At 71.8% G+C, this 48,461-nt stretch carries 43 protein-coding genes; 26 read left to right on the plus strand and 17 right to left on the minus strand.

From position 1 onward, the window contains the following. A partial coding sequence (locus tag ACWERV_RS31215) for an ABC transporter substrate-binding protein (protein ID WP_452939466.1) occupies positions 1–1,064 on the plus strand: 1,064 nt, incomplete at its 5' end. Between the two features lie 302 nt (positions 1,065–1,366). On the opposite strand, the gene ACWERV_RS31220 is transcribed toward ACWERV_RS31215, so the two are convergent. Beyond that, entirely contained in the window at positions 1,367–2,536 is a 1,170-nt protein-coding gene (locus tag ACWERV_RS31220; protein ID WP_452939469.1) for a hypothetical protein, read from the minus strand. A 269-nt stretch (positions 2,537–2,805) separates the two neighbouring features. Here ACWERV_RS31220 and typA point away from each other — a divergent pair, with 269 nt between their 5' ends. The 11 genes from typA to ACWERV_RS31275 all read left to right on the plus strand — a co-directional run bounded on the left by typA (position 2,806) and on the right by ACWERV_RS31275 (position 16,878). Next, the gene (gene typA / locus ACWERV_RS31225; protein ID WP_398182644.1) at positions 2,806–4,671 is read left to right on the plus strand and encodes a translational GTPase TypA; all 1,866 of its coding nucleotides are present in this window, start codon (positions 2,806–2,808) and stop codon (positions 4,669–4,671) included. 384 nt (positions 4,672–5,055) lie between these two features. Then, positions 5,056–6,720: a peptide ABC transporter substrate-binding protein gene (locus ACWERV_RS31230; RefSeq protein ID WP_452939471.1), complete on the plus strand. Its 1,665-nt coding sequence runs from the start codon at positions 5,056–5,058 to the stop codon at positions 6,718–6,720. Between the two features lie 152 nt (positions 6,721–6,872). Then, a complete protein-coding gene (locus ACWERV_RS31235; RefSeq protein ID WP_398182650.1) occupies positions 6,873–7,796 on the plus strand; it encodes an ABC transporter permease in 924 nt (307 codons plus the stop codon). Continuing rightward, positions 7,789–8,721 carry an ABC transporter permease gene (locus ACWERV_RS31240; protein ID WP_398182653.1) on the plus strand — a complete coding sequence of 311 codons (933 nt, stop codon included), beginning with the start codon at positions 7,789–7,791 and terminating at the stop codon, positions 8,719–8,721. Before ACWERV_RS31235 ends, ACWERV_RS31240 begins: the two co-directional genes overlap by 8 nt. A gap of 11 nt (positions 8,722–8,732) precedes the next feature. Beyond that, positions 8,733–9,761, plus strand: coding sequence for an ABC transporter ATP-binding protein (locus ACWERV_RS31245; RefSeq protein WP_452939476.1), 1,029 nt, complete (start codon positions 8,733–8,735; stop codon positions 9,759–9,761). After that, positions 9,754–10,872 (plus strand): ABC transporter ATP-binding protein, encoded by a 1,119-nt coding sequence (locus ACWERV_RS31250; protein ID WP_452939477.1) that lies wholly within the window; start codon positions 9,754–9,756, stop codon positions 10,870–10,872. The genes ACWERV_RS31245 and ACWERV_RS31250 overlap by 8 nt, the downstream gene beginning before the upstream one ends. A 206-nt stretch (positions 10,873–11,078) precedes the next feature. Beyond that, the gene (locus ACWERV_RS31255) at positions 11,079–12,728 is read left to right on the plus strand and encodes a peptide ABC transporter substrate-binding protein (RefSeq protein ID WP_452939480.1); all 1,650 of its coding nucleotides are present in this window, start codon (positions 11,079–11,081) and stop codon (positions 12,726–12,728) included. A 112-nt stretch (positions 12,729–12,840) separates the two neighbouring features. Next, complete coding sequence (locus tag ACWERV_RS31260; protein ID WP_398182665.1) at positions 12,841–13,764, plus strand: ABC transporter permease; 924 nt, start codon at positions 12,841–12,843, stop codon at positions 13,762–13,764. Beyond that, a complete protein-coding gene (locus tag ACWERV_RS31265; protein WP_398182669.1) occupies positions 13,757–14,749 on the plus strand; it encodes an ABC transporter permease in 993 nt (330 codons plus the stop codon). Before ACWERV_RS31260 ends, ACWERV_RS31265 begins: the two co-directional genes overlap by 8 nt. 19 nt (positions 14,750–14,768) lie before the next feature. Then, a complete protein-coding gene (locus tag ACWERV_RS31270; RefSeq protein WP_398182674.1) occupies positions 14,769–15,818 on the plus strand; it encodes an ABC transporter ATP-binding protein in 1,050 nt (349 codons plus the stop codon). Continuing rightward, a complete protein-coding gene (locus ACWERV_RS31275; RefSeq protein ID WP_398182677.1) occupies positions 15,787–16,878 on the plus strand; it encodes an ABC transporter ATP-binding protein in 1,092 nt (363 codons plus the stop codon). Before ACWERV_RS31270 ends, ACWERV_RS31275 begins: the two co-directional genes overlap by 32 nt. Before the next feature lie 106 nt (positions 16,879–16,984). Here ACWERV_RS31275 and ACWERV_RS31280 read toward each other — a convergent pair whose 3' ends face one another. From ACWERV_RS31280 to ACWERV_RS31305, 6 genes are all read right to left on the minus strand, one after another. Further along, entirely contained in the window at positions 16,985–18,157 is a 1,173-nt protein-coding gene (locus ACWERV_RS31280) for an ABC transporter ATP-binding protein (protein ID WP_452939485.1), read from the minus strand. A 21-nt stretch (positions 18,158–18,178) separates the two neighbouring features. Beyond that, entirely contained in the window at positions 18,179–19,240 is a 1,062-nt protein-coding gene (locus tag ACWERV_RS31285; protein WP_398182684.1) for an ABC transporter ATP-binding protein, read from the minus strand. Positions 19,241–19,250: 10 nt separating this feature from the next. Beyond that, positions 19,251–20,228 carry an ABC transporter permease gene (locus tag ACWERV_RS31290; protein ID WP_452939487.1) on the minus strand — a complete coding sequence of 326 codons (978 nt, stop codon included), beginning with the start codon at positions 20,226–20,228 and terminating at the stop codon, positions 19,251–19,253. A 141-nt stretch (positions 20,229–20,369) separates the two neighbouring features. Then, positions 20,370–22,172 carry an ABC transporter substrate-binding protein gene (locus ACWERV_RS31295; RefSeq protein ID WP_452939490.1) on the minus strand — a complete coding sequence of 601 codons (1,803 nt, stop codon included), beginning with the start codon at positions 22,170–22,172 and terminating at the stop codon, positions 20,370–20,372. 103 nt (positions 22,173–22,275) lie between these two features. Then, on the minus strand, positions 22,276–23,301 hold the full coding sequence (locus ACWERV_RS31300; RefSeq protein ID WP_398182693.1) for an ABC transporter permease: 1,026 nt from the start codon (positions 23,299–23,301) through the stop codon (positions 22,276–22,278). A gap of 435 nt (positions 23,302–23,736) precedes the next feature. Continuing rightward, positions 23,737–25,878, minus strand: a complete 2,142-nt coding sequence (locus ACWERV_RS31305) for a prolyl oligopeptidase family serine peptidase (protein ID WP_452939494.1) — start codon at positions 25,876–25,878, stop codon at positions 23,737–23,739. Positions 25,879–26,141: 263 nt separating this feature from the next. Between ACWERV_RS31305 and ACWERV_RS31310 the strand changes: the two genes are divergently transcribed. From ACWERV_RS31310 to ACWERV_RS31325, 4 genes are all read left to right on the plus strand, one after another. Continuing rightward, complete coding sequence (locus ACWERV_RS31310; RefSeq protein WP_031521375.1) at positions 26,142–26,336, plus strand: hypothetical protein; 195 nt, start codon at positions 26,142–26,144, stop codon at positions 26,334–26,336. A 31-nt stretch (positions 26,337–26,367) separates the two neighbouring features. Beyond that, positions 26,368–27,342: an N-acetyl-1-D-myo-inositol-2-amino-2-deoxy-alpha-D-glucopyranoside deacetylase gene (gene mshB, locus ACWERV_RS31315; RefSeq protein WP_452939497.1), complete on the plus strand. Its 975-nt coding sequence runs from the start codon at positions 26,368–26,370 to the stop codon at positions 27,340–27,342. Next, entirely contained in the window at positions 27,339–27,707 is a 369-nt protein-coding gene (locus tag ACWERV_RS31320; RefSeq protein ID WP_398182703.1) for a DUF6113 family protein, read from the plus strand. The genes mshB and ACWERV_RS31320 overlap by 4 nt, the downstream gene beginning before the upstream one ends. A gap of 153 nt (positions 27,708–27,860) precedes the next feature. Beyond that, entirely contained in the window at positions 27,861–30,101 is a 2,241-nt protein-coding gene (locus ACWERV_RS31325) for a hypothetical protein (protein ID WP_452939500.1), read from the plus strand. A 16-nt stretch (positions 30,102–30,117) separates the two neighbouring features. Here the strand turns inward: ACWERV_RS31325 and ACWERV_RS31330 are convergent, their stop codons facing one another. The 4 genes from ACWERV_RS31330 to ACWERV_RS31345 form a co-directional block, all read right to left on the minus strand. Beyond that, positions 30,118–30,441: a histidine kinase dimerization/phosphoacceptor domain-containing protein gene (locus tag ACWERV_RS31330; protein ID WP_398182709.1), complete on the minus strand. Its 324-nt coding sequence runs from the start codon at positions 30,439–30,441 to the stop codon at positions 30,118–30,120. Between the two features lie 7 nt (positions 30,442–30,448). Then, positions 30,449–31,189, minus strand: coding sequence for an ABC transporter permease (locus tag ACWERV_RS31335; RefSeq protein ID WP_452939503.1), 741 nt, complete (start codon positions 31,187–31,189; stop codon positions 30,449–30,451). Continuing rightward, positions 31,186–32,181, minus strand: a complete 996-nt coding sequence (locus ACWERV_RS31340; RefSeq protein ID WP_452939506.1) for an ABC transporter ATP-binding protein — start codon at positions 32,179–32,181, stop codon at positions 31,186–31,188. The genes ACWERV_RS31335 and ACWERV_RS31340 overlap by 4 nt, the downstream gene beginning before the upstream one ends. Positions 32,182–32,365: 184 nt before the next feature. Further along, the gene (locus ACWERV_RS31345) at positions 32,366–32,548 is read right to left on the minus strand and encodes a hypothetical protein (protein WP_398182718.1); all 183 of its coding nucleotides are present in this window, start codon (positions 32,546–32,548) and stop codon (positions 32,366–32,368) included. Positions 32,549–32,634: 86 nt separating this feature from the next. On the opposite strand from ACWERV_RS31345, the gene ACWERV_RS31350 reads away from it, so the two are divergent. The 3 genes from ACWERV_RS31350 (at position 32,635) to ACWERV_RS31360 (ending at position 37,081) form a co-directional block, all read left to right on the plus strand. Continuing rightward, a complete protein-coding gene (locus ACWERV_RS31350; protein ID WP_452939509.1) occupies positions 32,635–33,345 on the plus strand; it encodes a class I SAM-dependent DNA methyltransferase in 711 nt (236 codons plus the stop codon). Between the two features lie 161 nt (positions 33,346–33,506). Continuing rightward, positions 33,507–36,665, plus strand: coding sequence for a SpoIIE family protein phosphatase (locus ACWERV_RS31355; protein WP_452939512.1), 3,159 nt, complete (start codon positions 33,507–33,509; stop codon positions 36,663–36,665). Positions 36,666–36,751: 86 nt separating this feature from the next. Continuing rightward, complete coding sequence (locus ACWERV_RS31360) at positions 36,752–37,081, plus strand: nuclear transport factor 2 family protein (RefSeq protein WP_452939514.1); 330 nt, start codon at positions 36,752–36,754, stop codon at positions 37,079–37,081. On the opposite strand, the gene ACWERV_RS31365 is transcribed toward ACWERV_RS31360, so the two are convergent. Beyond that, positions 37,071–37,487, minus strand: a complete 417-nt coding sequence (locus tag ACWERV_RS31365; protein ID WP_452939517.1) for a hypothetical protein — start codon at positions 37,485–37,487, stop codon at positions 37,071–37,073. The genes ACWERV_RS31360 and ACWERV_RS31365 overlap by 11 nt on opposite strands. 26 nt (positions 37,488–37,513) lie before the next feature. Here ACWERV_RS31365 and ACWERV_RS31370 point away from each other — a divergent pair, with 26 nt between their 5' ends. After that, complete coding sequence (locus ACWERV_RS31370) at positions 37,514–38,134, plus strand: response regulator (protein ID WP_398182734.1); 621 nt, start codon at positions 37,514–37,516, stop codon at positions 38,132–38,134. Positions 38,135–38,558: 424 nt separating this feature from the next. Here the strand turns inward: ACWERV_RS31370 and ACWERV_RS31375 are convergent, their stop codons facing one another. After that, on the minus strand, positions 38,559–39,383 hold the full coding sequence (locus ACWERV_RS31375; RefSeq protein WP_398182737.1) for a transglutaminase family protein: 825 nt from the start codon (positions 39,381–39,383) through the stop codon (positions 38,559–38,561). After that, positions 39,380–40,357: a GNAT family N-acetyltransferase gene (locus ACWERV_RS31380; protein ID WP_452939521.1), complete on the minus strand. Its 978-nt coding sequence runs from the start codon at positions 40,355–40,357 to the stop codon at positions 39,380–39,382. The genes ACWERV_RS31375 and ACWERV_RS31380 overlap by 4 nt, the downstream gene beginning before the upstream one ends. A 107-nt stretch (positions 40,358–40,464) precedes the next feature. On the opposite strand from ACWERV_RS31380, the gene fdxA reads away from it, so the two are divergent. Both fdxA and dapC read left to right on the plus strand, forming a co-directional pair. After that, positions 40,465–40,785, plus strand: coding sequence for a ferredoxin (fdxA, locus tag ACWERV_RS31385; protein WP_019058397.1), 321 nt, complete (start codon positions 40,465–40,467; stop codon positions 40,783–40,785). 170 nt (positions 40,786–40,955) lie between these two features. Then, a complete protein-coding gene (gene dapC / locus ACWERV_RS31390) occupies positions 40,956–42,056 on the plus strand; it encodes a succinyldiaminopimelate transaminase (protein WP_452939524.1) in 1,101 nt (366 codons plus the stop codon). Positions 42,057–42,117: 61 nt separating this feature from the next. Here dapC and ACWERV_RS31395 read toward each other — a convergent pair whose 3' ends face one another. Both ACWERV_RS31395 and ACWERV_RS31400 read right to left on the minus strand, forming a co-directional pair. Beyond that, entirely contained in the window at positions 42,118–42,546 is a 429-nt protein-coding gene (locus ACWERV_RS31395; RefSeq protein ID WP_452939526.1) for an ATP-binding protein, read from the minus strand. A 293-nt stretch (positions 42,547–42,839) separates the two neighbouring features. Next, entirely contained in the window at positions 42,840–43,775 is a 936-nt protein-coding gene (locus tag ACWERV_RS31400; protein ID WP_452939529.1) for a hypothetical protein, read from the minus strand. 231 nt (positions 43,776–44,006) lie between these two features. Here ACWERV_RS31400 and dapE point away from each other — a divergent pair, with 231 nt between their 5' ends. The 3 genes from dapE to ACWERV_RS31415 all read left to right on the plus strand — a co-directional run bounded on the left by dapE (position 44,007) and on the right by ACWERV_RS31415 (position 47,094). Next, positions 44,007–45,068 (plus strand): succinyl-diaminopimelate desuccinylase, encoded by a 1,062-nt coding sequence (gene dapE, locus ACWERV_RS31405; protein ID WP_452939532.1) that lies wholly within the window; start codon positions 44,007–44,009, stop codon positions 45,066–45,068. A 108-nt stretch (positions 45,069–45,176) separates the two neighbouring features. Next, positions 45,177–46,256 (plus strand): alpha/beta hydrolase, encoded by a 1,080-nt coding sequence (locus tag ACWERV_RS31410; protein WP_452939535.1) that lies wholly within the window; start codon positions 45,177–45,179, stop codon positions 46,254–46,256. A 16-nt stretch (positions 46,257–46,272) separates the two neighbouring features. Beyond that, positions 46,273–47,094: an LOG family protein gene (locus ACWERV_RS31415; protein WP_398182759.1), complete on the plus strand. Its 822-nt coding sequence runs from the start codon at positions 46,273–46,275 to the stop codon at positions 47,092–47,094. Positions 47,095–47,124: 30 nt separating this feature from the next. Here ACWERV_RS31415 and folP read toward each other — a convergent pair whose 3' ends face one another. Then, complete coding sequence (gene folP / locus ACWERV_RS31420) at positions 47,125–47,937, minus strand: dihydropteroate synthase (RefSeq protein WP_398182762.1); 813 nt, start codon at positions 47,935–47,937, stop codon at positions 47,125–47,127. Positions 47,938–48,076: 139 nt separating this feature from the next. Here folP and ACWERV_RS31425 point away from each other — a divergent pair. Beyond that, positions 48,077–48,461 (plus strand): DivIVA domain-containing protein (locus ACWERV_RS31425; protein ID WP_452939539.1); only part of this gene is annotated, 385 nt, incomplete at its 3' end.

The raw sequence follows: 48,461 nt of genomic DNA on the forward strand, positions 1-48,461 counted from the left end.
CGCTGGAGCGCAACGCCTCCTGGTGGGGGCAGCGCGCCAAGCTCGACAGCATCGTGCTCACCGCCGTGCCGCAGGGCAAGCGGGCCGCCGCCCTGGCCGCGGGCAAGCTCGACCTCGCCGACATCGAGCCGGGCGCGCTCGGCGCCGTCACGAAGACCAGGGGCCTGGCCGTACGCAAGGCACCCGACGCGGCCTACGCGCAGCTCGCCCTCAACGGCAGCGCGGGCCCGCTCGCCGACGAGCGCGTCCGGCACGCCGTGGCCCGCGCGGTCGACCGCAAGGCCATCGCCACCGCCGTCCTCAAGCCGCTCGGGCTGCCCGCAGAACCGCTCGGCAACCACCTCGTCCTGCCCTCCCAGGACGGTTACGCCGACCACAGCTCCGCCCTCGGCAAGGCCGACATCCAGCAGGCGCAGGCACTGCTCACGGGCGCGGGCTGGAAGCGGTCCGCCGTCAAGGGCGGCGACCAGGCGGCGGCGCCCGCCGACGGCCACGACGCCGCGGCCGGCGCGCTCACCGTCGTCGAGCCCGCACGCGCGGTCACCAAGAGCGGCAAGCAGCTCAGCCTGCGGTTCGTGCTCCCGGCGGACTCCCCGACCCTCGACGACGTCGGCTCCCGGATCGCCCGCATGCTCTCCGCGATCGGCATCCGCACGGAGATCACCAAGGTCGACGGGGCGAGCTACTTCCAGGACCACATCGCGGCCGGCGACTTCGACCTCGCCCTCTACTCCTGGCCGGGCACGGCCTACCCCGCGACCGACGACACGCCCATCTACGCCAAGCCCGTCCCGGCACCGGACGGCTCGCTGAGCGTCGCCCAGAACTACACGCGGGTCGGCACCGACCAGATCGACCAGCTCCTGGACCGCGCCGGCTCCGAACTCGACGCCGGCACCGCCCGCTCCCTGACGGCCCAGGCCGACTCCCGCATCTGGGCTGCCGCCGGTTCGATCCCCCTCTACCAGCGCCCCGCGGTCGTCGCCCTCCGCACGACCGTCGCGAACGCGGGCGCCTTCGGCTTCCAGACGCCCCGCTACGAGGACATGGGCTTCCGCAAGTAGCCCGTGAGAGCGCCCCGGGGGGTGCCTTGCGGTGGGGCCCGCGACCGTCCGCCGGTGGGTGGTTGCGCGCTCCGTTCTCCCCCAGGCTCCGCCCGGGAGGTACCCCCACGCGCCCCTGAAAACGCTCACCCTGTGCGGTAGGGGCTCGCTTCTGCCGCGCAGGGCAACAAACAAGGGGCGCGTGGGGGCCCCTCCCGGGCGGAGCCTGGGGGAGAACTGCGCGACAGGCCCCCACCGGCGGAAGGTCGCGCGGCGAACCGCAAGGGACACCCCGGGGCGTACCCGGCGGCCCCCCGGACGGGTCAGACGTGAAGGAGCGCCGCCGCCTGGGCGTGGGCGCGGGCCGCCTCCGACTGCCGCCCCGCGGCAGCATGCACCGCGGCCAGCGTGTCCAGCGCCCCGGCACGGGCCAGCGCCTCCGGCGCGTTCGCCGCGGCCCGCGCCGCGAGCTTCGCGGCCACCGGCAGCCGCCCCTGGAAGTACGCCTCACGGGCCGCGAGGTCCGTCCGCCGCACGACCGCGGGCACCGTCGCCCGCAGCCCGTCCATCGCCGCCGCGAAGTACGGCAGCCCCTGCTCGGCGGGGATGCTCCCGGCGCGGACCCCGTCGCTGACCGCGGCGGCGTAGAGGGAGAGCGCCCCGGCCCGCAGCGAGGGCGCGGTGGACCGCGCGTGGAGGTCCACCGCCGTACGCGCGGCCTCGGCGGCGCGGCCCTCGGCGAGGGCGAGCACCGCGGTGAGGTGGAGCCGCCGCGGAGCGTCGGACGGCGGCGCGGCGGCGAGCGCGTCCCGCATGAGGTCGATCCGCCCGGCGCCCGCCGCCCGCGTGGCGGCGAGCGTGGCGTCGTCGACCCGCCATTCGTCGAGCTTGGCCTCCTCCGTCCCGAAGGGCAGCCGCATCAGCCGCCAGGCGGGGCTGGTGACCCGGCCCGGGGCGAGGACGTGGATCAGGACGGTGAGGAAGGCGATGCCCCAGCCGACGGCCGCGGCGGCGCCGCCCGCGGCGACGAGCGCGGCGGCCACCGCGGCCTGGACGAGCAGTTGGACGAGGGCGCCCCACCACAGCCTGCGCCGCAGTCCGGGCCGGTCGGTCACGACCATGCAGGCGTTGTAGAGGAGCAGCGGCAGCGGCCGCACGACGAGCTGCCGCCCGCCCACGGTGGTGGCCAGCAGCCACCGACCGGCGCCGATCGAGGAGTACACGGGCGCGAGCCCGGTGAAGGGGCCCAGCAGCCGGGTGAGCACGTTGTGCAGCGAGACGGTGAGCAGCACCCCGGCGGCGAAGAGCAGGAAGGAGCGCTCGCGGAAGGGCAGCGCGTGGGCGCTGCCCGCGACGCCGACGGCGGCGCCCACGACGGCGGCGACGGCGAGGGTGACCTTGCGGCGTCCGTCCGGGGGCGCGGCGGAGGGTCCGGGCGGAGGCGGGGGCGGCGGCACGGTGGCGTCGTGCGGCGGCGCGGATGGCGTGTACACGTCCCGGATCATGGCACCCCCGGGACGCGGCCCGGCACCGCCCCCCGCCGTCGGCCCGCGTCCCCCGCGGGTCCCCGTCCCGCGGGGACGCGGACGGGCCCTGCGGGACGGCCCTCACCGCGGGCGCCGCGCAGCGGGGGTGCTCCGGCGGGCGGCATCAGGTGGGGCACGTACCATGGGAGGTGGCCGTGGCGTGAGTTCTGCCCGGCGAGGCGAGCGCGTCATACCGGAACGCGACGCCATCCACGATCCGGGAGAAGCCCCCCAGCATGTCCACGCGCCACGATATCCGTAACGTCGCCATCGTCGCCCACGTCGACCACGGCAAGACGACTCTCGTCGACGCCATGCTCAAGCAGGCGGGCGCCTTCTCGGCGCACCAGCAGCTGGACGACCGGATGATGGACTCCAACGACCTGGAGCGCGAGAAGGGCATCACCATTCTCGCGAAGAACACCGCGGTGAAGTACCACCCGAAGGACGGCTCCGACCCGGTCACGATCAACATCATCGACACCCCCGGCCACGCCGACTTCGGCGGTGAGGTCGAGCGCGGCCTGTCGATGGTGGACGCGGTCGTGCTGCTGGTGGACGCCTCCGAGGGCCCGCTGCCGCAGACCCGCTTCGTGCTGCGCAAGGCGCTGTCCGCGCGGCTCCCGGTGATCTTGTGCATCAACAAGACCGACCGCCCGGACGCCCGGATCGACGAGGTCGTCAACGAGACCTACGACCTCTTCCTGGACCTGGACGCCGACGAGGACCAGATCGAGTTCCCGATCGTCTACGCGTGCGCGCGGGACGGCGTCGCCTCGCTGACCAAGCCGGCCGACGGCACGGTCCCGACGGACAGCACCAACCTGGAGCCGTTCTTCTCCACGCTGCTGGAGCACGTCCCGGCCCCGACGTACGACGAGCAGGCCCCGCTCCAGGCGCACGTCACCAACCTGGACGCCGACAACTTCCTCGGCCGTATCGCGCTGCTGCGCGTCGAGCAGGGCCACCTGAAGAAGGGGCAGACCGTCGCGTGGATCAAGCGGGACGGCAGCATCTCCAACGTCCGCATCACCGAGCTGCTGATGACCGAGGCGCTGACCCGCGGGCCGGCCGAGAGCGCGGGCCCCGGTGACATCTGCGCGGTCGCGGGCATCCCGGACATCATGATCGGCGAGACCCTCGCCGACCCGGACAACCCGGTCGCGCTGCCGCTCATCACCGTGGACGAGCCGGCGATCTCGATGACGATCGGTACCAACACCTCGCCGCTGGTCGGCAAGGGCGGCAAGGGCCACAAGGTGACCGCGCGGCTGGTCAAGGACCGGCTGGAGCGCGAGCTGGTCGGCAACGTGTCGCTGCGGGTGCTGCCGACCGAGCGCCCGGACGCCTGGGAGGTGCAGGGCCGCGGTGAGCTGGCGCTGGCCATCCTGGTCGAGACGATGCGCCGGGAGGGCTTCGAGCTGACCGTGGGCAAGCCCGAGGTGGTCACCAAGGACGTCGACGGCAAGGTGCACGAGCCGATCGAGCGGATGACCATCGACTCGCCCGAGGAGCACCTGGGCGCGATCACCCAGCTCATGGCGTCCCGCAAGGGCCGGATGGAGACGATGACCAACCACGGGTCCGGCTGGATCCGGATGGAGTGGATCGTGCCGTCCCGCGGCCTGATCGGTTTCCGGACGGAGTTCCTGACCCAGACCCGCGGCACCGGCATCGCGCACTCCATCTTCGAGGGCCACGAGCCGTGGTTCGGCGAGCTGCGCACCCGTAACAACGGCTCGCTCGTCGCGGACCGCGCGGGCGTCGTGACGGCCTTCGCGATGACCAACCTCCAGGAGCGCGGCGTGCTGTTCGTGTCGCCGACCACGGAGGTCTACGAGGGCATGATCGTCGGCGAGAACTCCCGGTCGGACGACATGGACGTGAACATCACCAAGGAGAAGAAGCTCACGAACATGCGGTCCTCGACCGCCGACGTGACCGAGTCCCTGGTGCCGCCGCGGCTGCTGTCGCTGGAGCAGTCCCTGGAGTTCTGCCGGGACGATGAATGCATCGAAGTCACCCCGGAGACCGTGCGGATCCGTAAGGTGGTTCTCGACCAGAAGGAGCGGGGCCGCGCCGCGTCCCGCGCCAAGCGCTGACGACTGCTGACCGCCAACTGAACGGTGAGGGGTCCAGGGCTTCCTGGGCCCCTCATTCGTGCCCGGGAAGCGTCCGCTTTCCGGACGCCAATCACCGTTAGATATGTCACACCGCCCAATTCGCCGGTGTCTGTCTACGTTCCATAATGTCCGGATTCTGGAACGAGTTCGCTGGTGATGTGACCAAAGCGAGACCAACCCTGTGTCGATCCGACTTCAAACGTGCCCGATAGTGGGACGAAGTTGAGCTCGGGTCAATGGGTCACGCGCTGATGGGGAGCGCCGACTCACGAGCACAGGAAGGCCGTAGTCGCTGTCAGGGGTGTCAGTGAGCGTCCGGCCTTCCTTTCACGTATCGACAGTGACTCCTGAGGAGGCAAACCCATGCGCGGTGCCAAGAGCGCCAAGTGGGTCGTAGGAGCGGCCGTGATCGCCCTCGCAGCGACCGCCTGCAGTTCGAGCGACGACTCGGGCGACAAGAAGGGCAGCGGCGACAAGGCGAGCAGCTCGTCCGCCGGTGTGATCCGGGCGTGGTGGGGCGACCCCCAGAACCCGCTCGAGCCCGCCAACACCAATGAGGTGCAGGGCGGCAAGGTCCTTGACATGATCTTCATGAACCTCAAGGAGTACGACCCCAAGACCGGCAAGGCGATGCTGGAGGCGGCCGACTCGATCACGAGCACGGACCAGCAGAACTTCACCATCAAGATCAAGCCGGACCTGAAGTTCTCGGACGGCACCCCGGTGACCGCCAAGTCCTTCGTGGACGCCTGGAACTACGGCGCGCTGGTCACCAACAAGCAGCTCAACGCGTACTTCTTCGCGGACATCCAGGGCTACGACGCGGTGCACCCGTCCGACGACGCGACGGCCAAGCCGACCGCGCAGACCATGTCCGGTCTGAAGGTCGTGGACGACCACACCTTCACCGTCGCGCTGAAGCAGAAGTTCTCGACCTGGCCGGACCGCCTGGGCTACAAGGCCTTCGCCCCGCTGCCCACCGAGTTCTTCTCGAACCACGCGGCCTACCTCGCCAAGCCGATCGGCGACGGCCCCTACATGATCGACTCTTACAAAAAGGGTACGAGCATGAAGCTGGTGCCGAACCCGAACTACACCGGCCCGAGCAAGCCCAAGAACAAGGGTGTCCTGCTCAAGGTCTACACCAGCAGCGACACCGCTTACGCGGACCTGCAGTCCGGCAACCTGGACGTCCTCGACGACATCCCGGCCGCGGACCTGTCGCACGTGAAGAGCGACCTGAGCAACCGCTACCTGAACCAGCCGGCGGGCATCATCCAGACCTTCTCGTTCCCGATGTACGAGAAGGAGTGGAGCAAGCCGGGCATGGAGAAGGTGCGTCTGGGCATCTCCATGGCGATCGACCGCAAGACGATCACCGACAAGATCTTCCAGGGCACGCGTACCCCGGCGGCCGACCTCACCTCCCCGGTGCTGGGCGCGGCCGGCGGTTACAGCGACACGCTGGCCGGCGACTCGGTCAAGTACGACCCGGTCAAGGCCAAGCAGCTGATCCAGGAGGGCGGCGGTCTGCCCGGCGGTCACATGACCCTCGGCTACAACGCCGACTCCGGCTCGCACAAGGAATGGGTCGACGCGGTCTGCAACAGCATCAACAACGTGCTGGGCGACAACAAGGCCTGCGTCGGCGCCCCCACGGGCACCTTCGCGGACTTCCGCAACCAGATCACCAAGGGCCAGATGAAGCAGCCGTTCCGTTCCGGCTGGCAGATGGACTACCCGCTGATCGACGACTTCATCACCCCGCTGTACGCGACCGGTGGTAGCTCGAACGACTCGAAGTACAGCAACAAGACGGTCGACAGCCTGATCAACCAGGCCAACGCCGAGGCTGACACGACGAAGTCCACGCAGCTCTACCAGCAGGCCGAGACGCAGATCCTCAAGGACATGCCGATCGTCCCGCTGTGGTACCAGAACGCCCAGTGCGGCTGGTCCGACAAGGTGTCGAACGTGACGGTGAACGCCTTCAGCTACCCCGTCTTCACCGACATCACGGTCAACTGACCTGCGAAAACTGAACCACTCGCAGTGAGCGGGTCCGGCAGGGGAGACGTTCGGGCACGCTTGCGGGGGAACTGACAAACAACCGCTCGCGGTGTGGATGTCGGCCGGGGCCACAAGCCCCGGCCGACGTCTGCCCGATCCCTGGAGGGCAGATGGGGCGCTACGTCATCAGGCGACTGCTCCAGATGGTTCCCGTGTTCATCGGGACCACATTGTTGATCTTCGTCATGGTCTACGGGCTCGGTGATCCCGTGGCCGCCATGTTCGGAGACCGCACGCCGGACCCCGCTACGGCAGCGCAGATCAGACACGATCTGCACCTGAACGACCCGCTGATCCAGCAGTACTGGATCTACATGAGCAACGTCTTCACCGGCGACTTCGGCAAGGCGTGGAACCAGCAGCCGGTCACCGACCTGCTGAAGCAGGCGTACCCGGTCACGGTGCGTCTGACGCTGGTCGCGTTCGTGATCGAAGCGGTGATCGGTGTCGCGCTGGGCCTGTTCGCAGGTCTGCGCCGGGGCCGGATCTTCGACACCGGCGTGCTCGCCATGACGCTGATCGTGGTCTCCATCCCGACCTTCGTCACCGGCTTCGTCCTCCAGTACCTCGTCGGCGTGAAGTGGAACATCCTGAACCCCTCGGTGGGTGACGGCGCGCCGTTCAAGGACCTGATCATGCCCGGCCTCGTGCTGGCCGGCGTCTCCCTCGCGTACGTGGCCCGGCTGACGCGTACCTCGGTCGCGGAGAACACCCGCGCCGACTACCTGCGCACGGCGGTCGCCAAGGGCCTGCCGCGGCGCCGCGTCATCACCAACCACATGCTGCGCAACTCGCTCATACCCGTGGTGACCTTCCTCGGTACGGACATCGGCAACCTGATGGCCGGCGCCCTCGTCACCGAGCGCATCTTCAACATCCACGGCGTGGGCTACCAGATCTACCAGGGCATCGTGCACAACAGCCCGGCGACCGTCGTCGGGTTCGTGACGGTCCTGGTGATCGTCTTCCTGCTCGCGAACCTGCTCGTCGACCTGCTTTACGCGGTCCTGGACCCGAGGATCCGGTATGCCTGAGAACACCGACGCCGCGATCCTCGACGGTGTCCCGACCACCCAGGACGGCACCGCCCTTCCCTCGCCCGAGGCCCGGGACAAGGCGCGCAGCCTGTGGAACGACGCCTGGTACGACCTGCGTCGCAACCCGGTCTTCTACATATCGTCGCTGGTCATCCTGTTCCTGGTCTTCATCTCGATCTGGCCGGGCGCCATCGCGCACGCCGACCCGCTGCAGTGCGACCTGATCAACTCGCAGAACGGTCCCAGCGGCGGCCACTGGTTCGGCTACGACCAGCAGGGCTGCGACGTCTACAGCCGCACCATCCACGGCGCGCGCAACTCCGTCGAGGTCGGCCTGCTGTCCACGGTGGGCGTGGCCGTCCTCGGCTCCGTCCTCGGCGGCCTGGCCGGCTACTTCGGCGGCTGGCTGGACGCGATCCTCTCCCGGATCAGCGACATCTTCTTCGGTATCCCGATCCTGCTCGGCGGTGTGGTCTTCCTCTCCGCGGTCAAGGGCGGTTCGGTGACCACCGTGTCGCTGTTCATCATCCTGCTGGGCTGGCCGCAGCTCGCCCGTATCGCCCGCGGCGCGGTGATCACCGCGAAGGAGCAGGACTACGTGCTCGCGGCCAAGGCGCTCGGCGCCGGCCACACGCGCATGCTGCTGCGGCACATCGGCCCGAATGCCCTGGCGCCGATCATCGTATGGTCCACGATCGCGCTCGGCACCTTCATTTCGCTGGAGGCCACGCTGTCGTTCCTCGGCGTCGGTCTGAAGCCGCCGGCCGTCTCGTGGGGCATCGACATCTCCTCGGCCTCCGAGCAGATCCGCAACGCGCCGCACATGCTGCTCTTCCCGGCCGGTGCGCTCAGCATCACGGTGCTGGCCTTCATCCTGCTCGGCGACGCGGTCCGCGACGCTCTCGACCCGAAGCTGCGCTAGGAGGGCGTACGTTGACTGTCATCGACGATGTTTCGAACGTCCCGGCACCGGACGCCAGTACGGCGCCGCTGCTGGAAGTACGCGACCTGCACGTGGAGTTCCACACCCGTGACGGTGTCGCCAAGGCCGTGAACGGCGTCAACTACTCGGTGAGCGCCGGCGAGACACTGGCGGTGCTCGGTGAGTCCGGCTCCGGCAAGTCGGTGTCCGCGCAGGCGATCATGGGCATCCTCGACATGCCGCCGGCCCGGATCCCGAAGGGCGAGATCTTCTTCCAGGGCCGCGACATGCTCAAGATGTCCGGCGAGGAGCGGCGGAAGATCCGCGGCCGGAAGATCGCGATGATCTTCCAGGACGCGCTGTCCTCCCTCAACCCGGTGCTGAGCGTGGGCTACCAGCTCGGCGAGATGTTCCGGGTGCACCAGGGCGCCTCCCGCAAGGAGGCCAAGGCCAGGGCCATCGAGCTGATGGACAAGGTGCGCATCCCGGCCGCCCGGGAGCGGGTGGGCGACTACCCGCACCAGTTCTCCGGCGGTATGCGGCAGCGCATCATGATCGCCATGGCGCTCGCCCTGGAGCCCGACCTGATCATCGCGGACGAGCCGACCACCGCGCTCGACGTGACGGTCCAGGCGCAGGTCATGGAGCTGCTCGCGGAACTCCAGCGCGAGTACAACATGGGCCTGATCCTCATCACCCACGACCTGGGTGTCGTCGCCGACGTCGCCGACAAGATCGCGGTGATGTACGCCGGCCGGATCGTCGAGGACGCCCCCGTCCACGACATCTACGCCAAGCCGGCCCACCCGTACACCAAGGGCCTGCTCCAGTCGATCCCGCGGCTGGACCAGAAGGGCCAGGAGCTGTACGCGATCAAGGGCCTGCCGCCCAACCTGACGCGTATCCCGTCCGGCTGCGCGTTCAACCCGCGCTGCCCGATGGCGCAGGACATCTGCCGTACCGATGTGCCGGCGCTGCACCCGGTCGGCACGGCGCGCGGCAGCGCGTGCCACTTCTGGAAGGAGACCCTCGGTGACTGAGCTGACTCCCGAGCAGCCCGCCGCCCAGGACGCCCCGGCCGAGCTGGTCAAGCCCGCCGAGGCGGCGGCGGTGAAGCCCGCCGACCGCGAGCCGATCCTGTCGGTGCGCAATCTGGTCAAGCACTTCCCGCTGACCCAGGGCATCCTCTTCAAGACCCAGGTCGGCGCGGTCAAGGCCGTCGACGGCGTGTCCTTCGACCTGTACGCGGGCGAGACGCTCGGCATCGTGGGCGAGTCCGGCTGCGGCAAGTCCACGGTCGCCAAGCTGCTCATGAACCTGGAGCAGGTCACCGCCGGTGAGGTCTTCTACAAGGGCCAGGACATCACCAAGCTGTCCGGCAAGGCCCTCAAGGCCGTCCGGCGCAACATCCAGATGGTCTTCCAGGACCCGTACACCTCGCTGAACCCGCGCATGACGGTCGGCGACATCATCGGCGAGCCGTTCGAGATCCACCCGGAGGCGGCGCCCAAGGGCGACCGCCGCCGGCGGGTGCAGGACCTGCTGGACGTCGTGGGTCTGAACCCGGAGTACATCAACCGCTACCCGCACCAGTTCTCCGGTGGCCAGCGCCAGCGCATCGGCATCGCCCGCGGCCTCGCGCTCAACCCGGAGATCATCATCTGCGACGAGCCGGTCTCCGCGCTCGACGTGTCGGTGCAGGCGCAGGTGATCAACCTGATGGAGAAGCTGCAGGACGAGTTCAACCTGTCCTACATCTTCATCGCGCACGACCTGTCGATCGTCCGGCACATCTCCGACCGCGTCGGCGTGATGTACCTGGGCAAGATCGCCGAGATCGGCAGCGACGCCGAGATCTACGAGCACCCGACCCACCCGTACACGCAGGCGCTGCTGTCCGCGGTGCCGGTGCCGGACCCGGAGGCGCGCGAGCACCGCGAGCGCATCATCCTGTCGGGCGACGTGCCCTCGCCGGCCAACCCGCCGTCCGGGTGCCGTTTCCGCACCCGCTGCTGGAAGGCCGAGGAGCGGTGCGCGGAGGAGGAGCCGGTGCTCGCGATCCCGACCCGGTTCGCCGATTCCGGCACCCCGGCGGCGCACGAGTCCGCGTGCCACTTCGCCGAGGAGAAGGACGTGGTCGGCGCGGCCTGAGCCGCAGCCGGGCCCGTAGCGCAAGCAGCAGGGGCGTCCCCGTTCGGGGGGCGCCCCTGCTGGCGTTCCGTCACGGTGTGGCCAAGGCATTGCCGGATATTACGGCGTATTGGGGGCGCGACACGCAATCCCAGAAGTGCGGGTTTGCCCCGATTGCTGTGTCATGGGTAACGAAGTGTCATTTGTGACCCATGAGGAGGCACACGATGCGCGGAGCCACGCGCGTGAGGTGGGCCGTCGGGGTGACGGTCGTAGCCCTGACCGCCGCCGCCTGCGGCAGCAGCAGTGACAGTGGTGGCAGCGGCTCGTCGGGGGGCAGCTCCGGCGGCATCGTTCGGGCCTCCTGGGGCGACCCGCAGAACCCGCTGGAGCCGGCCGACACCAACGAGGTGCAGGGCGGCAAGGTGCTGGACATGATCTTCCGCGGTCTGAAGATCTACAACCCCAAGACCGCCAAGGCCGAGAACATGATCGCGGACTCGATCACCAGCTCGGACGCGCAGAACTTCGACATCAAGCTCAAGTCCGGCTGGACGTTCAGCAACGGCGAGCCGGTCAACGCCGACTCCTTCATCAACGCCTGGAACTACGACACGCAGCTGAAGAACGCCCAGCTCAACGCGAGCTTCTTCAGCTACATCGACGGCTACGACAAGGTCCACCCGGACACCCCGGGCGCCAAGGCCACCGCGACCACGCTGTCCGGGCTGACGAAGGTCTCCGACACCGAGTTCAAGGTCAAGCTCAACCAGAAGTTCGCGCTCTTCCCGGACACCCTGGGCTACGCCGCCTTCTACCCGCTGCCGAAGGCCTTCTTCGACAACCGGCAGGCGTGGCTCGCCAAGCCGATCGGCAACGGCCCGTACGCGATCTCGTCCTACTCCAAGGGCTCCAAGATGGAGCTGAAGAAGTGGGACGGCTACAAGGGCCCCGACCCGGCGCAGAACAACGGTGTGGAGCTGCGGGTCTACACCGACAACAACACCGCCTACACCGACCTCCAGGCCGGCAACATCGACCTCGTCGACGACATCCCGGTCTCCCAGCTGCGCAACGTCAAGGCCGACCTCGGCAGCCGCTACATCAACCAGCCCGCCGGCATCATCCAGACCATCTCCTTCCCGCTGTACAACCCGCGCTGGTCGTCGGCGAACTCGGCGAAGGTCCGGCAGGGTCTGTCGATGGCGATCAACCGGCCGCAGATCACCAAGACGATCTTCCAGGACACCCGCACCCCGGCCACCGACTGGACCTCCCCGGTGCTCGGCTCGGCGGGCGGCTTCAAGGAGGGCCTGTGCGGTGACGAGTGCACGTACAACGCCTCCAAGGCCAAGCAGCTCATCCAGCAGGGCGGCGGCCTGCCCGGCGGCGGCATCACCATCTCGTACAACGCCGACACCGGCTCCCACAAGGAGTGGGTGGACGCCATCTGCAACAGCATCAACAACGCCCTGGGCAACAACAAGGCGTGCGTCGGCGCCCCGGTCGGCACCTTCGCCGACTTCCGCAACCGGATCACCAGCAAGCAGATGAACAACCCCTTCCGGGCCGGCTGGCAGATGGACTACCCGCTGATCCAGGACTTCCTGCAGCCGCAGTACTACACCGGCGCCTCGTCGAACGACTCGCACTACTCCAGCCCGACGTTCGACAAGCTCGTCAACGAGGCGAACGCGGCCTCGTCCACCTCCGAGTCCGTGTCCAAGTTCCAGGACGCGGAGAAGGAGCTGGTCAAGGACATGCCGGCGATCCCGCTGTGGTACCAGAACGGCAGCGCGGGCTACTCGAGCAACCTCTCGAACGTCGCGCTGAACCCCTTCAGCGTCCCGGTCTACAACGAGATCAAGGTCAAGTGACCCCGCGGCCGGGAGCCGCCGCGCCCGCCGGTACGGCGGCGGCGGCCCCCGGCCCCCGCCCCGGCCCGAACCCCGGCCGGCACGCTCGGCGGAACTCCCCGGAAGGCTCCGTATGGGACGCTATGTGATCCGGCGGCTGCTCCAGATGATCCCGGTCTTCATCGGCAGCACGTTCCTGATCTTCTTCATGGTCTACGCGCTCGGCGACCCCGTCGCCGCGCTCTTCGGCGACCGCGCGCCCGACCCGGCCACCGCCGCGCAGATCCGCAACGCGCTGCACCTCAACGACCCGTTGTGGAAGCAGTACCTGCTCTACATGAAGAACATCTTCTCCGGCAATTTCGGCACCGCCTTCAACGGGGAGTCCGTCACCAGCCTGATGGGCAGCGCCTTCCCGGTGACCATCCGGCTGACGATCGTCGCGATCATCTTCGAGATCATCATCGGCATCACGCTGGGCGTGATCACCGGCATGCGGCGCGGCAAGCCCGTCGACACCGGGGTGCTGCTGCTCACCCTGATCGTCATCTCGGTGCCGACCTTCGTGACCGGCTACGTGCTCCAGTACCTCTTCGGCGTGCAGCTGAAGTGGACCAGCCCGTCGGTGTCGCCGGAGGCGCCCTTCAACGAGCTGATCCTGCCCGGACTGGTGCTCGCGCTGGTGTCGCTGGCGTACGTCACCCGCCTGACCCGCACCTCGATCGCCGAGAACACCCGGGCGGACTACCTGCGCACCGCCGTCGCCAAGGGCCTGCCGCGGCGCCGCATCATCGTCCGGCACCTGCTGCGCAACTCGCTCATCCCGGTGGTCACCTTCATCGGCACCGACGTCGGCTTCCTCATGGGCGGCGCCATCGTGACCGAGCGCATCTTCAACATCCACGGTGTCGGCTACCAGCTCTACCAGGGCATCCTGCGCAACAACGCGCCGACCGTGGTCGGCTTCGTCACCATCCTGGTGCTGGTCTTCCTGCTCGCGAACCTGCTGGTCGACCTGCTCTACGCGGTCCTGGACCCGAGGATCCGTTATGCCTGACAGCAATCCGATCGACCCCGAGCAAGGCCCCATCGCCCCCGGCGGCGGCTACGGCGGCGGCATGGACCTGGCCGCCTCCGACGCCGAGACGCTGGAGCGCGCGCCCGGCGAGGGCCAGGAACCGGGCGGCCCCGGGGGCAAGCCACGCAGCCTGTGGTCGGACGCGTGGCGCGACCTGCGGCGCAACCCGATCTTCATCATCTCGGTGCTGATCATCCTCTTCCTGGTCTTCATCTCGCTGTGGCCCGGCACCATCGCCACCCAGGACCCGCTCGCCGCCAACCTCCAGCGGGCGCAGGCCGGTTCGGCCCCCGGCCACCCCTTCGGCTTCGACCAGCAGGGCCGTGACGTCTACACCCGGGTCGTCTACGGGGCGCGCGCGTCGGTGACCGTCGGCGTGTGCGCGACGCTCGGCGTGGTGCTGCTCGGCAGCGTCCTGGGCGGCCTCGCGGGCTTCTTCGGCGGCTGGTGGGACGCGATCCTCTCGCGTATCAGCGACATCTTCTTCGGCATCCCGGTGGTGCTCGGCGGCCTGGTCTTCCTGTCCGTCGTCACCAACAGCACGGTGTGGCCGGTCGTCGGCTTCATGGTGCTGCTGGGCTGGCCGCAGATCGCCCGTATCGCCCGCGGCTCGGTCATCACCGCGCGGCAGAACGACTACGTGCAGGCCGCCCGCGCGCTCGGGGCCGGGAACTCCCGGATGCTGCTGCGGCACATCGCGCCCAACGCCGTCGCGCCCGTCATCGTCGTCGGCACCATCGCGCTCGGCACGTACATCGCCCTGGAGGCGACGCTGTCCTACCTCGGCGTCGGCCTCAAACCGCCCACCGTCTCCTGGGGGATCGACATCTCCGACGCGTCCAACCAGATCCGCAACGCCCCGCACATGCTGCTGTGGCCCGCCGGAGCGCTGAGCCTGACGGTCCTGGCGTTCATCATGCTCGGCGACGCGGTGCGCGACGCCCTCGACCCCAAGCTGCGCTGAGGAGCTGAGCGACAACACCATGGCCACCAGTGTCGAGATGACCAAGGAGCCCGGCGGGACCGAGAGCGGCCCGCTGCTGGACGTGCAGAACCTGCACGTGGAATTCCGTACCCGGGAGGGCGTCGCCAAGGCCGTCAACGGCGTGGAGTATTCCGTCGACGCCGGGGAGACCCTCGCGGTGCTCGGCGAGTCCGGGTCCGGCAAGTCCGTCACCGCCCAGGCCATCATGGGCATCCTGGACTCGCCGCCGGGCTTCGTCACCCAGGGCAAGATCGTCTTTCGCGGGCAGGACCTGCTCACGATGGGCGGCGAGGAGCGCCGCAAGGTCCGCGGCGCCCGGATGGCGATGATCTTCCAGGACGCGCTGTCCTCCCTCAACCCCGTGCTCACCGTGGGCGAGCAGCTCGGCGAGATGTTCACCGTCCACCGCGGCATGTCCCGCAAGGACGCCCGCGCCAAGGCCGTCGAGCTGATGGAGCGGGTGCGCATCCCGGCGGCCAAGGAGCGGATCCGCAGCTATCCGCACCAGTTCTCCGGCGGTATGCGGCAGCGCGTCATGATCGCCATGGCGATGGCGCTGGAGCCCGAGCTGATCATCGCCGACGAGCCCACCACGGCGCTCGACGTCACCGTCCAGGCCCAGGTCATGGACCTGCTCGCGGAACTCCAGCGCGAGTACAACATGGGGCTCATCCTCATCACCCACGACCTGGGCGTCGTCGCCGACGTCGCCGACAAGATCGCCGTGATGTACGCGGGGCGGATCGTGGAGACCTCGCCCGTCCACGACATCTACCGGGCGCCCGCGCACCCGTACACCAAGGGCCTGCTCGACTCGATCCCGCGGGTCGACCAGAAGGGCCAGGAGCTGTACGCGATCAAGGGCCTGCCGCCCAACCTGCTGCACATCCCGCCCGGCTGCGCCTTCAACCCGCGCTGCCCGATGGCGCGGGACGTGTGCCGCACCGAGATCCCGCCGCTCTACCGGGTCAGCCAGGACCGGGCCAGCGCCTGCCACTTCTGGAAGGAGTGCATCGGTGACGACCGCCCCGCAGCCGACAAGGCCTGAGCCCTCCGCGTCCGGTTCGCCGGGCCGCGAGCCGATCCTCCAGGTCCGCAACCTGGTCAAGCACTTCCCGCTGACGCAGGGCATCATCTTCAAGAAGCAGGTCGGCGCGGTCCAGGCGGTCGACGGGGTGACCTTCGACCTCTACCCGGGCGAGACACTGGGCATCGTGGGGGAGTCCGGCTGCGGCAAGTCGACCGTGGCCAAGCTGCTGATGAACCTGGAGGAGCCCACCAGCGGCGAGATCGTCTACCGCGGCGAGGACATCAGCAAGCTGTCGGGCCGCGCGCTGAAGTCGGTGCGCCGCAACATCCAGATGGTCTTCCAGGACCCCTACACCTCGCTCAACCCCCGGATGACGGTCGGCGACATCATCGGCGAGCCCTTCGAGATCCACCCCGACGTGGCCCCCAAGGGCGAGCGGCGCAAACGCGTCCAGGAACTGCTGGACGTCGTCGGCCTCAACCCGGAGTACATCAACCGCTATCCGCACCAGTTCTCCGGCGGCCAGCGGCAGCGCATCGGCATCGCCCGCGGGCTCGCGCTGCGCCCGGAGATCATCGTGGCCGACGAGCCGGTCTCCGCCCTCGACGTCTCGGTGCAGGCGCAGGTCATCAACCTGATGGAACGGCTCCAGGACGAGTTCGACCTGTCGTACATGTTCATCGCGCACGACCTGTCGATCGTCCGGCACATCTCCGACCGGGTCGGGGTGATGTACCTCGGCCGGATCGTCGAGCTGGGCGGGGACGCGGAGATCTACGAGCACCCCACCCACCCGTACACCCAGGCGCTGCTGTCGGCGGTGCCGGTGCCCAACCCCGAGGCGCGCGAGCACCGCGAGCGGATCATCCTCGCCGGGGACGTGCCCTCGCCCGCCGACCCGCCGTCGGGCTGCCGCTTCCGCACCCGCTGCTGGAAGGCGCAGGAGCGCTGCGTCGTGGAGGACCCGCTGCTCGCGGTGCCGGAGGTCTTCCGCGGCACCGCGGGCCCGGCCGAGCACCCGTCGGCCTGCCACTTCGCGGAGGAGAAGATCGTCGTCCCGCCGGAGCACCGGGAGTGACACCCGCCCCGCGCGGGGCGGGACGCGCAAAGCCGTACGGACCGCGCCGGGGCCGTGCGGCGCGGTCCGTACGGCGGTCTGCGGTCCGTACGGGTACGGGGGTCGGTCAGGGGCGCTCGGACTGATCCTCCAGCGCGGCCAGCGACGGATCCATCACCACGTCCGTGCGGCCGGTCACCGTCGGGTCCTCCGGGTGGTGGCAGGCCGTCAGATGCCCCTCGTCCGCGCCGTCCAGGCGGACCAGCGGCGGCTCCTCCGTCCCGCACACCTCGGTGGCCTTCCAGCAGCGGGTGCGGAAGTGGCAGCCGGACGGCGGGTTGAGCGGCGAGGGCACGTCCCCCGCCAGCCGGATCCGCGTCTTGCGCTCGGGCCGCGCCGCGCCCTCCTCGGCGGTCTCCCACAGCGGCTCCACCTCGGGCACCGCCGACAGCAGCGCGTGCGTGTACGGGTGCCGGGGGCGTACGTAGATGGACTCGCGGTCGCCGACCTCGACGATCTTGCCGAGGTACATCACCGCGATCCGCTCCGAGAAGTGCCGCACGATCGCCAGGTCGTGCGCGATGAAGAGGAACGCGATGCCCAGCTCGCGCTGCACCTTCTGGAGCAGGTTGACCACCTGCGCCTGGATCGACACGTCCAGCGCCGACACCGGCTCGTCGGCCACGATCAGCTTGGGCTCCAGCGCCAGCGCTCGGGCGACGCCGATACGCTGCCGCTGCCCGCCGGAGAACTCGTGCGGGAAGCGGTTGTAGTGCTCCGGGTTGAGCCCGACCGTCTCCAGCAGCTCGCGCACCCGCTGGTCCCGGCCGCCGGGCGGGTTGATGCCGTTGATCTCCATCGGGCCGCGGATGATCGTGCCGACCGTCTGCCGCGGGTTCAGCGACGAGTACGGGTCCTGGAAGATCATCTGGATCTCGGACCTGACCGGCGCGAGCTGCTTGCGCCCGGCGTGCGTGATGTCCTGCCCGCGGTAGCTGATGCTGCCCGCGGTGGGCTCCAGCAGCCGGGTGATCAGCCGCCCCGTGGTCGACTTGCCGCAGCCCGACTCGCCGACCAGGCCGAAGCTCTCGCCCGCCCGCACCGTCAGATCGACCCCGTCGACCGCCTTGACCGCGCCGATCTGCCGCCGGATCGGGAAGCCGCCCATCACCGGGAAGTGCTTGGCCAGCCCGCGGACCTCCAGCAGCGTCTCGCGCGCCGCGCTCTCCGCGGCCCCTTCGGCGTCCTTGGTGTCCTCGGTGCCCTCGGCGTCCTTGGACAGTGAGATGTCGTTGCTCATGTGGATGCCTGCCCTGGTGAGTCAGCCGAGCCGCGGCTGAATCGTCTCGATGAACACGGACCGCTTCTGCTCGTCCTTCAGATGGCACGCCGAACCGCGCCCGGCCGGCAGGTCCGGCCGCACCGAGGCGCACCGCCCGCCGCCGACCAGGTCGGTGAAGCCGCACCGCGGGTGGAAGGGGCAGCCCGGCGGCGGCGCCAGCAGACTGGGCGGCGAGCCCGGGATGGGCGTCAGCGGCTCGGAGACGTCCGACTCCAGCCTCGGCATCGAGCCCAGCAGGCCCCAGGTGTACGGGTGCTGCGGCGCCGTCAGGATCTCCCGCACCGAGCCGCGCTCCACGGCCCGGCCCGCGTACATCACCAGCAGGTCGTCGGCGACCTTGGACACCACGCCCAGGTCGTGGGTGATCAGGATGATCGCCGAGCCGAACTCCTGCTGGAGGTCCTTGAGCAGGTCCAGGATCTGCGCCTGCACCGTCACGTCCAGGGCCGTCGTCGGCTCGTCGGCGATCAGCAGGTCCGGGTCGCACACCAGCGCCATCGCGATCATGGCGCGCTGCCGCATACCGCCGGAGAACTGGTGCGGGTAGTCGTCCACCCGCATCCGGGGCTGCGGGATGCCGACCTTCTCCAGCATCTCGATGGCCCGCTCCCGGCCCTCCCGCTTGCTCGCCCCGCGGTGCTTCATGAACGGCTCGGCGATCTGCCGGCCGATCGTGTAGTACGGCGACAGCGCGGTGAGCGAGTCCTGGAAGATCATCGCCATCTTGTTGCCGCGCAGCTTCTCCAGCGTGCGGTTGGACGCCCCGGTCAGCTCCTGGCCGTCGAGCACGATCTCGCCGGCGACCTCGGTGGTGGACGGGTTGTGCAGGCCGAGCACGGTCAGGTTGGTCACCGACTTGCCCGAGCCGGACTCGCCGACGATGCCCAGCGTCTGGCCGCGCTCCAGGTCGAACGACAGCCCGTCGACGGCCTTGACGACGCCGTCCTCGGTGGAGAAGCGCACGTGCAGGTCGCGCACCGACAAGAACGCGTCGGTGCCGCTCGCCGGGACGGCGTCCTCCGGTTTGGTCAAGGTGGTCACTGCCGGTCTCCTAGGACAGCCGGATGCGCGGGTCGATGTACGCGTAGACGGCGTCCACGACGATGTTGAAGAGCACGATCATGAAGGCGCTGAAGAGCATCACGCCCATGAGCATGGGAAGGTCCGTCTGCTGCACCGAACGCAGCGCCAGCTGCCCGAGCCCGGAGAGCTGGAAGGTGTACTCGGTGATCATCGCGCCGCCCAGCAGCGAGCCCAGGTCGATGCCGAGGATCGTCACGATCGGGATGAGCGAGCCGCGCCAGGCGTACCGGAAGAAGACGTATCTGCTGGACATGCCCTTGGCGCGGGCGGTGCGGACATGCTCCTCCTGGAGCTGCTCCAGCATCGTCGAGCGCGCCATGCGCGTGTAGTTCGCGGTGAACAGGATCGACAGCACGCACCACGGGATCAGCAGCCCGCTGAACCAGGACACCGGATTCTGCGTGAGCGGCGTGTACTTGGGCTGGTCGAAGATGTGGTTGTTGTAGACCACGAGCGCCAGCACCAGCGGCCCGACGAAGTAGATCTGCATCGAGCTGAGCACGAGCGAGGCGGAGCTGAAGGTCTTGTCGACCAGGGTGCCGCGCTTCCAGGCGGCCAGCATGCCGGTGCCGAGACCGAAGATCAGGAAGACCACCATGGAGCCCAGGGCGAGCGAGAGCGTGGTGGGCAGCCGGTCCATCAGCGTCGGCCACACCGGCTCGCTGGTGGCGAAGGAGTAGCCGAAGCACGGGGCCGGGCAGTTGCCTGCCGGGAAGTGGTGGCCGGTGAACATCCGCACCATGAACAGGTAGTACTGCACCGGCACCGGATGGTCGAGGCCCAGGTTGTGGTGAATGATCTTCAGGTTGTCCGGCGTGCAGTTCTTGCCGCAGGACAGCAGGGCGGGGTCGTGCGGTATCGCGAAGAACAGGAAGAAGGTGAAGGCGCTGATGAACAGCAGGATGACCACAGCGCCGAGCGTCCGGCGGACGAGGAATCGAAGCATGGCGGTCGCAGCTCTCTGAGGACGGGCGGCGGTGGACCGGAAGACCGGGGGGCGGGGGCGCCCCGGTGGGGCCGGGCGACTGCCCGGCCCCACCGCGGCGGTGCGCCGGACGGCTGCGCGCAGCCGTCCGGGCTCACGGCCTTACGGCTTGAGGAAGAGCTTCGTGCAGTCGATGCCCGACCACATGTTGTTGTAGACGGCTCCGCCGATCTTGGAGCCGAACAGCTGGAGCTGCTTGTAGTAGACGGTCGGAACGGCCGGGATCACCTTGGTGACGATGTAGGTGTTCAGGTCGAACCAGGCCTTCTGCGCCGCCGCCGGGTCCGTCAGCGCCGAGATCCGGTCGATCTCGCTGTTGATGTGCGGGTCGTTGACGTGCGAGTAGTTCGGCGCCTGGTCGGCGATCGTGCGGCCGTCGAAGACCGGCGGGATCACGGTCAGGGCGCTCGGCCAGTCCGCGCCCCACGCCGAGGCGTAGATGTCGTACGGGTTGTCGACCTTGCCGATCAGGTCGTAGTACGTGTCCGACGGGAGTTCCTTGCGCTGCACGTCGAAGCCCGCGGCCTTCAGAGCGGCGGCGATGGCCACCGAGTACTGCTGGCCCGCGGTGGTGTTGACGTACGCGTAGGTGATCTTCGTGTTGAGCTTGCCCGCGTCGGTGAGGATCTTCTTCGCGGCCGCGGCGTCACCGTTGGGGTTGGCGATCTTGCCCAGCGGGTCCGACTTCTGGTAGCCGGCGAGCGTCGGGCTGAGGAAGCCGCCCGCGTACTCCGCGCCGTACTCGGCGCCGAGCGCCTGGTAGGTCGGCTTGGTCGGCATCGCCAGCGCGAGCGCCTTGCGGACGTTGAGGTCCGTGAGCCGCTTCATGTTGAAGTTGATCTGCCCGGTGAAGGGCTGGTAGCCGGCCACCGTGCGCTTGTAGATCGCCGGGGTGCCCACCACGGTCGGGGTGTTGTCGGTGTCGACGGCGTTGGCGAAGCTCACCGACGTCTGGTTCTCACCCGCGTCGGACATCAGCCGCTTGGTGGAGTCCTCGTACTGGTGGTTGAACGTGATCGCGAAGGAGTCCACGTACTGGTGCCGCGCCGAGTCGGAGTTCGGGTCCCAGTTGGTGTTCTTCACCAGGGTCATCGACTTGCCCTGGTTGAAGTCCTTGATCATGTAGGGACCGGAGGCGACCGGCGCCTTGTCGTACGCCTGCTTGGTGTCCTTCGCGGAGTCCACGGCCGCGTAGCCGGGCAGCGCGAACAGGTACGGGGTGTCGGGCTCGGCCTTGGCGAAGTGGAAGACGATCGTCTTCTCGTCCGGCGTCGACAGCAGCGTGTCCGGCAGGTGCTGGCCGTTGTAGGGGCCGGCCGGCAGCAGCTTGCGGTAGTCGGTGCCGCTGGTGTTGGCCAGCCACTGCTGGAGGTAGGCCGGGCCGTTGGTGATGAACGGCGCGAACAGCCGCTCCACCGACCAGCGGATGTCCTTCGACGTGATCGGCGTGCCGTCCTGCCACTTGATGTTGTCCTTCAAGTGGAAGGTCCAGGTCTTGCCGCCGTCCGACTGCTCGCCGCTGTTGGTCGCGAGGTCGCCGACGACGGTGTACTTGCCCTCGTTGTCGAGCTTGTACGTCGTCAGGCCGCGGTGGATCAGCGTCGCGAGCTGGTACTCGTTCTGGACATATATCTGGCCCGGGTCGAGGTGCGTGTAGCTGTCGCGCTCCAGCACGTTCATCGTGCCGCCGCTGACCGCGCCCGGAACGGGTTCGGCCGGGCCCTTCGACGCGGCGTCGTCGCCGAAGGTGATGGCGCCCGCGAGCTGCTGGGCGCTCTTGCTCTGCTTGGCCTTGGCGTCCTTGTTGTCGACGCTCTTGTGCCCACCGCCCCCGCCACTGCTGCACGCGGTCAGGACCAGTGCGCCGGCGGCGACTGCCACCAGCGCGGCCCGCGTTCTACGCATGTAGACTCTCATATCGGTTGTGCACCCCTGTCTCGTAACGATGAGCTGCGATGAGCTGCAAAGCGGTCCAGTGCGGGGCGACGCCGCCCCCGCAGCGGCGTCCCTAACGTGCGGCCTTCGGGTCGAAGGCGTCACGGACCGAATCCCCGAGCAGGTTGAAGGCGACGATGAAGATCACCATCGCGACGCCGGGGAAGAACATGTACGTGATGTCGTTCTGGTAGACCTCCGCCCCGCGGGCGAACATCCGTCCCCAGTCCGGCGTCGGCTCGACGAGCCCGACACCCAGGAACGACAGTCCGGCTTCCGCGGTGACGAAGGTCGGCAGCATCAGCGTGCTCTGGACCAGAATCGGTGTCACCAGGTTGGGCAGCAGCTCACGGCGCACGATGCGCCAGGGGGAGGCCCCCGTCACCCGGGCCGCCTCGATGAACTCGCGCTCCCGCAGGCTCAGCACCTGACCGCGCAGCAGCCGGGCGAGCCCCATCCAGCCGAGGATCCACTGCACCGCGATCAGCGCCACGACCCGCAGATACGTCGGGGTCTCGTCGCTCGGGCTCACGAAGAGCGCGGTGACGACGGGCATCACGGCGACGAAGAACAGCTGCGCGGGGAAGGCCATCAGCAGGTCGGTGGCCCGGCCGATGAAGTAGTCCGTCTTGCCCCCGAGGTAACCGGCCGTCACGCCGAGCACGATCGAGGTGATCGTCACCACGATCGTCACCGCCACGGCGATGAACAGCGAGGTGCGGATGCCGTAGAGGAGCTGGGTGAAGACGTCCCGCCCGAGGCCCGGCTCGATACCGAACCAGAAGTGCCCGCTCATACCGCCGTTCGGGGCGACCGGATAGCCGAAGTCGTCCAGCAGGCCCGGGTCGTTCTGCCCGTACAGCGTGTACGGGTCCTTGCCGTAGAGCTTGGCTATGAGCGGCGCGCAGATACCGACCAGGAAGAAGAAGACGACGATGTATGCCGAAATCACCCCGGCGCGATCGCGTTTGAAACGGCGCCACATCAACTGCCCCGGCGACCGCCCCTGGAGTTCGGGGGCGACCGCGGGCACGGCGTCGGTGATCTCGCCCGGTTCGCCGGGCGGTCCTGAGACGGCTGTCTCGGTGGAACTCGTCATCGCGATGGCCCCCGCTGGTGGCGTCACTGATGGAGCAGATGGCTTGAGACTCCCGCGACGGGTGGACGCGTCGTGAGTTGCCGGGACTGTCGCAATGAAAGCAAGTTGCAGTCAAGAGGGCGTGGAGGGAAGAAAGCGTGATCGACTGCTTCTTGAGCGAAGATTGAGCAGATCGTCTTCCGGGCGTGCTTGACACCTTGCCGCTGGGGGAGACATGTCCGACTTGGCCGGACGAAACGCGTTTACGCGCGCGCAACACGGCCGAGGCTTGACCGATATACGGACCGGGTTTCCTGCTCTTCGTAACCCGCGGGGGCGGGGGCGGCCACCGGGACGACTCCTGGGCGCTGTTGCCGACCGCCGGTCGATGGGGGTTGCACGCGCGGTTGCCCGCGCCTGAACAACACCAGCCCCTTCTGTAACGTGCGGGTGGTCCTACTTCGGGAGGGCGCGGTTCAGGAAGTCCACCTGGAGACGGAGGAGGTTTTCGGCGACCTCTTCCTGGGGAGTCATGTGCGTGATCCCGCCGGAGAGCGGCAATACCTCGTGCGGCCGTCCCGCGGCCAGAAGCGCGGTGGAAAGCCGCAGCGTATTCGCGACCAGCACATTGTCGTCCGCGAAGCCGTGAACGATCATCAGCGGGCGGGCTGGTTCGGCGAGTTGGGGAATCCCCTCGGACGTCACGACGGAATTCGCGTCGTAGGCCGCGCCCTGCTCCTGCGGGAGTCCCAGATAACGCTCGGTGTAATGCGTGTCGTAGAGCCGCTGGTCCGTCAGGGGCGCGCCGGCGACGCCGGCGTGGAAGACGTCGGGACGGCGCAGCACCGCCAGCGCGGCGAGCGTGCCGCCGAAGGACCAGCCGCGGATCGCGACCCGGGACAGAGCCAGCGGGAAGGACCCGGCGAGCGCGTGCAGCGCGTCGATCTGGTCCGCGAGGACGACCTCGGTGAGCCGCCCGCCGCCGATCGCCTTCTCCCACGCGGGGGAGCGGCCCGGGGTGCCGCGGCCGTCGGCGACGATCACCGCGAAACCCTGGTCGGCGAACCACTGCGAGACCAGATGCGCGTTGTGCGCCGCGGTCACCCGCTGGCCGTGCGGCCCGCCGTAGGGATCCATCAGCACCGGCAGCGGGCCGTCACCCGCGGAGTAGCCGGTCGGCAGCAGCACCGCGCAGGGGATGCGCCGCTCGCCCGCCTCCGTCAGGCGGATCCGCGCGGTGAGCGACGGGGCTTCCGCATGCGAGGCGATCTCCGCCACCTCGTCCTCCCCGCGCAGCACCCGGGTGCGGACGCCGGGGCGGTCGGGCAGCGAGGAGCTGAGCACGGTGACCGCGCCCGCGCGGACCGCGGAGTGCACGCCGGGCTCGCCCGTGACACGGACCGGGCCGTCGGCCGTCACCCGGTAGACATGGATCTCGCCCGTCTCCGGCTCCGTGGCCCGCACCCCGGCCGAGGCGCTGACCAGTACGTCCTCGCCGTCCGCGGCCAGCACGGCACGGACGTGCAGCCGCCCGTCCGTCCACGGCTTCCCGTCGGCGGTCAGGACCCGGCCGTCCTCGGTGTCGGTGATCCGCAGCAGCGTCCCGTCCGGGCGCAGGGCCGGCACACCGGGGAATAGATCAAGCCAATCTCGATCTTCCTCGGCGGCCACAAGGGACGTCGCGCCCGATTCCGTATCGACCGTCAGATAGTGCTGGGTGCGCTGCTCGCGCGTCTGGACCAGCAGGACGGGCGGTCCGGCCGCCGTCCAGTGCACGGCCGCGAGGTACGGGAAGCGCTCGCGGTCCCACGTCATCTCGCGGCGGCTGCCGTCCAGGCCGAGCAGCCACAGCGTCACCTCGGCGTTGGGCGTGCCCGCCGCGGGATAGGCCACCTGGACCGGCGCCCGGTCCGGCTGCGCGGGCTCGGACAGCCAGCGCCGGGCCACCCCGGACTCGTCCACCCGGGTCGCCAGCAGCGCCGAGCTGTCGGGCGCCCACCAGAAGCCGCGGTGCCGCCCCATCTCCTCGGCGGCGACGAACTCCGCGAGGCCCCACGTCACTTCGTCCCCGTCCGGCTCGGCCAGCGCGCGCCCGTCCGTACCGTCCGCGGCCACCACCCGCAGCGCGCCGCCCGCCGCGAAGGCCACCCGGCGCCCGTCCGGCGAGGGCCGCGGATCCACCACGGGGCCCGGCACCGGCAACTCCCGCGGGGCGCCGCCCTCTTGCGTCAGGTCCACCGTGAACAGCCGCCCGGACAGCGCGAAAGCGGCGGTCGTCGCCGCGGCGTCCACCGCGTAGGCCACGACGCCCGCCGACGACTGGCGGCTGCGCTCCCTGCGGGCCCGCTCGGCGGCGGGCAGCTGCTCCTCGGAGCCGCCCAGCAGCGCCACCGGGTCGGCCGCGACCCGCTCCCGTACCGCCCCTTCGGCGCCGGCGGGCAGATCCAGCACCCACAGCAGCTGGGCGGTGTCCGTGCCCGTGCGCGAGCGCAGGAAGACCACCCGTCTCCCGTCCGGCGCCACGGTGAACGCCCGCGGCACCCCGAGGGTGAACCGCTGTGTCCGCGCGTGCTGCCGGGGGAATGAGAGGTACGTCATATCCGTGACAGTAGGGGGTGCCACCGACAACCGCCTCCGGATTTCGGTCCGACACCGCCGCACACCACCCGACCTGCGGTGCTGCGGAAGGGGGCGGGCCGGGGGCGCGGCGCCGCGGTGGCTGGATCTGGTCATGCGCCCCCCAGTGCTTCCGTGCTCCGACCTATGCGGTCGCACGGAAAGTTATGATCCGTTGCCATGGGTGGGTAATAAGCATGTGGCAACTGACATGACCCCTGCGTCGTACCTGGAGGTGAGCCGCTGTGGCACTCTCGATTTCGGCGGTGCTGCTGCTGCTGATCATCGTGGTCCTGCTGATCCGACGGTCCGGGTTGAAGTGGGGCCACGCCGTGGCGTGCACACTGCTGGGCTTTTACCTGGCGAGTTCGTCCTGGGCTCCGCAGATCAACGATCTCACCAACAACGTCGCGGGAATGATCTCCGACATCAAGTTCTGAGCGCCCCGGGCGGGAGTCGTAGGCTTCCGCCATGACCGACCGAACCACCCCGTCCGCGCGTCCCGCGCGCCGGTTGCTGCTCGTCCACGCCCACCCGGACGACGAGACGATCAACAACGGCGCCACCATGGCGAAGTACGCGGCCGAAGGCGCCCTCGTCACCCTGGTCACGTGCACCCTGGGTGAGGAGGGCGAGGTCATTCCGTCCGAGCTCGCCCACCTGGCGGCCGACCGGGACGACACCCTCGGCGAGTACCGCGTCGGCGAGCTGGCCGCGGCGATGGCGGAACTCGGCGTCACCGACCACCGCTTCCTCGGCGGCCCCGGCCGCTACCGCGACTCCGGCATGATGGGCGTCGCCCAGAACGAGGTGCCCGGCTGCTTCTGGCAGGCCGACCTGGACGAGGCCGCGGGCCACCTGGCCGAGGTCATCATGGACGTGCGCCCGCAGGCGCTCGTCACCTACGACGACAACGGCGGCTACGGCCACCCCGACCACATCCAGGCCCACCGGGTCGCGATGCGCGGCTACGAACTCGCCGCCGAGCAGGGCCACCGGGTCGACCGGGTCTTCGAGATCTGCACCCCGCGCTCGGCCGTCGAGGAGGGCTTCGCCCGGCTCGCCGCGGCAGGCGAGGACTTCCCCTTCGGCGGCGTCGCCACCCCCGGCGACCTCCCCGGAGTGGTCGACGACGAGCAGGTCAGCGTCGTCGTCGACGGCAGCGCGTACGCCGACCGCAAGGCCGCGGCGATGCGTGCGCACGCCACCCAGATCGCCGTGGACGGCCCCTTCTTCGCCCTCTCCAACGACCTGGGCCAGCCCTTCTTCAGCACCGAGTACTACCGCCAGGTGCACGGCGAGGCGCTCCCCGGCGCCGCGGCCGGCGCCCCGGTGACCGACCTGTTCGCCCGCCGGTCCGGCGGCGGTGCCGCCTCCGGTCCCCGTTCCGTTTCCGTTTCTGTCTCCGGCTCCGACGACGACGGCCTCGGCGGAGGTGCCGCGTGACCACCCCTCTCTCCCTCGGCCGCCTTCTCGGCTACCTGGGCCTCGCCGTGCTCGGCGCCCTCGTCGCGCTCGCCGGCGCGCTCGTGCAGGGGGGCCTCTTCCCCGGCGGGCTGCTGCTGGGCCTCGCGGGCTGCGCGGCGCTCTTCTACGGCGGTCTGAAGGCCACCGGCAGCCGCGTCGGGGTGGCGGTGCCCGCGGGGATCTGGCTGATCTCGGTGATCCTGCTGAGCACGACCAGGCCCGAGGGCGACTTCCTCTTCGCGGCGGGCGCCGGCTCCTATCTCTACCTGCTGGGCGGCGCCCTGGCCGCCGTGATCTGCGCCACCTTGCCACAACTGATGCCATCCGGGGCGAATAGGGCCTGACTTGGCGGGCAGGGGCGAGGCCATGGTTGGCTGACCCCGAGCGTTCCGCCCGACCAGGGCCGCCGTTGGCGGCCGGTCGGTATGGTGGGGCCCGCCGGCGAGCCGCGAGCGGGGAACCATGTCGGGCGGCGAAGCACACCGGGAGAGCCTGCGTTGACTCGTGAAACAGACAGTTCGTCCTCCGGGGCCCAGGGCCGCGGCGGCGCCGCGTACCCGTCCGGGACGCAGCCGTACGGCAGCCGCCCCTTCCCCTCCCTGCACCCGCAGGAGCGGCCCCGGTCCGCGGACGCGCCTGACGACGGCAGCGGCTCCGCCCCCGGCACCGGCGCGCCCTCCGCTTCCGGCACCGGGTCCGAGGCGGGCGCGGGCGAGCCGCCGCTCCCGGACGAGCCCAAGACCGAGACGACGCTGACGACCCGGATCCGCATCAACATCCCCGGCTCGCGGCCGATCCCGCCGGTCGTCGTCCGCACACCCGTCGACGAGGCCGCCGCCGCTGCCGCGCCCGCCGAGGAGGCGCCCGAGGCGGAGCCGGAGGCACGGCCCGAGCCGGAGCCCGAGAAGGCCACCAGCGACTGGTTCTCGCCCCGCAAACCCGTGGCGGCACCCGACGCCGCCGCGCCGCCCGCCACGGAGGAAGCGGCGCCGCCGCCCCCGTACGCCGGTGGCGTGCCCTACCTGCCGCCGCCGGTGGGCGGCGCGCCCGTCGACACCGAGGCGGCCCGCGGCCCGCACGACACCCCCGCGGAGGGCTTCCCCGCGCCGTTCGCCGAGCCGACCCCGCCCTTCGGCTCGCCCTTCGACACCGGCTCCGCCCCGCGCCCGCCGGTGCCCGGTTCCCCCTACGACACGGCGGCGATGCCCGCGGTGGACGAGGGCCGCTCCCCGTACGACACGGGATCGACGCGGCTGCCGGGCGAGGGTGCCTCCCCGTACGACACGGGGTCCACGCGGCTGCCGGGCGATGGGCCCTCCCCGTACGACACGGGTGCGACTCCGGTCGTGGGCGACCCGCAGTCCCCGTACGACACCGGGTCCCACTCGCCGTACGACACGGGTTCGCACGCGCCCTACGACACCGGCTCGCAGCCGTTCAGGACCGACGACTTCCCGCCCGGGGTGCCGAGGCCGACGGGGACCGACCCGGCGAGCGCCAGCTACACCGTGCCCGCCTTCGGCGAGACGCTCAGCCCGCCGGACGGCCCGACCGCCGGTCCCGCGACCGGCACCCTCAACGTGCCCCCGCTCACGCCCGACCCCGCGGCCACACCGCCCGGCGGCACCGGGCGGCTGTCCGGCGACACGCTGGTGAGCGGCATCCCCACGGTGCCGCCCGGCGGCCCGCGCACCCCGCGGCCCGCCGCGCCGCGCAGACCCGAGCCCGACCGTGAGCCGGAGCCCGCCGCCAAGCCCGCCGCACCCGCGCCCGCCGCGGCCCGGCCGGTGAAGAAGGGGCGCTCCAAGCCCATGCTGCTGGGCGCCGGTGTGGTCGCCGTGCTGGTCCTCGCGTACGGCGCGGGCCTGCTCATGAACCACGCCGACGTGCCCAAGGGCACCACCGCCTTCGGCGTCGACATCGGCGACCAGAACCGCGCGGCCGCGGTCAAGCTGCTCGACGACACGCTCGGCAACCGCGCCAGCGCGCCCCTGCAGCTCAGCATCGGCGGCACGAAGACGACGCTGAAGCCGTCCGTCGCGGGCCTGTCCGTGGACACCGACGCGACCGTGCGGGCCGTCGCGCACGCCGACTACAACCCGGTCTCGGTGATCGGCTCGCTCTTCGGCGGCAGCCGCACCGCGAGCCCCGTCTACGTCATCGACGAGGACAAGCTCAAGGCGGCGCTCCAGGCGCTGGCCGGCAAGGACAACGGCGGCACCGAGGGCATGGTGCGCTTCGAGGACCACAAGGCGATCGCCGTGCCGGGCACCGCCCGCCACACCTTCGACGTGGACTCCGCGGCGCAGAAGGTCGAGGCGGCCTTCCGCACCCGGGTGGAGACCGCGGCCGACCCGGTGGTCGCGCTCGACGCCACCACCGTGGCGCCGAAGGTCACCCAGGCCGAACTCGACCGCGCCGTCAACGGCTTCGGCAAGACGGCGATGTCGGGCCGGGTGACGGTGCGGGCAAACGCCGGGCACTTCATCTCGTTCGACAACACCCTGCCGCAGTTCCTCACCATGACGGCCGACGCGGACGGCAAGCTCGCCCCGCACATCGACCTGGCCAAGCTCAAGGACCTGTACGGCAAGGCCTTCCAGAACGTGAAGCTGGAGCGCGGTGACGGCTCCAGGACCGCGGTCACGCCGCAGGACGTCGCGACCGCCCTCGTCCAGGCGCTCAACGCGACCGATCCGGCCGGGCGCACGGTGACCTTCCCGAACGTCGCCGGGTAGGGCCCGCCCCGGCCGCTCAGCGCGTCCTGCCCGGCAGGCCCTCGCGGACTTCCGCGAGGGCCTGCCGGCTCACCCGGCGGATGTCGCCGACCTCCTGCGCGGCGCGGGCCGGGGAGGCGGCGAGCATGCGGCCCGCCAGCTCGCTCTTGATCGCGATGAGGGCCAGCGCGTGGCCGAGCCCGTCGTGCAGGTCGCGGGCGCGGGCGACCGCCCGCCGGGCCTCGCGCAGTTCGCGCCCGGCCCGAGCCAGCCGCACACCCGCGACCGCGCCGCCGAGCAGCACCGCGCAGGCCGCCGCGGCCCGTATACCGGCCGCGGGCGGCGCCGTGGGGAGCGTCATGGCGCCGTCACGCCTTCCGGGTGTCCTTGCGGTACAGCCACGCGGCCGTGCCCGCGAAGAGCAGCAGATAGACGACCAGCACCGTGACGTCCTTGGCGTGCGGGGCGTCGCCGAACTCGATGGACTGGCCCAGCGCCGCGTACGCCCGGCCCGGCAGATAACCGGCGATGGTGCGCAGCCAGTGCGGGAAGGTCGTGAAGGGCACCCACAGGCCGCCCAGCATCGCGAGCGCGAAGTAGCACAGCATCGAGATCGGCCGGGCGACGTCCGTCGTGGCGACGTAGCCGATCGCGACACCCAGCGCCGCGAAGACCATGCTGCCCGCCCAGACGCTCGCCAGCAGCGCCACCCACTGCCACGCGTCCAGCGACACGCCCTTGACCGCCGCGCCGAGCACCAGCACGACCAGGATCGACGGCAGGCTCACGGTCGCCGCCGAGGCGATCTTCGCCGTGACGTAGCCGCGGCCCGGCAGCGCGGTGAGCCGCAGCTGCCGCACCCAGCCCTTCTCGCGCTCGCGCGCGATGCGCTCGGCGTTGCCCATCAGCACCGCGGTCATCGCGCCGAAGGCGGCCATCGCGACCATGTAGTACGCGACCACGGTGAGGTCGGAGCCGTCCAGCTTCTTGTGCCTGTCCGCGCCCGCCGTGATGATCAGGAAGAGGAAGCCGGGGTAGAGCACCGAGAAGAACATGAACTTGCGGTTGCGCAGGGTGCGCAGGATCTCCAGCTTGACCAGGGTTCTCATCGGGCGTCCGCCTCCCCGGCGGGCAGTGCGCCGGCGTCGTCGCGTGCGGCGTCCGCCGCGTCGGTGATGGCCAGGAAGGCCTGCTCCAGGCCGAGCCCGGAGACCTCCAGGTTGCGCGGGTAGAGGCCGAGGCCGTAGACCGCGTGCACGGTGGCGTCCGCGTCGTCGGAGCGGATGCGGACGGTCGGGCCGGTGATGTCCAGGCCCACCAGGTGCGGCAGGGCGCGCAGCGCCGCCTCGTCGATCGTCCCGTCGAGGTCGAAGGTCACCCGGCGGGCGCCGGCCCGCGCCTTGATCTCCGCCGCGGTGCCGTCCGCGATGAGCCGCCCCTGGTGCAGCACCAGGACGCGGTCGGCGATCGCGTCGGCCTCCTCCAGGTAGTGCGTGGCGAAGAGCACCGTGCGGCCCTCGGCGACCTGGCCGCGCATGGTCGACCAGAACGCCTGCCGGGCGCTGACGTCCATGCCCACCGTCGGCTCGTCCAGCACGATCAGGTCGTTGGCCCCGGCGGTGGCCAGCGCGAAGCGCACCCGCTGCTCCTGACCGCCCGACAGCTTGTTGACCATGCGGGACGCGATGTCCGTGATCCCCGCGGCGGACAGCACCTCGTTCACCGGATACGCCTTCGGGTGCAGGTCGCACGCGAGCCCCACCAGCTCGCGGACGGTCACCTCCTCCATGAGCCCGCCGCTCTGCAGCATGGCCCCGACCCGGCCGGCCTCGATGGCCTGCGCCGGTGTCGTCCCGAAGACCCGCACCCGGCCGCCGTCGGCGTTCTTCAGCCCGAGCAGCAGGTCGAGCGCGGTGGACTTGCCCGCGCCGTTCGGCCCGAGCAGCGCCACCGTCTCACCGGGGTACAGCTCCAGGCTCAGCTCCGCTACGGCGCGCACGGCCCCGTAGCTCTTGTTCACCGACACGAACTCCACGGCGGGCCGCCCCGCCTCCCGGGGCTCCGCCGCCGCTTTGTCCGTCGTGGTCGCCGTCGTTCTCATACCCCCAGCCTCCCGCGCCCGGCGGGCCGCGTGGCAGTGCCGTGGGTCGTATCTTCCGCATGACAGATGTCATACGGGGGTCGTACGGGGGCTGCCTGCGGGCGTACGGCACAGGTCGGCCCCGGGGCTCGGCGAGCCGCGGGGCTTGGTGTGGAGGGCCCGACGGGCCCTCACGGGGTGCGGGTCAGGCGGAGGGGAACCAGCCGGCGCGGAGCGTGGCGGATGCCTGGGCGCTGCCCGGGGCCATGACGTCGGGGGTCTTCATCGTCGGCTTGCCTTCCCATGTCTCGCTGTTCCGGCGGGCGCGGCGCCGGATGACGGCGGCTCGCCCGGACACATCATAGGTCCGCGCGCCCTCGTTGATCATGGCCGCCCCCCGTCCTCCCGCCCCGCGGGCGGTCCGGCCCGGCGGCACCGGACGGACTGTCAGACCCCGCCGCTACGGTTCCGGGCATGACCAGCACCGCCGGAACACCCGGCACCCCCGAGACCTCCGACGAGGTGCGCGAGGCGTACGAGACCGCCGCGCGCACCTTCTACGACACCGTCGCCGCCGAGTACGACGCGCGCTTCGGGGACGGGGCGGCGGCGCTGCCGATGGAGCGCGCGATACTCGGCGTCTTCGCCGAGCAGGTGCGGGCGGACGGCGGCGGAGCCGTCCTGGAGGCCGGTTCCGGACCGGGCCGGGTGACGGCGTACGTCCGCGGCCTCGGGCTGGACATCCGCGGGGTGGACCTGTCGCCGGTGATGGTGGCGACGGCCCGGCGGCTGCACCCGGGGCTGCGCTTCGACGTCGGGTCGCTGACCCGGCTCGACGTGCCGGACGGCGGCCTCGCCGGGCTCCTCGCCTGGTACTCCCTCATCCATGTGCCCCCGCGGCACGTCCCCGGCGCGCTCGCCGAGTTCCACCGCGTGCTCGCCCCGGGCGGCCACCTGCTGCTGGGCTTCCAGGCGGGGGAGGGCGTCAGACGGCACGAGCAGGCCTTCGGCCACGACGTGGCGCTGGACTTCCACCGGATGTCCCCCGAGCGCACCGGCGCCGCGCTGGACGCCGCGGGCTTCGACGTGACGGCGACGGTGGTCCGCGCCCCCGTCGGGGACGAGCCCGTGCCGCAGGCCTATCTGCTCGCGCGCCGCCGGACCGGAGCTCCCGCCGGGAGGTGACGGACGCGCCCGCGCCGGGCCGGCGGCTGCGGAGAGAGCCGGAGGGCCGGGTGCGGCGAACGGCGTAACAATGGCGGCACAGCGAACGAAAGCGGGTGAAGCGGGGCAGATCAGCCAGGACGGGCAGCAGGCACGGCGGACGCGAGGCTGGTGATGCGCTGATGGTCGCGGCACCGGACGGAGACACGGGCCACGGGACCCCCGACGGCCGGGACCCCGGCGACGGGGGCGGCCCCGCCGGGGGCGGCCCCGCCGGGGACGGCTCCGGCGCGGACGGGTCCTGCGGCGACGGCGGGCGGTCCGCGCCGCCCTCCTCCGGGCCGGATCTGCACGCGGCGGGCGACGATCCCGGCCTCGTACGGATCCGGCTGGTGGAGGCCACCGAGGGGCAGGGCGAGGCCGAGCTCCTGCGGCTGGCGCTGCAACAGGCCGTCGGCGCGCTCGGCGGCTACGGCGGACTCGTCCACCTGGCGGCGTCCGAGGGGCTGCTGCGGCTCGTGGCCGCCAACGGGCTGCCCAGCGCGGCCGCCCGCCGCTGGGAGGAGCTGTCCTCGCGCACCTCGACCGCGCCCGCGCTCGCCGTGACCCGCGGCACGGTGTGCTGGTCCACCCGCAGGCCGCCCGCGCACGCCACGCCACCCGCCCCCGCCCCCGCGCGCGGCGGCCCGCCCGGCCTGGACCGCCCCGAACGCGCCGAGGACCGGCCGGGCGCCGCCGGGCAGACCGCCGGAACGGCCCGGGAAGCCCCGGAGGAGGAAGGGGAGCTGCCCGGCGGGGTGGTGGCCGCACCGATCGTGGTCGGCGGTGTCCCCGTCGGCGCCCTCGCCGTCCTGACCGGCGAGCAGCCGGACGCCGCCGCACAGGATCTCCTGGCCCGGCTCGCCCGCACCGTCGGCGAGCGGCTGCCGCACACCCGGCGGCGGCACGGCGGCACCAGCCCCTGGTGGCAGGAGCCCGCCGGGGTGCGCGAGCAGGTCATGCAGCAGATCAGCGTCGGCACCTGGAGCTGGGACCTGACCACCGGCAGGCTGGACGTCGACGAGACCGCCGAGGGGCTGCTCCCGGCCGCCGGTCTGGACCCGGACACCTGGGACCACCGGATCGAGACATGGATGGCCCGCGTCCACCCCGACGACCGCCCCGGCGTGCAGGAGTCCGTCGCGACGGCGCTGGCCGGCGGGCAGCCGTACGCCGTCGAATACCGGGTCCTCGGTACGGACGGCGAGGTCAGCTGGGTGGAGCTGCGGGCCGTCTTCGAGCACGATGAGACCGGCCGGGCCGTCCGGCTCGTCGGCACCGCCTGGAACGTCACGGCCCGGCGCAGCAAACTCACCTGGCTCGCGAGCCTCTTCGAACGGCACCCCGACCCCATCCACGTCCTGGACGCCGACGACCGGGTCGAATGGGCCAACCGGGCCGCCCGCGAACTCGGCCGGAACGGCGAGGACAGCGCCGAAACGCTCGGGCAGATCCCGTGGGAGACCGTCCCCGGCGTCGCCGAACAGGGCCGGCCCATGCTCGCCGCGGCCCGCGCCGCCCCCGGCAAGGCGGTCTCCACCGAGCTGACGTACGACGCCCCGGACGGCCGCCCCGCCTCCTGGCTGGTGCGCGCGGTGGACGTCGGCGGCTTCGTCGCCACCCAGATGGCCGACATCACCGAGCGCAAGGCCGCCGAGACCGCCCGCGCCGACCGCAGCCGCCGCATGACCGAACTCAACGCGGCGCTGATCAGCTCCCTCGACACCGGGGACGTGATCGGCGCGATCGTCACCCATGTGCTGCCGATGGTCGCCGCCGAGGGCCTCATCGTGCACGACCTGTCCGGCCCCGGGCCCCAGTTGGTCGCCGTGGCCGGCTACTCCGCGGACTACCGCGCCGAACTGGAGGCGCCCGGCATGCCGCAGCGCATCGCGGACGCCGTCGGCAGCGGCGGGCCGCGGTACTTCTCCACCCGGCAGGAGCTGGAGGCCGAACTGCCCGCCATCGCCTCCCTCGCCCGGCACGGCGGCAAATGCGCGTGGGCGGCGCTGCCCCTCGTCGTGAGCGACCGGCGGGTGGGCTCGTGCGTCATCAGCTGGCCCACCCCGCACGACTTCCCCGAGCACGAGCGCTCCCTGCTCGGCACCGTCGCCGTCATCATCGCCCAGTCGCTCGCCAACGCCCGGCAGTACGAGGACGCCCGGCACCGCGCCCAGCGCCTTCAGGAGGAACTGCTGCCCGGCGGCCTGCCGACCGTCGTCGGCGTCCGCGCCAAGGCCCGCTACCGGCTCGCGGAGGGCGAGGAGGTCGGCGGCGACTGGTACGACACGATCGCGCTGCCCGGCGGCCGCAGCCTCGCCGTCATCGGCGACATCCGCGGGCACGGCCTCGAACAGGGCATCGCCATGGGCATCATCCGGCACGCCGCCCTCGCCGTCGCCTCCCTCGACCTGCCCGTCGACGAGGTCATGGCCCACCTCAACGACGCCGCCGGGCGCCTCGGCCCGCTCACCGCGACCTGCATGCTGGTGCTCTACGACGCCACCACCGGCGCCTGCCGCTTCGCCTCCGCGGGCCACCCGCCGCCCGTCCTGCTCCCTCCCGGCGGCGAGGCCCACGAGGTCGAACTGCCCAGCGGCCAGCCGCTCGGCCAGGCCTCGGTGCCCGCACCCGTCATCCACACCCCGCTGCCCGAGGGCAGCGTCCTGGTCCTCTACAGCGACGGCCTGCTGGGCGGCGACACCCGCGACGTCGGACCGCTCACCGACCTCGTCACCCGCTACGGCGCCACCGCCCCCCTGCCGCAGGACGAGGAGCGCCGCGACGCCTGGCTCGACACGCTGTGCGACACCATCGGCGGCCGGCTGCCGTCCGCACCCCACCGCGACGACGACGCCGCGCTCATGGCCCTCGCCCTCGGCCGCGTCCCCGCGGAACGGATCGCCGTGTGGGACCTGCCCTTCGCCCCCGAGACCGCCGGCCGCGGCCGCGCCCTCGCCGCCGAGCGCATCACCGCATGGGGGCTCACCGACCTCACCGACACCGCCACGCTCGTGGTCAGCGAACTGATCGGCAACGCGGTACGGCACGCCGTCGGCATCGGCACGGACGTCGCCGACGACACCGCGGGCCACCTGCGGCTGCGCCTGCTGCACCTCGCCGAGGGCGAGGTCACGTGCGAGGTCTACGACGGCTCGCAGGCCACCCCGCGGGTGCGGCACCCGCTGCTCGACGACGAGTTCGGGCGCGGGCTGCAACTCGTGGCCGTCACCGCCCGACGGTGGGGGACGCGGTACACCGAGGGCGGCAAATGCATCTGGGCGGCGGTGGGGGAGGGGTGAGCCGCGCCGGGCGGCTCGCCCGTCTTCGGCCCCGGCCCCACCTGATCGGCGGGAAGCGGACCGGGCCCGCCGTTCGTTGGCAGGACATGACCCACGCACCCCTCCCCGTCCCCGTCGCCGCGGCCCTGGAGGCCGCCAACGCCGGTGCCACCGAGGACTTCCTGGCCGCCTTCGCCGCGGACGGCGCCGTCGACGACTGGGGCCGCGTCTTCCGCGGCCACGACGCGATCCGCGCCTGGAGCGACGCCGAGTTCATCGGCAAACAGGTCCGCCTCGACGTCACCGCCTGCCGCCGCACGGAGGGCGACACGACCACGGTCAGCGCCGAGGTCGGCGGCAACGGCTACAACGGCCCCTCCGACTTCGCCTTCACGGTCGCGGACGACCTGGTGAGCCTGATGAAGATCACTGGCTGAAGAGGTTGTCGGCGGCGTGGTCGATGCAGCTCGCCACGACGTCCAGGATCTCGTACGTCTTGCCGTCGTCGCCGGTCGCGTGCTCGCGGGTGACGAACACCTCCCAGTCGTCGTCGCTCGTGAGGTGGCTCTCGTCCGCGCCGCCGCTGACGGCGGTCTTCCAGCCCGCCGCGGTGAGCGACGCGACGATGCGCTCGCGCGTCCTCGGACTCCCCTTGCCCGCCTCGTAGAACCGGGGAAAGCTGACCGCGCAGGGAAGGTGCTTGTCGTCCTTCTCGTCAGGAGTCAGACGCGCCGCCCTGAGGGCCTGCTGCAGCTGCGCGGTCACCTTGTCGCCGCCTCCGCACGCGCTGAGCAGGAGGAACGAGGGTATCGCCGCTGCGGCGAGGGCGGTGCGGGCTCTCATCGGCGCAGCTTATTAGGCTGGCCGCCATGACCGACCCGCAGCCCGTACGGGTGCTTCTCGCCGACGATCAGTCCATGGTCCGGGAGGCGCTGGCGACGCTCCTGGGGCTGGAGGACGACATCGAGGTCGTCGCCCAGGCGTCGCGCGGCGACCAGGTCCTCGCCGCCGCGCGGGCGGCGGCGCCGGACGTCGCCCTCCTCGACATCGAGATGCCCGGCATGACCGGCATCGAGGCGGCCGCGCAGCTCCGTGCGGAGTGCCCGGGGGTGAAGGTCGTGATCGTCACGACCTTCGGCCGTCCCGGCTATCTGCGGCGCGCCATGGAGTCCGGCGCCGACGCGTTCCTCGTCAAGGACGCGCCCGCCTCGGAACTGGCCGACGCGGTGCGGCGCGTGCTGCGGGGGGAGCGGGTCATCGACCCCGCGCTCGCCGCGGCGGCCCTCGCGGAGGGGGCGGATCCGCTGACGCCGCGGGAGCGTGACGTCCTGTCCGCGGCGGCGGACGGCGCGGTCAACGCGGAGGTCGCGCGGCGGTTGGGGTTGTCGGAGGGCACGGTGCGGAATTATCTCTCGACGGCGATCCAGAAGACGGGTGCGCGGAACCGCGCGGAGGCGGTGCGGATCGCTCGCGAGAAGGGGTGGCTCTGAGGCGCTCTGCCCTGCGGGGTGCGGTTTCGCTGTGCGACCTTGCGGTGGGTGGGGGGTTGCTCGCGCCGTTCTCCCCCAGAGCTTCGCCTGGGAGGTGCCCCCACGCGCCCCCGGGTTGCCCGGCGGGGCATCGCGCTCTCCCTCCGGGGGGTGGGTCGGGTGCCGCCACGGGGCACCTCCTCGGAATGCGCGTTCGGCCTCTTACCTGGTTGGTGAGCCACCGACAGCGCATTCCTGCGGGGGCACCCCGCACCGTCCCCCTCCGGGCCGGACTGGCGGCTGCCTGCCGGTGGGGGTGAGCGTTTTCGGGGGCTGCGTGGGGGTGCCCCCAGGCGAAGCCCTGGGGGAGAACGGAGCGACAAGCCACCACGGCGGGACGATCGCGGCGTCTACCGCAGGGGGCACCCCGGGGCGCGGGGAGCGCTCAGTTGAGGTGGGCGCGGGCGGCGCGCGCCTGGTGGCGGAGGGACTCCGCCGTTTCGGGGTCGAAGGCGCCGATGACCTCGGCGTACGCGTCGAGTTCCGCGGCGCCGCCGAGAAAGTCGCCCATGGTCACGAGCAGCTTGGCTCGTTCGTAGCGGAGTTTGGCGGGGTGGCGGGGGAGGAGGAGGGTGAGGTCGAGGGCCCAGAGCTGGACGGCGCGGCGTTCGGGGCGGGGGGCGGCCCACGCGCGGATGTTGCCGAGGACGCGCTGGACGACGTCGAGCGGGTCCGCGGGCCCGTACGCGTCGGGGCTGCCGCCCGTCAGCGTTTCCGCGTCGGACTCGGTCATGAGGCGGCCGAAGTCGAAGGGGTCGACGAGGACGTGCTCGCCGTCCGGTTCGCCGATGCCGACGACGAAGTGGCCGGGGAGGGCGACGCCGTAGACGGGTGCCCCGGCGCGCCGGGCGACCTCGATCCAGACGACCGACAGGAGGATCGGCAGGCCGCGGCGGCGGCGCAGGACCTCCTGGAGGAGGGAGGACTCCAGGCGCCGGTAGTCCGCGGGGGTGCCGTGGAAGCCGTGGCCGCGGCCGAGGACGCGGTGCAGGGCCTGGGCCCAGCCGAGGGGGGTGTGCGGGCCGGCGGGCAGGAGTCCGGCGAGCCGGTCGAGTTCGATCTGGGCGAGGTCCGCGGCGGTGCCGTCGAGCGCGGGGTCGGCGCGGGCCCCGACGAGCAGGCACAGCTCGGCGAGGTCGGGCCGCCCGTCCCTGGCCGCCGCGGCGAACCGGTCGGCGGGGGGTTCGGGTTCGGGCTGATCGGGGGTCATGCCGCTGGCCGCCGGTAGTGGTAGCCGTGGTGGTCGGTGAAGCCGAGGCCGTCGTAGAGCCGGCGGGCGGGGTCGTTGTCGGCCTCGACCTGGAGGTACGCGGCGGTGGCGCCCTCGTCGGCGGCCTGCCGGGCGAGGGCGCCCATGACGGCGGTGGCCAGGCCGCGGCGGCGCATCTCCGGTATCACCTCGACCGCCCCGAAGAGCACCCAGCGGCCTTCGACGACGGCGCGCCCGATGGCGCCCGGGGTGCTCGCGAACCACACGGACGGCCCCCCGCTGACGACCCGGAGGGCGGCGTCGGCGAGGTTCCCGGTGCGGTGGTAGGCGGCCAGCCAGGAGGCGTCCGGGGCGCGCGTGAGGGTGATCTCGGCGGGGCCGTGCGGCAGCCGGGTGAGGGGGGCGAGGGGCGCGGTCCTGACGAGCGTGTCGGCCTCGCGCACCCAGCCGCGGGCGTCCAGCTCGGCGGCGTGGGGGGAGGAGTCGGGCAGCTGGACGTACGGGGTGGTGCCCCGTTCGCCGTACCAGCGCACGACCGCGGCGAGCGCGTCGTCCAGCGGCATGCCCGGATCGCCGCCCGCGAGGGCGGAGTTGGCGCGCCGGGTGAAGCCTCCGGCGGCGCGCAGGGTCCATCCGCCGAGCGCGGCGGTCTCGGTCGCGGGCCAGGCCCGGGAGGCGACGGCCTCCAGGTCGGTGTCGCTCACGGCGGGCACTCCGGCGGCGCGGCGCGGCGGCGCGGGCGGTACGACCTTGCCCGCGACGAGCGCGGATTCGGCGATCGGTACCTCCATGCCGTCCCTGCGCGTGATGTTCACCACCCCCTCATTCCAGGATGCGAGAACACCGACCGTATCGGTGAACGTAGGATGCCCGTCGACGATCTCCGTCAACTGCCGCACCGAGACACGTTTTCCCACGTCAGCGGGGGTGATCCGGACTTCGAGTCGTGCTCCGGCCGAGAAATCCGCTGGCATGCGTGCCCCTCCTGTTCGGTTCGTGCTCCGGAACGGAGATACTAGGTGCGGGCATCGACGACGCCGCGCTCCCGCGCGAGACAGCCCTACCGAGGAGGAACGAAAGCGTGACCTACGTCATCGCGCAGCCTTGTGTCGACGTCAAGGACAAGGCGTGCATCGAAGAGTGCCCGGTCGACTGCATCTACGAGGGCTCCCGGTCCTTGTACATCCACCCGGACGAGTGTGTCGACTGCGGCGCGTGCGAGCCGGTCTGCCCCGTGGAGGCGATCTTCTACGAGGACGACACTCCGGAGGAGTGGAAGGACTACTACAAGGCGAACGTGGAGTTCTTCGACGAGCTGGGTTCGCCCGGCGGCGCGTCGAAGCTCGGCCTCATCGAGCGGGACCACCCGTTCGTCGCGGCGCTCCCGCCGCAGAACCAGTAGCGAGAGCACGGCGCACGCAGCGCCGTGCACGCGGCGCCTGACGCGCCGCCGAGGACGCCACCGCCCGACGGCGTCCTCCGCCGCGGCCCCGTACGCCCCCGTGGCGTACGGGGCCGCGGTGTACAGACCGGATGAGACCGGTGGGGACCAGCGAGAGTTGTGAGCAGCACGTGAGTATTTCCGCCCGCCTGCCCGTCTTCCCCTGGGACCGGCTGGAGCCGTACAAGGCGGCCGCGGCCGCGCATCCCGACGGCGCCGTCGACCTGTCGGTGGGCACTCCGGTCGACCCGGTGCCCGACGTCATCCGGCAGGCGCTGGTGGCCGCCGCCGACAGCCCCGGCTACCCGCTCACCTACGGCACCGCGGAACTGCGCGCCGCCGCCGCCGGATACCTGCGCGACTGGCACGGCGTCACGGGCGCCGACCCGCACGCCGTCCTGCCGCTCATCGGCTCCAAGGAGCTGGTCGGCTGGCTGCCCACGCTGCTCGACCTGCGCGAGGGCGACACCGTCGGCTACCCCCAGCTGGCCTACCCCACGTACGAGATCGGCGCGCTGCTGGCGCGGGCCGCGGCCGTCACGTACGACGACCCGGTGACCGACCTCGACCCGGAGGGCCTGCGGCTGCTGTGGCTCAACAGCCCCTCCAACCCGACCGGACGGGTGCTGGGCGCGCCGGAGCTGCGCCGGATCGTGGAGTGGGCGCGCGGGCACGGGGTGCTCGTGGTGTCCGACGAGTGCTACATCGAACTGGGCTGGGAGGGTGAACCGCCGGTTTCGGTGCTGCACCCGGACGTGTGCGGGGACAGCCACGACGGGCTGGTCGCCGTCCACTCGCTGTCCAAGCGCTCCAACTTCGCGGGCTACCGCGGGGCCTTCCTCGCGGGCGACCCGGCCGTCGTCGCCGAACTGCTCGCGGTGCGCAAGCACGCCGGGATGATCGTGCCGCAGCCCGTGCAGGCCGCGATGATCGCCGCGCTCGGCGACCGCGCGCACGCCGTGGAGCAGAAGGAGCGCTACGCCCGCCGCCGCACCGCGCTGCGCGGCGCCCTGGAGTCCGCGGGCTTCCGCATCGAGCACAGCGAGGCCAGCCTCTACCTGTGGGCGACCCGCGGCGAGAACTGCTGGGACACCGTCGCCGACCTGGCCAAGCACGGCATCCTCGTCGCCCCCGGCGAGTTCTACGGCCCCGCGGGCGCCGAGTTCGTCCGGGTCGCCCTGACGGCGACCGACGAGCGGGTGGCCGCCGCCGTGGCCCGCCTCGGCGGCTGACCGGCCGGTACGCACGAGGGGCCCGGGAGCGTCGCGCTCCCGGGCCCCTTCGTCTCGTCCGTCAGCCCAGCGGGAGGGCCTTGAGCGGGAGCTGGTCGGTGGGGAGGGTGCCGGTGTCCGGGAGGGCGCCCGCGACCGGCAGCGACTCGGTGGTGGCGCCGACGACCCGGCCCGCCGCGTCGGTGGCCTGCGTGGCGCCGTGCTGCGCCATCGGCGCCGCGGTGGTGCCCGCGGTGCCGACGAGGTGGGCGGCCGCCGGGAGGGCGGTCTGCACGGCCTGGCCGCTGCCGCGGGCGGCGAGACCGGTGGCCGACTGGGAGGCGTGGTCGACGGTCGAGCCCAGCCCGGTGCCGTCCATGGCGGTCAGGGCGCCCACGCCGTCCTGCTGGGGCGCGGCGGCGTGCGCGGCGCCCGCACCGATCAGGGGTGCGGCGGCGGCGCCGAGCAGCAGCGCGGCCTGGGCGATCCGGCGCGTCAGGGGGAGGGACATGGTGCTCCTTGCGGGTGGGGTCCGACGGTGGGTCGGAAACGACGCCGTGCCTATCGGCGGACGGGCCCGCGAAGTTGCGGCTTTCGTGGGTAAAGAATGCGTAATGCGTCGGATAATAAGCTTGCTGTGGACCGCCCCTGACGGCCGATTGGTATGACCGGCCCGCGCCCCGGAGAAACGTCCCGAGCCCGCGTTTTCACGGATTCCCGGACGTCCTCCCGCGCGCCGCGGCGCCCCTTTGCGCCCCGGGCGGAGAGCGTCCGCGGAAGACCCCGCGCGGGCGACGGCCCGCACTACTGCGCGACGGCGATCCGTACCAGCCCGGGGTCGGTGGCCCCGGCCTTCCTCGCGTCGTCCGCGGAGGCCTTCTGCCAGCCCCTGCCCGAGTGCGCGGCCTGCCACCGCATACCGCCGAACCACACCTCGGAGAGCTTCAGGTCCGGCGCGTGCGCGACCGACCACTGCGCCAGCTGCCATCCGCGCGGCGCGCTCACGGTCTTGGCGCCGCCGCCCGCCGCGGTCGCCGGAACGGTCACCGCCGCCACGGGCCCGGCCGCCGCCGCGGGACGCACCTGAGCGCCGAACTCCCGCTTCAGCTCCGCCGTCACCGCCGTCGCGCTGCCCGGCGCGCCGCCCGCGCTGTCCTCCCGGTCCGCGCCCGTCGTGCAGCTCAGCGCGCCGCCCTTGCGGCCCACCAGCGCCGCCGCGAGCAGCGTCGCGTCCTCCTCGTGCTGCGCGTACGCCTCCGGGTAGCCGCTGCGCTGCACCTTCTGCGCCGCGACGGTCAGCGGCAGGTCCTGGTAGTCGTGGATCTTCACCAGGCTCTTGTAGAAGGCGGTCGAGGAGTACACCGGGTCGAGGATCTGCTGCGCGGTGCCCCAGCCCTGCGAGGGGCGCTGCTGGAAGAGGCCCAGCGAATCGCGGTCGCCGTGGTCGAGGTTGTCCAGCCGGGATTCCTGGAGGGCCGTCGCGAGGGCTATGGCGACCGCCCGCTCCGGCAGCGCGCGGGCCGCCGCGACCGCCGCGATCGTCGCGGCGTTCGCCGCCTGGGACTGCGTGAGCGCGAGGGTGCTGTCGTCCACCAGGACCTTGCAGCCGGCTGCTTCCGGCCCTTTCGCGCGCTTGTGCAGGACCGCGTACGCGGCCGCCGCCAGCACCAGCAGCGCGACGAACGTGCTCAGGGCGCGGCGGCGCCTCCGGCGGCCCGAGGGGGCGTCTGACGTGCTCACGCGCCGGAGCCTACCGGCTCCGCCGGGTGGTTCGGACGGTCCGTGCCGCGGGTCCTTCGCCCTCACCGCCGTGGCTGCCGCCGACGCCCCGGGCTGCCCGTGCGGTGGGCGTCGCGATCTTCCGCCGGTGGGTGGGTGCGCGCGCGGTTCTCCCCCCGGAGCCTCGCCCGGGAGGTGCCCCCACGCGGCATGCGCGGCCGGGGGCGGTGCGGGCGCCGTTAGGGTCGGGGTATGGGACTTGACCTCGCGGCGGACGTTGCCGCGCTGACCGCCGCGCTCGTGGACGTACCCTCCGTGAGCCGCGAGGAGAAACACCTCGCCGACCTCGTCGAGGGCGCCCTGCGGGCGTACCCGCACCTGACCGTCGACCGCGACGGCGACGCGGTGGTCGCCCGCACGACCCTCGGCCGGGCCGAGCGCGTCGTGCTCGCGGGCCACCTGGACACCGTCCCCCTCGCGGACAACCTCCCCTCCCGGCTCGACGCCGACGGCATCTTGTGGGGGTGCGGCACCTCCGACATGAAGGCGGGCGTCGCGGTGCAGCTCAAGCTCGCCGCGCAGCTCACCGCGCCGAACCGGGACCTGACGTTCGTGTTCTACGACGCCGAGGAGATCGCCGCCGAGTTCAACGGGCTGAAGCGGCTGGTGGAGCGGTACCCGCAGTGGCTCGCGGGCGACTTCGCCGTGCTGATGGAGCCGACCGCCGGACGGGTGGACGGCGGCTGCCAGGGCACCTTGCGGGTGCGGGTGGAGACGACCGGGCGGCGGGCGCACTCCGCGCGCAGCTGGCTCGGGGAGAACGCGATCCACAAGGCCGCCCCGATCCTCGCCCGGCTCGCCGCGTACGAACCGCGCCGGGTGGAGATCGACGGGCTGGTCTACCCCGAGGGGCTGAACGCCGTCATGATCGAGGGCGGCCACGCGGGCAATGTGATTCCCGACACCTGCGCCGTCACCGTCAACTACCGCTTCTCGCCGGACCAGAGCGAAGCGGAGGCGCTGGAGCGGGTGCGGGACGTCTTCGAGGGCTTCGAGGTGGTGCTCACCGACTCCGCGCCGGGCGCGCTGCCCGGCCTGTCGCACCCGGCGGCGGCGGCCTTCGTCGAGGCCATCGGCACGCCCCCGGCGGCCAAGGAGGCCTGGACGGACGTGGCGCGGTTCGCCGCGCTCGGCATCCCCGCGGTCAACTACGGGCCCGGCGACCCGACCCTCGCGCACACCCGTGACGAGCACGTGGACACCGCCGCCGTCCGGGAGGCGGAACGCCGGCTGACCCGGTGGCTGACGGCTTGACGTAGATCACCCGTTCGGCAGTCAACCGAACTCGGGTGCGTTCCGGTCCTTCCTCCCGGCAAGGTGGATACGTGTCCATCACGGGCCAGGGGGAGGGGCAGCCACGCCATGGGACTGACCAGCGGGTGGTTCGCCGTGCTGCTCGTCGCCGCCGCGTTCGCGGCGGTGGCGGGCGCGCTGGTGCTGTGGCCGCGGGTGCGCGGGCCGCGTCCGGTGCGGCTCGGCGCGAGGGTGGGGCTCATCGTGCTGTGCCAGGTCACCGCGATCCTGGTGGTGATGGTGACGGTGAACAACGAGTACGGCTTCTACGCGTCGTGGGACGACCTGCTGGGCCGCGCCAACGCCGGCGGCGGCAGGCCCACCGCGGGCCCCGGGGCGTCCCCGACACCCGAGGTACCGGACTACTCGGTGAAGTTCGCCGCGTATTCGCAGGGCTTCGAGCGGGCCACCGTCCGCGGCTGGGCGAGCGGCACCAAGGGCGACGTGATCGTGTGGCTGCCGCCGCAGTACGGCAAGAAGGAGTTCGCGCACACCCGCTTCCCGGTCATAGAGGTGCTGCACGGCATACCGGGCACCCCGCACAGCTTCCTGCGCGGCATGCGGCTCGGGCAGATCATGCAGGCGCAGATAGCCGCCGGGCGGGCCGAGCCGGCGATCCTGGTGCTGCCCACGATCACCCCGGACCGGGTCAACACCGGCTGCGCCGACGTCGAGGGCAAGAGCCGGGTGGCGACCTGGCTCACCGACGACGTGGTCAAGACGGTCGCGCACAACTTCCGTACGCTGCCCGCGCCGCGCGGCTGGGCGGTCATGGGCATATCCACCGGCGGCTACTGCGCGGCCCGGCTGGCGCTGGAGCATCCCGACGTCTTCGCCGCGGGCGCCGCGCTGGCGCCCGACGACCCGTCGCAGGGGACGCGTTCGCCGGTGTGGCTGGCCAGGACCGAGCACCCCAGGACGCAGCTGCTGGTCGAGTCCAGCCGCCAGGACCCGGAGAGCCCGCCGCGCTTCGCCGACGCCATCACCGCGGCCGCCGCCCCGCCGACCCGGGTGAGCACCCTCCAGCTCAGCAGCGGCGGGCACAACTGGAACACCTGGGGCCGGATGTTCCCCGACGCCTTCACCTGGGTCAGCGCCCGGCTCGAAGCGCCCCGGGCGGTCCCGTTGGACCCGTCGGCAGCACCGTGATGCGTAGGCTGCCGATATGACAGAAGCACGAGAGACCCAGGGCGTCGAGGACGACGCACAGCAGGCCGCGGCAGAGGCCGCCGCGGCGGCGGAACAGCTCCCGTACGGCAAGAACTGGCCCGAGCGGCACACCGGCCCGGTGGTGCGGCGGCGCGGCCAGGTGCAGACCGGCACCACCGACCAGCGGCTGCTGGACAGCCACGGCCCGTCGGACTGGGTGCACGGCGACCCGTGGCGGGTCATGCGCATCCAGTCGGAATTCGTCGAGGGCTTCGGCGCGCTCGCCGAGCTGGGCCCGGCGGTGAGCGTCTTCGGCTCGGCCCGCACCCCCGCCGACTCCCGCGAGTACGAGGCGGGCGTCCGCATCGGCCGCGCGCTCACCGAGGCGGGCTTCGCGGTGATCACCGGCGGCGGCCCCGGCGCCATGGAGGCGGCCAACAAGGGCGCCCTGGAGGCGGGCGGCGTCTCCGTCGGCCTCGGCATCGAGCTGCCCTTCGAGCAGGGCCTCAACCCTTACGTCGACATCGGTGTGAACTTCCGCTACTTCTTCGTCCGCAAGACGATGTTCGTGAAGTACGCCCGTGGGTTCGTCGTGCTCCCCGGCGGCTTCGGCACGCTCGACGAGCTGTTCGAGGCGCTGACCCTCGTCCAGACCAAGAAGGTCACCCGCTTCCCGATCGTGCTGTTCGGCAGCGACTACTGGGGCGGCCTGGTGCAGTGGATCCGCGGCAGCCTGGTCGCCGAGGGCAAGGCGTCGGCCGCCGACCTGGAGCTCTTCCACGTCACCGACGACGTGGACGACGCGGTGGAGCGCGTCACCAAGGAGAGCGCGGTCTGACCCGCGCCCCCGTGCGTCGTGCCGCCGGCCTCACGCCAGTCCGCGCCGGGCGACCGCGGGCGGGCGGTGGCCGGCGATGGACGCGACCATGTCGAGCACCTGCCGGGTCTCCGCGACCTCGTGCACCCGGTAGACCTGCGCGCCCAGCCACGCCGACACCGCGGTCGTCGCCAGCGTGCCGATCAGCCGCTCCTTGACCGGGCGGTCCAGCGTCTCGCCCACGAAGTCCTTGTTGGACAGCGACACCAGCACCGGCCAGCCCGTGGCCGCCATCTCCGGCAGCCGCCGGGTCGCCTCCAGCGAGTGCCGGGTGTTCTTCCCGAAGTCGTGCCCCGGGTCGATCAGGATCCCGTCCCGCCGCACCCCCAGCTCCGCCGCCCGCTCGGCCAGCCCGCACGTCACCCGCAGGATGTCGGCCATCACGTCGTCGTAGCCGACCCGGTGCGGCCGGGTCCGCGGCTGCGCGCCGCCCGCGTGCGTGCACACCAGGCCCGCCCCGTGCCGGGCCGCGACCTCCGCGAGCCCCGGGTCGACCCCGCCCCACGCGTCGTTGAGCAGGTCCGCGCCCGCCGCGCACACCGCCTCCCCGACCTCGGCCCGCCAGGTGTCGACGCTGATCACCACGTCCGGGTGCCGCCGCCGCACCTCGGCGACGAAGGACACCGTGCGGCGGATCTCCTCGGCCGCCGTGACCTCGTCCCCCGGCCCCGCCTTGACCCCGCCGATGTCGATGATCGCCGCGCCCTCGGCGACCGCGGCCGCCACCCGCTCCAGCGCGGGCTCGTCGGTGAAGGTGGCCCCCTGGTCGTAGAACGAATCGGGCGTACGGTTCACGATCGCCATGATCACCGGCTCCCGCGCGCCGAATTCCCGGGTTCCCAGCCGAAGTGCCACTGCCGCTCCTCATCTCAGACTCATGCGATCGTGGCACGATCGTGCCTGACACGACCGCAGGCCCTGAGGCCGGACTCCGGGAGACGACTTGTTCTGGTTCATGCTCATCGCGCTCGTCGCGGTGGTCGCCGCGGTGGCACTGGCCGTGCTCGGCGACGGCGGAGCGCTGCGGGACGCCGGCACCGACCGGCTGGCCGACCGGCTGCCGGCCGACCGTCCGCTGATCCGCTCCGACATCGACGCGGTACGGCTGCCGACGGCGGTACGCGGCTACCGCATGATGGACGTCGACGAGGTCCTCGACCGGCTCGGCGCGGAACTCGCCGAGCGCGACGCGTACATCGCCGAGCTGGAGTCCCAGCTCGACGGCCCGCACCCGGACCGGCTGCGCGCGACCGTCACCGGCGGCGAGGCGCCCGTGACGTCCCTCACCAAGGACGACCCGCGCCCCGGCGAGCCGGGCCACGGCCACG

The sequence above is a fragment of the Streptomyces sp. NPDC004031 genome, assembly GCF_053604375.1.

What these genes read in the sequence shown, in the direction of transcription:
- ACWERV_RS31395 (WP_452939526.1), bottom strand. Translation starts at nt 42,546, where the DNA reads ATGTCCCTCCCCCTGACGCGCCGGATCGCCCAGGCCGCGCTGCTGCTC.
- ACWERV_RS31305 (WP_452939494.1), bottom strand. Translation starts at nt 25,878, where the DNA reads ATGACGTACCTCTCATTCCCCCGGCAGCACGCGCGGACACAGCGGTTC.
- ACWERV_RS31330 (WP_398182709.1), bottom strand. Translation starts at nt 30,441, where the DNA reads ATGACGCTCCCCACGGCGCCGCCCGCGGCCGGTATACGGGCCGCGGCG.
- ACWERV_RS31260 (WP_398182665.1), top strand. Translation starts at nt 12,841, where the DNA reads ATGGGACGCTATGTGATCCGGCGGCTGCTCCAGATGATCCCGGTCTTC.
- ACWERV_RS31290 (WP_452939487.1), bottom strand. Translation starts at nt 20,228, where the DNA reads ATGCTTCGATTCCTCGTCCGCCGGACGCTCGGCGCTGTGGTCATCCTG.
- dapE (WP_452939532.1), top strand. Translation starts at nt 44,007, where the DNA reads ATGGGACTTGACCTCGCGGCGGACGTTGCCGCGCTGACCGCCGCGCTC.
- ACWERV_RS31270 (WP_398182674.1), top strand. Translation starts at nt 14,769, where the DNA reads ATGGCCACCAGTGTCGAGATGACCAAGGAGCCCGGCGGGACCGAGAGC.
- ACWERV_RS31375 (WP_398182737.1), bottom strand. Translation starts at nt 39,383, where the DNA reads ATGACCCCCGATCAGCCCGAACCCGAACCCCCCGCCGACCGGTTCGCC.
- ACWERV_RS31295 (WP_452939490.1), bottom strand. Translation starts at nt 22,172, where the DNA reads ATGCGTAGAACGCGGGCCGCGCTGGTGGCAGTCGCCGCCGGCGCACTG.
- ACWERV_RS31360 (WP_452939514.1), top strand. Translation starts at nt 36,752, where the DNA reads ATGACCCACGCACCCCTCCCCGTCCCCGTCGCCGCGGCCCTGGAGGCC.
- ACWERV_RS31355 (WP_452939512.1), top strand. Translation starts at nt 33,507, where the DNA reads ATGGTCGCGGCACCGGACGGAGACACGGGCCACGGGACCCCCGACGGC.
- ACWERV_RS31240 (WP_398182653.1), top strand. Translation starts at nt 7,789, where the DNA reads ATGCCTGAGAACACCGACGCCGCGATCCTCGACGGTGTCCCGACCACC.
- ACWERV_RS31415 (WP_398182759.1), top strand. Translation starts at nt 46,273, where the DNA reads ATGACAGAAGCACGAGAGACCCAGGGCGTCGAGGACGACGCACAGCAG.
- typA (WP_398182644.1), top strand. Translation starts at nt 2,806, where the DNA reads ATGTCCACGCGCCACGATATCCGTAACGTCGCCATCGTCGCCCACGTC.
- folP (WP_398182762.1), bottom strand. Translation starts at nt 47,937, where the DNA reads ATGGCGATCGTGAACCGTACGCCCGATTCGTTCTACGACCAGGGGGCC.
- ACWERV_RS31410 (WP_452939535.1), top strand. Translation starts at nt 45,177, where the DNA reads ATGGGACTGACCAGCGGGTGGTTCGCCGTGCTGCTCGTCGCCGCCGCG.
- mshB (WP_452939497.1), top strand. Translation starts at nt 26,368, where the DNA reads ATGACCGACCGAACCACCCCGTCCGCGCGTCCCGCGCGCCGGTTGCTG.
- ACWERV_RS31340 (WP_452939506.1), bottom strand. Translation starts at nt 32,181, where the DNA reads ATGAGAACGACGGCGACCACGACGGACAAAGCGGCGGCGGAGCCCCGG.
- ACWERV_RS31280 (WP_452939485.1), bottom strand. Translation starts at nt 18,157, where the DNA reads ATGAGCAACGACATCTCACTGTCCAAGGACGCCGAGGGCACCGAGGAC.
- ACWERV_RS31230 (WP_452939471.1), top strand. Translation starts at nt 5,056, where the DNA reads ATGCGCGGTGCCAAGAGCGCCAAGTGGGTCGTAGGAGCGGCCGTGATC.
- ACWERV_RS31365 (WP_452939517.1), bottom strand. Translation starts at nt 37,487, where the DNA reads ATGAGAGCCCGCACCGCCCTCGCCGCAGCGGCGATACCCTCGTTCCTC.
- ACWERV_RS31265 (WP_398182669.1), top strand. Translation starts at nt 13,757, where the DNA reads ATGCCTGACAGCAATCCGATCGACCCCGAGCAAGGCCCCATCGCCCCC.
- ACWERV_RS31335 (WP_452939503.1), bottom strand. Translation starts at nt 31,189, where the DNA reads ATGAGAACCCTGGTCAAGCTGGAGATCCTGCGCACCCTGCGCAACCGC.
- ACWERV_RS31380 (WP_452939521.1), bottom strand. Translation starts at nt 40,357, where the DNA reads ATGCCAGCGGATTTCTCGGCCGGAGCACGACTCGAAGTCCGGATCACC.
- ACWERV_RS31300 (WP_398182693.1), bottom strand. Translation starts at nt 23,301, where the DNA reads ATGACGAGTTCCACCGAGACAGCCGTCTCAGGACCGCCCGGCGAACCG.
- ACWERV_RS31350 (WP_452939509.1), top strand. Translation starts at nt 32,635, where the DNA reads ATGACCAGCACCGCCGGAACACCCGGCACCCCCGAGACCTCCGACGAG.
- ACWERV_RS31255 (WP_452939480.1), top strand. Translation starts at nt 11,079, where the DNA reads ATGCGCGGAGCCACGCGCGTGAGGTGGGCCGTCGGGGTGACGGTCGTA.
- ACWERV_RS31370 (WP_398182734.1), top strand. Translation starts at nt 37,514, where the DNA reads ATGACCGACCCGCAGCCCGTACGGGTGCTTCTCGCCGACGATCAGTCC.
- ACWERV_RS31235 (WP_398182650.1), top strand. Translation starts at nt 6,873, where the DNA reads ATGGGGCGCTACGTCATCAGGCGACTGCTCCAGATGGTTCCCGTGTTC.
- ACWERV_RS31345 (WP_398182718.1), bottom strand. Translation starts at nt 32,548, where the DNA reads ATGATCAACGAGGGCGCGCGGACCTATGATGTGTCCGGGCGAGCCGCC.